This window comes from Actinoallomurus sp. CA-142502 (assembly GCF_050936355.1).
GTDB lineage: Bacteria > Actinomycetota > Actinomycetes > Streptosporangiales > Streptosporangiaceae > Actinoallomurus > Actinoallomurus iriomotensis.
This window is the reverse complement of the sequence record NZ_JBNJMY010000001.1, coordinates 5,861,138-5,917,239: the sequence shown is the minus strand read 5'-3', so window position 1 is coordinate 5,917,239 and position 56,102 is coordinate 5,861,138. Positions and strand designations below refer to the sequence as shown.

The 56,102-nt window shown below is 72.1% G+C and carries 53 protein-coding genes and 3 pseudogenes (2 of these 56 running past the window's edge); 32 read left to right on the top strand and 24 right to left on the bottom strand.

The window, feature by feature from the left end; genetic code table 11:
- Both ACQEV1_RS28225 and ACQEV1_RS28220 read left to right on the top strand, forming a co-directional pair.
- Positions 1-1,087 carry the 3' portion of a helix-turn-helix transcriptional regulator gene (locus tag ACQEV1_RS28225; RefSeq protein ID WP_433397302.1) on the top strand. The gene continues 1,754 nt to the left of window position 1, outside the view, so 1,087 of the gene's 2,841 nt are visible here — the last part of the coding sequence; the start codon falls outside the window, past its left edge; the stop codon is at positions 1,085-1,087.
- A gap of 127 nt (positions 1,088-1,214) precedes the next feature.
- Positions 1,215-2,402, top strand: a complete 1,188-nt coding sequence (locus tag ACQEV1_RS28220) for a polysaccharide pyruvyl transferase family protein (protein ID WP_433397300.1) — start codon at positions 1,215-1,217, stop codon at positions 2,400-2,402.
- A 49-nt stretch (positions 2,403-2,451) separates the two neighbouring features.
- Here the strand turns inward: ACQEV1_RS28220 and add are convergent, their stop codons facing one another.
- The 3 genes from add to ACQEV1_RS28205 form a co-directional block, all read right to left on the bottom strand.
- Positions 2,452-3,471, bottom strand: a complete 1,020-nt coding sequence (gene add / locus ACQEV1_RS28215; protein WP_285634164.1) for an adenosine deaminase — start codon at positions 3,469-3,471, stop codon at positions 2,452-2,454.
- Between the two features lie 59 nt (positions 3,472-3,530).
- Entirely contained in the window at positions 3,531-3,971 is a 441-nt protein-coding gene (locus ACQEV1_RS28210; protein WP_433397298.1) for a hypothetical protein, read from the bottom strand.
- Positions 3,972-4,037: 66 nt separating this feature from the next.
- Positions 4,038-4,961: a LysR family transcriptional regulator gene (locus ACQEV1_RS28205; protein WP_433397296.1), complete on the bottom strand. Its 924-nt coding sequence runs from the start codon at positions 4,959-4,961 to the stop codon at positions 4,038-4,040.
- 144 nt (positions 4,962-5,105) lie between these two features.
- Here ACQEV1_RS28205 and ypfJ point away from each other — a divergent pair, with 144 nt between their 5' ends.
- The 3 genes and pseudogenes from ypfJ to ACQEV1_RS28190 form a co-directional block, all read left to right on the top strand.
- Positions 5,106-5,969, top strand: a complete 864-nt coding sequence (gene ypfJ, locus ACQEV1_RS28200) for a KPN_02809 family neutral zinc metallopeptidase (protein ID WP_433397294.1) — start codon at positions 5,106-5,108, stop codon at positions 5,967-5,969.
- A gap of 188 nt (positions 5,970-6,157) precedes the next feature.
- Positions 6,158-7,900 (top strand): carbohydrate binding domain-containing protein, encoded by a 1,743-nt coding sequence (locus tag ACQEV1_RS28195; RefSeq protein WP_433397292.1) that lies wholly within the window; start codon positions 6,158-6,160, stop codon positions 7,898-7,900.
- A 170-nt stretch (positions 7,901-8,070) separates the two neighbouring features.
- Positions 8,071-8,409 (top strand): annotated as a pseudogene (locus ACQEV1_RS28190) (hypothetical protein); the annotation flags it as partial.
- Positions 8,410-8,491: 82 nt separating this feature from the next.
- Here the strand turns inward: ACQEV1_RS28190 and ACQEV1_RS28185 are convergent.
- A complete protein-coding gene (locus ACQEV1_RS28185) occupies positions 8,492-9,424 on the bottom strand; it encodes a helix-turn-helix domain-containing protein (protein ID WP_433397290.1) in 933 nt (310 codons plus the stop codon).
- Positions 9,425-9,524: 100 nt separating this feature from the next.
- Here ACQEV1_RS28185 and ACQEV1_RS28180 point away from each other — a divergent pair, with 100 nt between their 5' ends.
- The 5 genes and pseudogenes from ACQEV1_RS28180 (at position 9,525) to ACQEV1_RS28160 (ending at position 12,856) form a co-directional block, all read left to right on the top strand.
- Entirely contained in the window at positions 9,525-10,412 is an 888-nt protein-coding gene (locus ACQEV1_RS28180; RefSeq protein ID WP_433397288.1) for an aldo/keto reductase, read from the top strand.
- An 8-nt stretch (positions 10,413-10,420) separates the two neighbouring features.
- On the top strand, positions 10,421-10,765 hold the full coding sequence (locus ACQEV1_RS28175; RefSeq protein ID WP_433397286.1) for an alcohol dehydrogenase catalytic domain-containing protein: 345 nt from the start codon (positions 10,421-10,423) through the stop codon (positions 10,763-10,765).
- Positions 10,766-10,820: 55 nt separating this feature from the next.
- Positions 10,821-11,138, top strand: coding sequence for a zinc-binding dehydrogenase (locus tag ACQEV1_RS28170; RefSeq protein WP_433397284.1), 318 nt, complete (start codon positions 10,821-10,823; stop codon positions 11,136-11,138).
- 18 nt (positions 11,139-11,156) lie between these two features.
- Complete coding sequence (locus tag ACQEV1_RS28165; RefSeq protein WP_433397282.1) at positions 11,157-11,579, top strand: putative quinol monooxygenase; 423 nt, start codon at positions 11,157-11,159, stop codon at positions 11,577-11,579.
- 156 nt (positions 11,580-11,735) lie between these two features.
- Positions 11,736-12,856 (top strand): annotated as a pseudogene (locus ACQEV1_RS28160) (IS630 family transposase).
- 30 nt (positions 12,857-12,886) lie between these two features.
- On the opposite strand, the gene ACQEV1_RS28155 reads toward ACQEV1_RS28160, so the two are convergent.
- Together ACQEV1_RS28155 and ACQEV1_RS28150 are read right to left on the bottom strand one after the other, a co-directional pair.
- Positions 12,887-14,128: an epoxide hydrolase family protein gene (locus ACQEV1_RS28155; RefSeq protein WP_433397280.1), complete on the bottom strand. Its 1,242-nt coding sequence runs from the start codon at positions 14,126-14,128 to the stop codon at positions 12,887-12,889.
- Complete coding sequence (locus ACQEV1_RS28150) at positions 14,125-14,598, bottom strand: MarR family transcriptional regulator (protein ID WP_285634149.1); 474 nt, start codon at positions 14,596-14,598, stop codon at positions 14,125-14,127. Before ACQEV1_RS28150 ends, ACQEV1_RS28155 begins: the two co-directional genes overlap by 4 nt.
- 89 nt (positions 14,599-14,687) lie before the next feature.
- Here ACQEV1_RS28150 and ACQEV1_RS28145 point away from each other — a divergent pair, with 89 nt between their 5' ends.
- The gene (locus ACQEV1_RS28145; RefSeq protein WP_433397277.1) at positions 14,688-15,695 is read left to right on the top strand and encodes an NlpC/P60 family protein; all 1,008 of its coding nucleotides are present in this window, start codon (positions 14,688-14,690) and stop codon (positions 15,693-15,695) included.
- Positions 15,696-15,710: 15 nt separating this feature from the next.
- Here the strand turns inward: ACQEV1_RS28145 and ACQEV1_RS28140 are convergent, their stop codons facing one another.
- The 5 genes from ACQEV1_RS28140 to ACQEV1_RS28120 form a co-directional block, all read right to left on the bottom strand.
- Positions 15,711-16,640, bottom strand: a complete 930-nt coding sequence (locus ACQEV1_RS28140) for a hypothetical protein (protein ID WP_433397275.1) — start codon at positions 16,638-16,640, stop codon at positions 15,711-15,713.
- Between the two features lie 26 nt (positions 16,641-16,666).
- A complete protein-coding gene (locus tag ACQEV1_RS28135) occupies positions 16,667-17,005 on the bottom strand; it encodes a hypothetical protein (protein ID WP_433397274.1) in 339 nt (112 codons plus the stop codon).
- A gap of 160 nt (positions 17,006-17,165) precedes the next feature.
- Entirely contained in the window at positions 17,166-18,386 is a 1,221-nt protein-coding gene (locus ACQEV1_RS28130; RefSeq protein ID WP_433397272.1) for an SGNH/GDSL hydrolase family protein, read from the bottom strand.
- A gap of 104 nt (positions 18,387-18,490) precedes the next feature.
- Positions 18,491-19,177 (bottom strand): hypothetical protein, encoded by a 687-nt coding sequence (locus ACQEV1_RS28125; protein WP_433397270.1) that lies wholly within the window; start codon positions 19,175-19,177, stop codon positions 18,491-18,493.
- A 284-nt stretch (positions 19,178-19,461) separates the two neighbouring features.
- On the bottom strand, positions 19,462-20,262 hold the full coding sequence (locus tag ACQEV1_RS28120; RefSeq protein ID WP_285634133.1) for a class I SAM-dependent methyltransferase: 801 nt from the start codon (positions 20,260-20,262) through the stop codon (positions 19,462-19,464).
- Positions 20,263-20,365: 103 nt separating this feature from the next.
- Here ACQEV1_RS28120 and ACQEV1_RS28115 point away from each other — a divergent pair, with 103 nt between their 5' ends.
- On the top strand, positions 20,366-21,256 hold the full coding sequence (locus ACQEV1_RS28115; protein ID WP_433397268.1) for an intradiol ring-cleavage dioxygenase: 891 nt from the start codon (positions 20,366-20,368) through the stop codon (positions 21,254-21,256).
- 232 nt (positions 21,257-21,488) lie between these two features.
- Entirely contained in the window at positions 21,489-21,722 is a 234-nt protein-coding gene (locus tag ACQEV1_RS28110; RefSeq protein WP_285634127.1) for a hypothetical protein, read from the top strand.
- 90 nt (positions 21,723-21,812) lie between these two features.
- Here ACQEV1_RS28110 and ACQEV1_RS28105 read toward each other — a convergent pair whose 3' ends face one another.
- Entirely contained in the window at positions 21,813-22,877 is a 1,065-nt protein-coding gene (locus ACQEV1_RS28105) for an ADP-ribosylglycohydrolase family protein (RefSeq protein WP_433397265.1), read from the bottom strand.
- 136 nt (positions 22,878-23,013) lie between these two features.
- Between ACQEV1_RS28105 and ACQEV1_RS28100 the strand changes: the two genes are divergently transcribed.
- From ACQEV1_RS28100 to ACQEV1_RS28085, 4 genes are all read left to right on the top strand, one after another.
- Positions 23,014-23,169, top strand: coding sequence for a hypothetical protein (locus ACQEV1_RS28100; protein ID WP_433397263.1), 156 nt, complete (start codon positions 23,014-23,016; stop codon positions 23,167-23,169).
- A gap of 99 nt (positions 23,170-23,268) precedes the next feature.
- Positions 23,269-23,466, top strand: a complete 198-nt coding sequence (locus ACQEV1_RS28095; RefSeq protein WP_433397261.1) for a hypothetical protein — start codon at positions 23,269-23,271, stop codon at positions 23,464-23,466.
- A gap of 436 nt (positions 23,467-23,902) precedes the next feature.
- A complete protein-coding gene (locus ACQEV1_RS28090) occupies positions 23,903-25,288 on the top strand; it encodes a beta-1,3-glucanase family protein (RefSeq protein ID WP_433397259.1) in 1,386 nt (461 codons plus the stop codon).
- Between the two features lie 104 nt (positions 25,289-25,392).
- Positions 25,393-26,772: a discoidin domain-containing protein gene (locus tag ACQEV1_RS28085; protein WP_433397257.1), complete on the top strand. Its 1,380-nt coding sequence runs from the start codon at positions 25,393-25,395 to the stop codon at positions 26,770-26,772.
- A gap of 51 nt (positions 26,773-26,823) precedes the next feature.
- On the opposite strand, the gene htpG is transcribed toward ACQEV1_RS28085, so the two are convergent.
- From htpG to ACQEV1_RS28065, 4 genes are all read right to left on the bottom strand, one after another.
- Positions 26,824-28,755: a molecular chaperone HtpG gene (gene htpG, locus ACQEV1_RS28080; RefSeq protein ID WP_433397255.1), complete on the bottom strand. Its 1,932-nt coding sequence runs from the start codon at positions 28,753-28,755 to the stop codon at positions 26,824-26,826.
- 109 nt (positions 28,756-28,864) lie between these two features.
- A complete protein-coding gene (locus tag ACQEV1_RS28075; RefSeq protein WP_433397253.1) occupies positions 28,865-30,889 on the bottom strand; it encodes a xanthine dehydrogenase family protein molybdopterin-binding subunit in 2,025 nt (674 codons plus the stop codon).
- Positions 30,886-31,860, bottom strand: coding sequence for an FAD binding domain-containing protein (locus ACQEV1_RS28070; protein WP_433397251.1), 975 nt, complete (start codon positions 31,858-31,860; stop codon positions 30,886-30,888). The genes ACQEV1_RS28075 and ACQEV1_RS28070 overlap by 4 nt, the downstream gene beginning before the upstream one ends.
- Positions 31,857-32,357, bottom strand: a complete 501-nt coding sequence (locus ACQEV1_RS28065) for a (2Fe-2S)-binding protein (protein WP_433397249.1) — start codon at positions 32,355-32,357, stop codon at positions 31,857-31,859. Before ACQEV1_RS28065 ends, ACQEV1_RS28070 begins: the two co-directional genes overlap by 4 nt.
- A 218-nt stretch (positions 32,358-32,575) precedes the next feature.
- Between ACQEV1_RS28065 and ACQEV1_RS28060 the strand changes: the two genes are divergently transcribed.
- Positions 32,576-33,751, top strand: a complete 1,176-nt coding sequence (locus tag ACQEV1_RS28060; RefSeq protein WP_433397247.1) for an oxalate decarboxylase family bicupin — start codon at positions 32,576-32,578, stop codon at positions 33,749-33,751.
- 46 nt (positions 33,752-33,797) lie between these two features.
- Here ACQEV1_RS28060 and modA read toward each other — a convergent pair whose 3' ends face one another.
- Positions 33,798-34,580 (bottom strand): molybdate ABC transporter substrate-binding protein, encoded by a 783-nt coding sequence (modA, locus tag ACQEV1_RS28055; protein WP_433397245.1) that lies wholly within the window; start codon positions 34,578-34,580, stop codon positions 33,798-33,800.
- 909 nt (positions 34,581-35,489) lie between these two features.
- Positions 35,490-35,699, bottom strand: a complete 210-nt coding sequence (locus tag ACQEV1_RS28050) for a TOBE domain-containing protein (RefSeq protein WP_285623600.1) — start codon at positions 35,697-35,699, stop codon at positions 35,490-35,492.
- 864 nt (positions 35,700-36,563) lie between these two features.
- On the opposite strand from ACQEV1_RS28050, the gene ACQEV1_RS28045 reads away from it, so the two are divergent.
- Entirely contained in the window at positions 36,564-36,764 is a 201-nt protein-coding gene (locus ACQEV1_RS28045; protein WP_433397243.1) for a nitronate monooxygenase, read from the top strand.
- Between the two features lie 295 nt (positions 36,765-37,059).
- On the opposite strand, the gene ACQEV1_RS28040 is transcribed toward ACQEV1_RS28045, so the two are convergent.
- Positions 37,060-37,410 carry a hypothetical protein gene (locus tag ACQEV1_RS28040; protein WP_433397241.1) on the bottom strand — a complete coding sequence of 117 codons (351 nt, stop codon included), beginning with the start codon at positions 37,408-37,410 and terminating at the stop codon, positions 37,060-37,062.
- Between the two features lie 55 nt (positions 37,411-37,465).
- Complete coding sequence (locus ACQEV1_RS28035) at positions 37,466-38,497, bottom strand: nitronate monooxygenase (RefSeq protein ID WP_433397239.1); 1,032 nt, start codon at positions 38,495-38,497, stop codon at positions 37,466-37,468.
- 224 nt (positions 38,498-38,721) lie between these two features.
- Here ACQEV1_RS28035 and ACQEV1_RS28030 point away from each other — a divergent pair, with 224 nt between their 5' ends.
- Positions 38,722-39,591, top strand: coding sequence for an LLM class flavin-dependent oxidoreductase (locus ACQEV1_RS28030; RefSeq protein ID WP_433397237.1), 870 nt, complete (start codon positions 38,722-38,724; stop codon positions 39,589-39,591).
- Positions 39,592-39,616: 25 nt separating this feature from the next.
- Here the strand turns inward: ACQEV1_RS28030 and ACQEV1_RS28025 are convergent, their stop codons facing one another.
- From ACQEV1_RS28025 to ACQEV1_RS28015, 3 genes are all read right to left on the bottom strand, one after another.
- Entirely contained in the window at positions 39,617-41,590 is a 1,974-nt protein-coding gene (locus tag ACQEV1_RS28025; RefSeq protein ID WP_433397235.1) for an ABC transporter ATP-binding protein, read from the bottom strand.
- Positions 41,591-41,676: 86 nt separating this feature from the next.
- Positions 41,677-43,140 carry an MFS transporter gene (locus ACQEV1_RS28020; protein ID WP_285576205.1) on the bottom strand — a complete coding sequence of 488 codons (1,464 nt, stop codon included), beginning with the start codon at positions 43,138-43,140 and terminating at the stop codon, positions 41,677-41,679.
- Between the two features lie 92 nt (positions 43,141-43,232).
- The gene (locus ACQEV1_RS28015; protein ID WP_433397233.1) at positions 43,233-45,197 is read right to left on the bottom strand and encodes a hypothetical protein; all 1,965 of its coding nucleotides are present in this window, start codon (positions 45,195-45,197) and stop codon (positions 43,233-43,235) included.
- A 137-nt stretch (positions 45,198-45,334) separates the two neighbouring features.
- Here ACQEV1_RS28015 and ACQEV1_RS28010 point away from each other — a divergent pair, with 137 nt between their 5' ends.
- From ACQEV1_RS28010 to ACQEV1_RS27955, 12 genes and pseudogenes are all read left to right on the top strand, one after another.
- The gene (locus ACQEV1_RS28010; protein ID WP_433397231.1) at positions 45,335-45,529 is read left to right on the top strand and encodes a hypothetical protein; all 195 of its coding nucleotides are present in this window, start codon (positions 45,335-45,337) and stop codon (positions 45,527-45,529) included.
- Between the two features lie 258 nt (positions 45,530-45,787).
- The gene (locus tag ACQEV1_RS28005; protein WP_433397229.1) at positions 45,788-46,114 is read left to right on the top strand and encodes a SpoIIE family protein phosphatase; all 327 of its coding nucleotides are present in this window, start codon (positions 45,788-45,790) and stop codon (positions 46,112-46,114) included.
- A complete protein-coding gene (locus ACQEV1_RS28000) occupies positions 46,021-46,497 on the top strand; it encodes a PP2C family protein-serine/threonine phosphatase (protein WP_433397227.1) in 477 nt (158 codons plus the stop codon). Before ACQEV1_RS28005 ends, ACQEV1_RS28000 begins: the two co-directional genes overlap by 94 nt.
- A 10-nt stretch (positions 46,498-46,507) precedes the next feature.
- On the top strand, positions 46,508-47,500 hold the full coding sequence (locus tag ACQEV1_RS27995) for an NAD-dependent epimerase/dehydratase family protein (protein ID WP_433397225.1): 993 nt from the start codon (positions 46,508-46,510) through the stop codon (positions 47,498-47,500).
- Positions 47,497-48,702 (top strand): glycosyltransferase family 4 protein, encoded by a 1,206-nt coding sequence (locus ACQEV1_RS27990; protein WP_433397223.1) that lies wholly within the window; start codon positions 47,497-47,499, stop codon positions 48,700-48,702. Before ACQEV1_RS27995 ends, ACQEV1_RS27990 begins: the two co-directional genes overlap by 4 nt.
- 13 nt (positions 48,703-48,715) lie before the next feature.
- Positions 48,716-49,441, top strand: a complete 726-nt coding sequence (locus tag ACQEV1_RS27985; RefSeq protein WP_433397221.1) for a hypothetical protein — start codon at positions 48,716-48,718, stop codon at positions 49,439-49,441.
- Entirely contained in the window at positions 49,438-49,815 is a 378-nt protein-coding gene (locus tag ACQEV1_RS27980) for a hypothetical protein (protein WP_433397219.1), read from the top strand. Before ACQEV1_RS27985 ends, ACQEV1_RS27980 begins: the two co-directional genes overlap by 4 nt.
- Positions 49,815-50,918, top strand: coding sequence for a glycosyltransferase family 4 protein (locus ACQEV1_RS27975; protein ID WP_433397217.1), 1,104 nt, complete (start codon positions 49,815-49,817; stop codon positions 50,916-50,918). The genes ACQEV1_RS27980 and ACQEV1_RS27975 overlap by 1 nt, the downstream gene beginning before the upstream one ends.
- Positions 50,915-51,793, top strand: a complete 879-nt coding sequence (locus ACQEV1_RS27970; RefSeq protein ID WP_433397215.1) for a hypothetical protein — start codon at positions 50,915-50,917, stop codon at positions 51,791-51,793. Before ACQEV1_RS27975 ends, ACQEV1_RS27970 begins: the two co-directional genes overlap by 4 nt.
- Before the next feature lie 14 nt (positions 51,794-51,807).
- Positions 51,808-52,404 carry a MaoC family dehydratase gene (locus tag ACQEV1_RS27965; RefSeq protein WP_285623631.1) on the top strand — a complete coding sequence of 199 codons (597 nt, stop codon included), beginning with the start codon at positions 51,808-51,810 and terminating at the stop codon, positions 52,402-52,404.
- 954 nt (positions 52,405-53,358) lie between these two features.
- Positions 53,359-53,466, top strand: a pseudogene (locus ACQEV1_RS27960) (acetyl-CoA hydrolase/transferase C-terminal domain-containing protein); the annotation flags it as partial.
- Positions 53,467-53,608: 142 nt separating this feature from the next.
- Positions 53,609-54,520, top strand: a complete 912-nt coding sequence (locus ACQEV1_RS27955; RefSeq protein ID WP_433397212.1) for an alcohol dehydrogenase catalytic domain-containing protein — start codon at positions 53,609-53,611, stop codon at positions 54,518-54,520.
- Positions 54,521-55,068: 548 nt separating this feature from the next.
- Here ACQEV1_RS27955 and ACQEV1_RS27950 read toward each other — a convergent pair.
- Positions 55,069-56,102 carry the 3' portion of an ATP-binding protein gene (locus ACQEV1_RS27950; protein ID WP_433397210.1) on the bottom strand. 751 nt of this gene lie beyond the right edge of the window, so 1,034 of the gene's 1,785 nt are visible here — the last part of the coding sequence; the start codon falls outside the window, past its right edge — the gene reads right to left on this strand; the stop codon is at positions 55,069-55,071.

The window sequence follows — 56,102 nt, the reverse complement described above, 5'->3', positions numbered from 1 at the left end:
CCTCCTCACCGACACCCGCCAGATCGAGGAGGCCGAGAACGCCCTGCGGACCGCCGACGAGGAGATCACGGCACTCGGCCACACGACCTACGACCCGTGCCCCGCGATCTTCCGAGGCCGGCTGCGTCTCGCGCAGAGCCGCCTCGATGACGCCGCCACCGAGGCCCAAGCGGGACTCGGCCGGGCCGAGGAGGTGGGCGCGCACGCGTTCGACCTGCTGGGGTTCGCGGTGCTCGCCCTCGTCGCCGTGCTCCGCGGCGACATCGACGCCGCCGTGCGGAGCGTCGAACGGTACGAGTCCTCGCACCGGCGGGGCCGAGGCGCGACGTACGGGATGCGCTGGGGCGACTGGGCCGTGACCCGGGTCGTCGACGCCCAGGCCGGCGCGACACGGGCGATGGAGGAGTTCCACTCGCGGTTCCTGGGCACCCTCGAACACCGCCGGCTGCTCATGACCGAGCCGAACGCCGCCGCCTGGCTGACCCGTACCGCCCTCGCGGCCGGCGAACGGCCGGTCGGCGAGGCCCTCACCGCGATGGCCGAGACCCTCGCCCGTGGCAACCCCGGCTTCCGGACCTACGCCGCGTCCGCCGCCCACGCGCGGGGGATCCTCGACGAGGACCCCGAGGCCCTGGCGCGGGCCGCCGCCACGTACCTCGAACCCTGGAGCCGCGCCTCGGCGGCGGAGGACCTGGGCGTCCTGCGCGCCCGTACGCCCGGCGCGCACGAGGCGGCGATCCACCACCTGGACGAGGCGCTGACCGGCTACCGGCGGGTCGGCGCGGCACGGGACGCGGCCCGCGTCCGCGCCCGGCTGCGGGAGTTCGGGGTGCGGCGCCGCAACCACCAGGGAGAGCGCCCGGCCTCCGGCTGGGCCGCGCTCACCGACACCGAACGCGCCATCGCCGCGCTCGTCGCCGAGGGGCTGACCAACCCCCAGGTCGCCACGCGCATGTTCATCTCACCGCACACCGTGAAGTTCCACCTCGGCCAGGCCTTCCGCAAGCTCGGCATCGGCTCCCGCGTCGAGCTGGCCCGCCTCGTCGCCGAGCACGCCCCGGAGAGCGAACCGCCCGCCCCGGAGTGAGGGATCTCCCCTCATGACAGGTCCTCGGTGCCCTGTTGACGCGGGTCCGCCGCCTGGTGCGATGGTGGAGTGAACGCACATCGCCACAGGCCGGTGTCGAGGTGGTGATCGGGGGATGCCGGATTCCGTGGGTCGCCCCCTCCGGATCGGGGTGCTCGGCTCCTACGGGGGCCTGAACCTCGGCGACGAGGCCATCCTCACCTGTGTGCTGACCGGCCTCCGGCAGATCCGCCCGACGGCGGAACTGATCATTTTCAGCCGTCACCCGGAGGACAGCCGGCAGCGTTTCGGTCTGACCGCGGTGCCCTACACCGGGGTGTCGCAGAGCCGGCTGATCGAGGCGGAGACCGGCCTTGACCTGCTGGTCCTCGGAGGAGGCGGCGTACTGCACGACGGCCAGGCGAGTGCGGTCACGCGACCGGTACGGCTGGCGCAGGAACTCGGCGTCCCGACCTTCGGCTACGCGATCGGCGCGGGGCCGTTGACCGACCGGGCGGAGATCCGCCTCGTCCGCGAGGCCGTGGAGAACCTCACCGACCTGACGGTACGGGACCACGAATCGGTCCTGGTGCTGGAGAACGCCGGGGTCGGGCGGCCGCTCTCGGTGACCGCCGACGCCGCGGTCCTGCTGGAGCCGGAGGAGTTCACCGATGAGATGCTGCTGCGTGAGGGCATCGACAGCCACGACCGCCTGGTCGGCATGTCGGTGCGCGAGCCCGGCCGGGCGGCCGACCACCTCGACGAGGCCAGCTACCACGAGCTGCTCGCGACCGCCGCGGACTTCATGACCTGCCGGCTCCAGGCCCAGACGGTGTTCGTGCCGATGGAACGGGGCGACATCGCCCACGCCCACGCGGTGCTGTCGGCGATGAACGCCCCCGAGACCGCGCGGATCCTCAACCGCGCGTACCGGCCCGCGCAGATCGCCGGGCTGATGCGTCACCTGGACTTCGCGGTGGGCATGCGCCTGCACTTCGTGATGTTCGCCGCCCGCGCCGGGGTGCCGGTCCTGCCGCTGCCCTACGCCGGCAAGGTCTTCGACTTCGCGCAGGTGGTCGGCGCGCCCGCGCTGACCGGCGTCGCGAGGAGGGAGACCGGGCCTCTCCTGGCGGAACTCGACCGGCTGTGGGACGACCGCGACGCCTGCACCCGGCGCCTGCGGCAGAGGTTCACGGTGCTGCGCGAGCGCGCGCTGCAGAACCTCGAACGCTGCCGCGCCGTGATCGACGGCCTGGAGACTCCGGCCTCCGTGCCGGTCGACATGGACGCGAACCTGGGAGCGGACGCCGGGCCGGCTCATCCGCGACGTTCGTGACCACGGCGTGTCCGGACGCGCCGGGAAGGTCCGCGGGCACGTCCGGGCGTCACGCCGGTGCGCGCCCGTACGCGGCGTCGAGGGCGCGTCCCACGCGCCGCCGTACCGGGTCGGCGGCGAACGCGGCCGCCAGCGCGTCGCGGTTCACCGCGTGGAAGTCGGCGAGCGTCCAGCCGAACAGGTCGCGCAGCCGTTCGTACTCCTGGGTCAGCCGCACGTTCGTCACCCCGCGGGTGTCGGTGCTGATGCCGAGGCGCACCCCGGCGCGGCGCAGGCGGTCGACGGGGTGCGCCTCGGGGGCGGGTACGACCGCCGTCTGCACGTTGCTCGCCGGACAGACCTCCAGGTGGACGCCCTCGTTCCGCAACCGGTCGAGGAGCGCCGGGTCCTCGGCCGCGCGCACGCCGTGCCCGATGCGGCGGGTGCCCGTCCGGTCGAGGGCCTCCCGTACGCTCTCCGGGCCGCCGGCCTCGCCGGCGTGGACGGTCACGCCGAGCCCGGCCTCCCGTACGAGGTCGAACGCGGGCAGGTGCGGGTCGAGAGGGTGGGCGATCTCGTCGCCGGCGATGTCCAGCGCCACCACCGGGCCCGTACGGGAGTGCCGTTCGACCAGGCGGGCGGTGGCCAGGCTCTGGCCGGCGTCGTGGTCGCGCAGGGTGCACAGGATCAGGCCGGCGTCGATCCCGGTGGCCTCGCTCTGGCGCGCCGTCTCCTCGGCGACGCACTCGACGACCCGGTCCGCCGACAGTCCGTCCCCCAGGTGCACGAGGGGCGCGAACCGGAGCTCGGCGTAGACCACGCCGTCGGCCGCCATCTGCGCGAACACGTCCTGAACCGCGATCCGCAGCGCCCGCTCGGTCTGCAGCATGGCCCGGTAGTTCAGCGTGTACTTCAGGAAGTCGGCGAGCGAGGCGCACCGGGGCGGCCCGGCGAACAGCGCCTCGTAGCGTTCGCGGGTGACGCCGGGGTCGATGCGGCGTACGGCGTCATGGCTCAGGCAGCAGTCGAGGTGGCTGTGCAGCTCGACCTTGGGCAGCGCGGTCAGGTCTCCGGAGTCCTCGGCGATCACGCGTGCCACGGTAGTCATACGTACTACTTGCGCGCCATCCGTTTTTTCGCACCGGAGGATCAGGCTCCGTCCCCGGTCTGGTCGGGGACCACCGGCGCCTGGCCCATCCGGACGCTGAACACGAACGCGCCCGTGAGCGCGAGCAGCAGTGCGATGATCCCGGCCACGGTGGCGGCGCGGGCGACGGCTCGCGACTCGGGCGGGGGAGCGAGCCGCAGTTCGAGCCGGGCGAGCACGATCGCCAGCACCCCGACCGGCAGCACCGCGAACCACAGCGAGCCGATCACGTAGGTGACGGTGCGCCCGACGATGTCCAGGCCGAGCCACGCCGTGCGGTACAGCCGTAACGGCGCGGACCGGATGAGGAAGAGCCAGGCCGCCCACGTGGCCGCCGCCAGCACGAGCCCGACCACGCTCAGGGTGATCGACGCGATCGCCAGCCCGTCGTACTTCGCCGCCCGGGTGTCCCGTGCGTCATCGGTCGTCTCGGTGTCCGCCAATGTGTCCTCCCGTTTCGCGCAGCATCGCGCGGAACCGGGCTCGGGGCCAGACCCAACGTGGGGCGCTCAGCGCTCCGGCGCGACCGGGGGGCGAAGACGGCTCAGTCCGGGATCGCGGGCCAGGGCCACCGCGAGGTCGCGGAACGCCCGGATCTCCGGCCGGAGATCGTCCCTCCGGCTGACCAGCGCGCTCGCCTCCCAGGGCGCGTCGACGACCGGGACGGCGCAGGTGCCGGGCGAACGGTAGTAGCGCCCGAGGGACTGCAGCGTGCCCGCGACGCCCCATCCCGCGGCGATGCTGGTCATCAGGTCCTGCGCGGAGGTCGCCTGGCCGACGCCCCAGTGAGCGTCCATGCCGTTGCGCGCCGCCGCGAAGCTTCCGTAGTCCGACAGCAGCCGGGGCGTGGTCTCGGGGAAGCGGACGAAGCGCAGGTCGAGGACGTCGTCGAGCCGTACGCCGTCCGCGTGGGCGAGGTCGCCCGCCGCCAGGGTGAGGAGGATGCGCGGCTCGACGGTGAGGGTGTCGGTGACCACGCGTTCGTCGTCGGGGGCCGGCCGCACGAAGGCGACGTCCACCCGGTGTTCGAGGACCGCCGACAGGAAGTCGGTGAAGCCGAGGCTCTCGACCGTGAGGCGGGTGCGCGGCTGCGCGCGGCAGAAGGCGCGCAGGATGGCGGGGGTCAGCTCCGCGGCGCCGGGGGTCATCACGCCCACGCGGATCACGGCGTCGCGGGCGCCGTGCAGGTCCTTGACGGCGGCGGACGCGGCGTTCGCGGCGGTCACCATGGCCTGGGCATGGGGCAGGAACCGTGCGCCGGCCTCGGTCAGCGACACCGGCGAGCGGTGCAGGAGCGGCACTCCCAGCTCGCGTTCGAGCCGGCGGACATGCCCGGTCACCGCGGGCGGGGACAGGAACAGCCTGCTCGCCGCCCGTGCGAACTGTCCCTCCTCCACCACCGCGAGAAAGGACTCGACATGCCGGAGCTGCATACCGCCACGCTATGTTATCGACGCAGGTCAGCGCCGACCGCCGGCCGCGAATCACAGCGAGGTCCGGCGGGGCGTTAGATCCGGCTCTCATCGGGGATCGAGGCGTCGTGGCGGACGCTGCCGGACGGGATCAGGAGGGCCGTCGTGGACTTCGATGACGATGCACAGCTCGACGCGTCACAGGTCGAGGACTCGCGCGGAATGCCGATCGGGGGGATGGCCTTCGGCGGTGGGGCGGTCGGCCTGATCGCGCTCGTCGCCGCGCTGGTCTTCGGGCTGAACCCCGGGCACATCATCGGCGGGGGAGGAGGCGCGCCGCCCGCCGGGAGCGGGAACCTGTCGTCGAAGTGCCGTACGGGCGCCGACGCCGACCAGTCCGAGGACTGCCGCATCGTCGGCGTGGTCAACAGCGTCCAGGCGTACTGGAAGCAGGAGTTCGCCGACAGTGGCCATGACTACACGATCGCCCGCACCCGGCTGTTCAGCGGCTCGACCAGCACGGCCTGCGGGGCGGCGACCGCGGAGGTCGGCCCGTTCTACTGTCCGGGCGACAAGCGCGTCTACCTCGACCTGGGCTTCTTCCAGGAGCTGCACGACAAGTTCGGCGCCAAGGGCGGCCCGTTCGCCCAGGCGTACGTGGTCGCGCACGAGTACGGCCATCACGTGCAGGACGTCCTCGGCACCATGCGCCAGGTCGGCGACAGCCGTCAGGGGGCCACGAGCGGCTCGGTCCGCCTGGAGCTGCAGGCCGACTGCTACGCGGGTGTCTGGGCGAAACACGGGGTGCAGACCGGTTTCTTCAGCAAGCCGTTCACCGGTGCCGACATCACGGACGCCCTGGACGCGGCGGGCGCGGTCGGCGACGACCGCATCCAGGAGCGAGCCCGGGGCCGCGTCGACCCGGAGACCTTCACGCACGGCACCGCGGCGCAGCGGCGGCACTGGTTCTCCACCGGCTACGACACGGGCTCGCCGTCCCGCTGCGACACCTTCTCCGGCTCCATCTGAGCCCGCCCGCGCGGGTTGGCCGAGGTAACTGTTAAGAACCTTGACAGATAGGTCGCGCGGTCTGACGATGGTGCGCACGCGGATCCGCATCCCTGCTCGCCCGTGACGTCCTCACCCGGCCGAGGCCGGGAGTCCGCCGTGCCCGCCTGCCCCAGGGCGGGCACGGCCGTCGCCCTCCAGGAGCCCCCATGCGACCACGTACGCCCCTGCGTGCCCTCCTCGCCACCACCGCGCTGATCCTGTCCGCGTTCGGCGTCGGCGCGGTCACCACGACCACCGCCGGCGCCGCGACCCTGCCCACCCACGTGTTCGCCCCCTACTTCGAGGCCTGGACCGGGGACGACCCCGCGACCCTGTCCCAGCAGTCCGGCGCCAGATACCTGACGATGGCGTTCATCCAGACCAGCGCCCAGGGGTCGTGCACGCCCTACTGGAACGGCGACACCGGCTCGCCGATCGCCTCCTCGTCCTTCGGCGCCTCGATCTCCTCGATCCAGTCCGCCGGCGGCGACGTCATCCCGTCCTTCGGCGGCTACACCGCCGACAACACCGGCACCGAGATCGCCGACAGCTGTACCGACGTCGGACAGATCGCCGCGGCGTACGAGAAGGTCATCACGACGTACGGGATCACGCGGATCGACCTCGACACCGAGGACAACTCGCTGACGAACAGCGCCGGCATCGACCGCCGCAACAAGGCGGTCAAGCAGGTGGAGGACTGGGCCGCCGCGAACGGCCGTACGGTGCAGTTCTCCTACACGCTGCCCACGACGACCGGCGGTCTGGCGGCGAGCGGGCTGAACGTGCTGCGGAACGCGGTGTCCAACAACGCGCGGATCGACGTCGTCAACATCATGACGTTCGACTACTACGACAACGCCTCGCACGAGATGGCGAACGACACCAAGACCGCCGCCACCGGCCTGCACGGTCAGCTCGCCACCCTCTACCCGGGCAAGAGCTCGGCGGAGCTGTGGAACATGATCGGCGTCACGGAGATGCCCGGCATCGACGACTTCGGCCCGGCCGAGACGTTCACCACCGCCGACGCCGCCCCGGTCGAGCAGTGGGCCGCGAGCACCGGGATCAACACACTGTCGTTCTGGGCCCTCCAGCGCGACAACGGCGGCTGCCCGGGCACCGGCGGCGCGGGTGACTGCTCGGGCATCGCGCAGGACACCTGGTTCTTCAGTCACACCTTCGAGCCGTTCACCGGCGGCGGCGGCACGCCCGCGAACGACTTCTCGATCGCGGCCGCGCCCTCCGCGGCGGCCGTCAGTCCCGGCGGCTCCACGTCCGCGACGATCAGCACGGCGGTCACGTCCGGGTCCGCCCAGTCGGTGGCGCTGACGGCGAGCGGCGCGCCCTCCGGGGTGACCGCCTCCCTCAGCCCCACCTCGGTGACCGCGGGCGGATCCGCCACGCTGAAGGTGACCACGACGTCGGCCGCCGCTCCCGGCAGCTATCCGATCACGGTCACCGGGAAGGCGGCCTCCGGCAGCCACAGCACCACCTTCACGCTCACCGTGAACGGCTCGGGCGGTGGCGGCGGAGCGCTGGTCAACGGTGGTTTCGAAGCGGGCCTGAGCCCGTGGACCTGCCAGCCGGGCGGGACCGTCGTGACCTCGCCGGCGCACTCGGGCGGTCACGCGTTGCAGATGGCGGCCACCTCGAGCCAGACCGGCGAGTGCGACCAGTCGCTCACGCTCCAGCCGAACCACGCCTACACGCTGACCGGCTGGGTCCAGGGGAACTACGCGTACGTCGGGGTCTCCGGTGACGCGACGGCGAGCACCTGGGCCTCGTCCAGCGGCTGGACCAAGCTGACCGTGCCGTTCACGACCGGCTCGACGGGCAAGGTCACGGTGTACGCCCACGGCTGGTACGCCCAGGGCTCGATCTACGCCGACGACTTCGCCGTGTCCTGACGCGCCGCCGCACGTGTGGTGGCCCCTCGCCGGGACACCACACGCCGGCTAGTGCGCTGACCACAAACGTTCACCGGGTCGGGTGACACGCCGTCTGGCGTCCCGGACGGCGGTGCTGCCTGGCCTCACTCTCGATCGAGACGTGATCGCTATCGAGCGTGAGGTTGTGGATGGCAGAGCCGGTGAAAGCGCCGCGGTTGACCGATCAGGAAGGGCAGAAGCTCCAGCAGATCGTGCGGCGTGGCAAGCACGAGTCGGCACGGGTCCGCCGAGCGTTGACCATCATGGCGTCGGCGTCCGGGACGTCGGTGCCTGCAATCGCTCGCCTGGTGGTGGCACGCGGGATCTCGTTCCAGAGCACCAGGACCTGGAAGGAGTCCAGGGACCCGGACAAGGACGTCAAGCTGGACCGGATCGAGGAATTGACCAGCAAGTTCCCTGACCGGTGTTTTGCCTTCGACCAGTTCGGCCCGCTCTCGATACGCCCCTGCCACGGGTCGGCGTGGGCGCCGGCCTGCCGGCTCGACGGCGGCCTGCTCGACCTATCCCAGGCCGTGCTCGACTCCGCCCACGTAAGCTAAAGGGGCGAACTCACAGGTCCGAGCCCCGTGGATCGGGCCAAGCCGGGTTCCAAGATGCACGTCCTGGCGGCTGGACGGGATGAGGCCAGTTGCCGTCGCGGGCTTCGGTGGCGGCCCAGCTCTCCAGCAGTTGCAAGCGCTCCCGAGTCGGCTCGTCGGCCGGGTAGTAGACGAACAAGCTCAGCGTCGTGGAGTCGGGCAGCGCAAGCGCCTCGAACCCGAGGTCGAGATCCCCGACGACCCGGTGACGGAGGACCTTGCAGCCAGTGCGGTGGTACTTCACGTCGTAGACTGCCCACCGGCGAGAGAAGTCGTCGCTGCGTGTGGCGAGCTCGCCCACGAGATTGGAAAGGCGTCGATCCGCCGGGTTCGCGCCGACGTAGCCGCGCAGGACGGCGACGACGTCGTTGGCGGTCTGCTCCCAGTCGACGTAGAAGTCGCGTGCGAGCGGGTCCAGGAACGTGAACCGGGCATTGTTCCCGTCTGCGATCCGGCTCTGCAGGAGGTCGGAGTAGAGGGCTTGCGCGAGCGAGTTAGTCGCAATGATCTCGAAACGGTGGTTGCGCGCCCACGCCGGAAGTCCCTGCATCGAGTCGATGATGGTTCGCAGTCCGGGGCGCAGAGCGGGTCGCGTTGCGCGGGCGTCAGATCTGCGCGTCGAGCTGCGGGCCGCCCGCGCCAGGTCGTGCAGGTGAGCGGCCTCGGCGTCGTCAAGTTGCAGCGCGGCCGCGAGGGCATGGAGAACCTCGTCGGAGACGCCGGTGAGGTTGCCGCGCTCGATGCGGACGTACCAGTCCACCGAGATGGACGCGAGAACCGCGACCTCTTCGCGCCGGAGCCCGGGCACGCGTCGTCCGCCGCCTGTACCGAGCCCGGCTCGCTCGGGCGTGATCCGGGCCCTGCGCGTGCGCAGGAACTCGGAGATCTCGGTCCGTAGGTCCATACCAGCACCCTACGAGGCGCCACCGCTTTCTGGGGGGTAGCGCCAGTACCCCGATCAACAGCCACTCCCGCACCAATCCACACAAGAGTCCAATGGACACATGGAAACGATCACTCTCAATAACGGCGTCACCCTCCCGGCTCTGGGCCTGGGCGTCTATCAGAGCTCACCGGAGGAGACCGCCGATGCGGTGGCGACCGCGCTCGAGCTGGGCTACCGCCACGTCGATACGGCCGCCGCGTACTTCAATGAGAAGGAGGTCGGAGACGGCTTGCGCCGAGCTGGACTCCCCCGGGATGAGGTATTTGTCGAAACCAAGGTGTTCCCGAGCGACTACGGGTTCGACGAGACCCTGCACGCGTTCGAGAAGTCGACCCGCAAGCTCGGTATCGACCACCTGGATCTGTTCATTCTGCACCAGCCCCGACCCAGCCAGTTCGACCGCACTCTTGCGGCCTATCGAGCCCTGGAGAAGCTGTTGGCCGACGGATCAGTGCGCGCGATCGGCGTGAGCAACTTCAGCCCCCACCACCTCAGGCGACTCCTCGCGGAGGTCGATGTGGTCCCGGCCGTCAACCAGATCGAGCTGCACCCCTACTTCCAGCAGCCCGACGTTCAAAGCGCCGACGCCGAGCACGGCATCCTCACCCAGGCATGGTCGCCGATCGGCGGCATCACTTTCTACCCAGGTCCGTGGCGGGAGGACCGCAAGAACGTGATGCAGGATCCGACCATTGCAGCCATCGCCGAGACCCACGCCAAGTCGCCCGCACAGGTCATGCTCCGCTGGGGCATCCAGCAGGGACGTTCGGTGATTCCCAAGTCGACCAACCCCGACCGGATTGCCGAGAACCTCAACGTCTTCGACTTCACCTTGGACGACGACGAGATGACCCGGATCGACGCGCTCGACACGGGCAAGCGAACCGGTGTCGACCCGGATGAGCCGCGCGGCGACTTTTACGACCGCCCGATTCCTGAAGCCTGAGGCTCGTCATGAGGTCCGTACAATTCTCCAGCTACGGCGGCCCCGAGGTCCTGGAAATCGTCGAGACGCCCGAACTGCACGCCGGGGGCGGAGAGATCCGTGTGGCTGTGCGGGCCTCGTCGCTGCCTCGGGGCGAGATGATGATCCGATCCGGACAACGTCGCCAGCAGGTGCCGACGACGTTCCCGCATCGCACCGGGCATGATACGGCGGACGTGGTCGAGGAGGTAGGTACGGGAGTTGACGGAGTCCAGGTCGGCGACGAGGAGTTCGGGTTGGCGGAGTCGGCCGGATCCGGCGCCAACTCCGACTTCGTCCTTCTGACGACCTGGGCGCGCCAGCCGCCGGCGTGAAACTGGGCGGAGGTGACCGCGGCCACCGGCTCGTCGGAGACCTCGGCCCGCGTCCTTGACCGGCTCGGCGTCGGCCTGGGGTCACACCGTTCTCATCAACGGTGCATCCGGCTCAGTCGGCACCGTCGCGGTGCAGCTCGCACGCGCGCGCGGCGCGAAGGTCATCGGCACCGCCGGGCCCGCCAACCAGGACTACGTCCGCTCGCTCGGAGCCACGCCCACGCCCTGCAACGACGGCCTGGCGGACCGCATCCGGGAGATCGCACCCACCGGCGTCGATTCCATCGATCCCGATGCCGCTGCCCGGCTGTGGCGCGTCTCCGCCGGACTCACGGGCGTGGATGCGTTCGCACCGAACCACTTCCAGGATTGACAAGCGAGGAGGGTCCCCATGACACGACTCGGTTCCAGCGGCCCCGGACACGCCGCTGACAAGGCCACGATGACGAACGAACCACACCGTGGCGTGGTGATGACAGGTGATGACGGGGAAGACGGCACCAAGGCGTTTTACATCCTCATCGAGGCGCGACCGGGCAAATCCGACGAGGTGCGCGCCATGCTCGCGGACATCCTGGGATGCGTCGACGGCGAACCGGCCACCGGACCGTGGTACGCGGTGCAGCATTCACCGACGACCTTCGCCATTTTCGAAGTGTTTCCCAACCTGGCGGGGCTGCAGGCCCATGTCGAAGGCGGTGGCGGGGACATCTTCCGCGATGTCGAGCGCATGAACGACATCCTCGCCGTGCCCGCTCACGTGCAGAAGGTCGACGTGCTGATGAGCAAGCAGGTCTTCACCGCCGATCACTAGCCTGACGCGAGAAATTCCGCCGGCATCGTGCATCGGTATCCCGTCCGGCGAGTGCGAGCCACACCAGATCGGAGGCTTCGACCGCCAGAGGATTCCTCGGGCCGTGGCAAGACGGTTGGATGTGCGCTGACGTTCATTCCGACCGTTGGAGGTGCGGTGGCCGAGCCTGTCCGCGTGCGCAGGTTGACCGACCGGGAGGGGCAGAGGCTGCAGCAGATCGTGCGCCGGGGCAGCACCAGTCCGGTGCGGTTCCGGCGCGCGATGATGCTGCTGGCCTCCGCCGGCGGGAACCAGGTTCCGGTGATCGCCCAACTGGTGCAGGCCGACGAGGACACCGTTCGGGGTGTCATCCACCGGTTCAACGAGATCGGCCTGGCCTGCCTGGACCCTCAGTGGGCGGGAGGCCGTCCCCGCCTGCTCAGTCCTGACGACGAGGACTTCGTCGTCCAGACGGCCACCACCCGCCCGACGAAACTCGGACAGCCTTTCACCCGCTGGTCGATCCGCAAACTCGCCGCCTACCTACGCCGCGTGCACGACCGCGTGATCCGGATCGGCCGCGAGGCGTTACGGTGTCTACTCGCCCGGCGCGGCATCACCTTCCAGCGCACCAAGACCTGGAAGGAGTCGCCCGACCCCGACCGCGACGCCAAGCTCGACCGCATCGAGCACGTACTGGAGCGCTTCCCGGACCGCGTCTTCTCCTTCGACGAGTTCGGGCCGCTCGGCATCCGGCCCACCAGCGGGTCGTGCTGGGCCCGGGCCGGTCACCCCGAGCGACACCCAGCGAGCTACCACCGCACCCACGGCGTCCGCTACTTCCACGGCTGCTACTCCATCGGCAACGACAAGCTCTGGAGCGTCAACCGTCGCAAGAAGGGCGCCGCGAACACCCTGGCCGCGCTGAGGTCGATCCGAGCGGCCCGGTCGGACGGCGCCCCGGTCTACGTCATTCTGGACAACCTCTCCGCTCACAAGGGCGACAACATCCGGCGCTGGGCGAAGAGGAACCGGGTCGAGCTGTGTTTCACCCCGACCTACGCGTCCTGGGCGAACCCGATCGAGGCCCATTTCGGCCGCTGCGGCAGTTCACCGTCGCCAACTCCAACCACCGCAACCATACGGTCCAGATCCGGGCCCTGCACGCCTACCTGCGCTGGCGCAACCAGCGCGCCCGCCACCCCGACGTCCTGGCCGCCCAACGCCGCGAACGTGCCCGCATCCGCAGCGAGAAAGGCACCCGCTGGGGCGGACGCCCTCTCAAGATCGCAGCTTGACCGACTCGGTGAACCAATGCGGTCACGGCACTAGCGGCGGCCGCGGAAGGTGCGCCGCAGGTCGTCCACCCACTGATCGGGGAGCTCCCACGGGATGAAGTGCCCGCCGTGGTCGTGGGCGGTCAGGTTGACGTGGTTGTACCAAGCCGCGCGATCGCTGTCGAGGAAGTGCCGGACCCGTTCGTCCGTGGTGACGCCCGGCGGGTTCTCGTACCCGACGAACGTGATGCCGGTGGGCGCCTCGACGACCGGCCACCGGTCGTGGGACGGCGTCCACGGGTAGCGGTTGTTGTTGGCGTAGGTGCGGACAGAGGTGCCGATCGCGTTGTTCACCCAGAAGATCATGGCGTGGGTGAGCAGGTCGTCCTTGGTGAAGACGCGTTCGACGTCGCCGCCGTTGTCGCTCCACTTCACCCAGCGTTCGAGGATCCACGCGAGCATCCCGGCGGGCGAGTCCGACAGCCCGTGCGCGAGCGTGCTCGGGCCGAGCATGTGCACGGCGAGGTGGGCGGCGAACCGCCTCTCCCACGCGACGAGCTGGGCGTGGACGTCGGCGGGCAGCCCGTCGGGAATGGGCCGTCCGCCGCTGAGGTCCCAGCCGCGGTCGCCGTTGAACAGGGTGAGCTTGAGCCCGGAGCCGATGTGGATGCCGTACAGCTCGTCGGCGTACTTGTGCCCGAGCTGGCCGGTGACCAGGGCGCCGACGTCACAGCCGGCGGCGGCGTACCGGTCGTGGCCGAGCACCCGCGTCATGAGGACGTGCCACAGGTCGGCGACCTTCCAGAAGTTCATGTCGGGGTGGTCCGGCAGCGGGGTGGAGAAGCCGAACCCGGGAAAGGAGGGGACGATCACGTCGAACGCCTCGGCGGGGTCTCCGCCGTACGCGCCGGGGTCGGCGAGCGGATCCACGACCTTCGACCAGTGCCAGAACGTCCAGGGCCAGCCGTGCGTGAGGATCAGGGGCGTCGGGTGGGGACCGGTCCCGGGCCGCCGCATGAAGTGCACCGGCACGCCCTCCACCTCGACGCGGTAGTGCTCGTAGGCGTTGATCGCGGCCTCGGCCGCGTGCCAGTCGTAGCCGGTGCGCCAGTGGTCGACCAGCTCGCGCAGGTAGGCGCCGTTGACGCCGTAGTACCAGTCGTCGTTGCCCGCGTCGGCCGGCAGACGCGTCGACTCCAGGCGCCGCCGGAGGTCGCCGAGCACGTCCTCGGACACGTGGATCGGCGTCGGCTCCAGCGGGAACGTCTCGCGATGATCGGCCGTCTCTGTCATGGTTTCTCCCCCTGGTCGGATGCCGTGCCCTCCGGTCGCTCGTGGAGAGCGACCAGCCGCGCCAGGGCGGGCAGCGCCGCCGCGATGGCCGCCCGGTCGGCCGGCGAGAGCCGGCCGGCGAGTTCGGCCAGGTGGGTCGTGCGCTCGGCCCGCCGCCCGGTCACGACGGCCGTGCCCGCCGGGGTGGCGTGCACGAGGACCGCCCGGCCGTCCGACGGGTCCGGCCGGCGCTCGACCAGGCCGTCGCGCTCCAGCCGGGTCACGATCTGCGTGATCGCCGACTGCGTCACCTGTTCGCTCGCGGTCAGCTCGCCGAGCCGCTTCGGTCCCCAGCCGGCGAGCGTGTGCAGCACCGACAGGGTCGTGAAGCTCAGCCGCCGCACCGACGGCAGGCGGATCGCCATCCGCGTGTAGTCCTCCATCACGGCGGTCAGCTCGGCGACGTCCAGCTCTGGCTCGGATGTGGGCATGGCCCAGTTATATCAGTAACTTAAATAAGTTTCTAATGCTTATCTTCCGGGTCTGGACATCGGCCCCGTACGCCCGGTCGAATGTCGATGTGAGAACTCCCTCCCGGTCGCTCGTCGCGCTGCTCGCACTGTCCGGGGTCCTGACCGCGACGCCGTCTTCCGCGGCCGAGCTGGCCACGGCGTACGTCGACGTCGCGGTGGCCACCGCGTGGGTGAGCCCCGGCCTCGACCGGCCCGTCGACGCGCCCGCGGTGGCGAACCCGGCCGACATCCGGAAGTGGACCGCGGACATGACGCTGGCGCAGCGCTCCGCCCTCGTCGGCCGGCTGGAGACCCAGGCGCTCTACGGCACGCCCGTGCGGATCCTCGAACGGCGGGGCGACTGGGTGCACGTCGCCGTCACCGGCCAGCCGACGCCGCGCGACCCGCTCGGCTACCCGGGCTGGGTGCCCGCGCGCCAGCTGACCGGGAGCGCGGGCTTCGCCGCCCTCCGGCGGTCGCGGCCGGTCGCCACGGTGACCTCCGCGAGCGCGTGGCTGTCCACCGACCCGGCCGGCCGGCACCGCGAGACGGAGCTGTCGTCCGACACCCGCCTGCCGGTGCTGGCGCGCTCCGGCTCCGCGGTGCTCGTCGCCACGCCCGACCGCGGCGGCCGCTGGTTGCCCGCCCGCGACGTGCGGGTGGGGGACACCTCGGCGGGCGCGTCCCGGCCCACCGGCGCCGACCTGGTCCGCACCGCGAAGATGTTCGCCGGGCTGCACTACCTGTGGGCGGGCACCTCGTCGTTCGGCTTCGACTGCTCCGGGTTCACCCACACCGTCTATGACCTGAACGGCATCACGATCCCGCGCGACTCCGACGCCCAGAAGGCCGGCGGGCGGCCGGTGTACCGGTCCGACCTGCGGCCCGGCGATCTGATCTTCTACGCCCACGACCATGGCGCGGGATCGATCCACCACGTCGGCATGTACATCGGTGACGGCTACGAGATCGACGCGCCCGCCAACAGCGCGACCGAGGAGAGCCCGCTGGAGATCGTGAAGGTGGACGAGCACCGGTACGCGGACGAGTACGCCGGGGCCGTGCGGTACCTCTGACCGGTCATGGAGCGATCAGTACCAGTTGTGCGAAACCTCATGTGCCCATGCGGCGTTGGGGCTTCCGTATCGGTCGCGGATGTAGTTGAGCCCCCACTGAATCTGTGCCTTGTAGTCACCGAGATCGAACACGTGGCCGTGGCCGAGTGCCTGCGGGATGCCGGCCGCTCCGCTCGACGGGTTGACGGCATTGGCGTTCCAGCCGCTTTCCTGGTTCCAGAGCTTGACCAGCGATTCCCAGTCGCTTTCACTCCAGCCGTACTGGGCCATGAGGGACTTGGCGTACGCCTGCGCCTCCCCCGCGGAGGCGCTGTGCGTGCTGGTGTCGCCACTCGCCGACGGACCGAGTCCACCAGAGCCGCCCACTCCGTACGGGCCGGGATCACCGGAGGGCTGATCGGAGTCGCTGCGCCTCGGGGGTGCCAGTCCGGCCAGCGTCTGCGACAGGTCGGTATCCGCACGGCCCGCCTTCTCCACCGCGGCGTTGATCTTCGGCTGAAGGTCGTTGATGTGTCCCTGGGCGGCGTTGACGAGGTTCGTGACGTCGGCCTGGGTCAGCGCCTTTTTTCCGTGTGTGTCCATCACGACCGTGCCGACCGGCGGTGCGGTGTAGGACAGGCGTCCGGTCTCGGCGTTGACATCGAGACCATAGCTTTGTGCCTCGGAGGTCAGGCCGACGAGTGTGTTCTTGGCCTCGTCGAATGCCTTACCCGCCGAGATCAGTGCCCCCTCGACGCTGCGCAGCCTTTCGGCTGAGTTGAGCAGGCCGGCGTGCGTGCCGTCGACCTTCCCGCGTGCGAGCACGGCCGGCGGGCCGTCCCAGTGTTGCTTCTCGATGTGTTGACCGACCTGTTCCTTCAGATATCCGGCGTGGACCAGAACAGCGTCCGCCCAGTCCTTCCACACCCCGGCGCTCTTGTTGAGCATCGACGGATCGGCCTTCATGACATCGCCATAAGTGACGGACATGTTCAGAGCTCCTGGAGGGGCATCGACCCGCGTAGCCGGTTGACGTAGCCCTCGGCGCCATGTTCGCCGTGCTTGCTGTTGTGGTGCGTCTCGGTCAGCCGGTCGTAGTAGCCGTGGATATCGGTGGCGTGGTCGTGAACATCCTGGTGGCAGGCCGCGTGCAGCGCCAAGAGCGTCTTGTGCCAGTCGAACGCCTCGTGACCGGCGGCCGCCGATATGCAGCCGTCGGCCAGATCGTCAGTGTGTCTCCGCAGGCTGTGGGCTGTATTCGCGGCACCCTCGGCGGCTGTCAACAACTTGCCGTAATTGACGTACCGATTGGGCTCTGTGTTCTCGGTCATCGCTCCGCCTTGTATGGACGGCTTACATCGTACGGTTGACATCGCACCAATGAAGGCACACCAACGGTACCGCTTTGCCATGTATCCGGACCACCGTGCCGCACCGAGATGGCCGGGTAAGAACTTCGAAAATCGTTTAAGTGAGTACTGGTACGTCCGCTCACAGCGCGCCCAGGTCCACGCCGTTGCCCATCGCCGCGTAGCCGGCGTCGTTCGGGTGCAGGTGGTCGCCGGAGTCGTACGGCGGGAACAGCCGCCGGGGGTCGGCCGGGTCGCGTACGAGCGCGTCGAAGTCGATCACCGCGTCGAACGTTCCGCTCCTGCGGATCCAGGTGTTGACCGCCCGCCGCACGAGTTCCTCGCTCGGGGAGTAGTACACGCAGCCCGCGAACGGTGTGAGCGTGCCGCCGACGACGCGCAGGCCGCGGGCGTGGGCGCGCGCGGCGATGGCGGCGAGACCCGCGGTGATCCTGGCGGGGTCGCGCTGGCGCGGCGCCAGGTGGATGTCGTTGATGCCCTCCAGCACGATCACCGTGCGCACGCCGGGGCGGCTGAGGACGTCCCGGTCGAGCCGCTGGAGCGCGGGCTCCCCACGTGAGCCTCCGCCGATCAGGATCCGGTTGCCGCCGATCCCGGCGTTCAGCACGGCGAGCGGGCGCGGACCCCGGGCCAGCCGGGTGGCGAGGACGTCGGTCCAGCGGTGGTCGGCGCCATCGGTCGAGCGGTAGCCGTCGGTGATGGAGTCGCCGAGGGCGATGACCGCCCCCCGCGCGCCACCGCCGGTGACATCCACGCCCGAGACGATGTGCCCCGAGTGCGTGACGGTCGGGAAGAGGCCCGAGTCCACGGCGTCCGCCGCGTCGGTGCCGCTGACCACCAGGGAGCGGCGCAGCCCGATCGGGTGCAGGCTCAGCGGGGTGGCGTACCCGGGCGTGTAGGTCGTGACGAACAGGTCGTGTGCGGCGGGCACCCGCAGGTGGACCGGGTCGCTGACGGCCTCACGGCCGGGGGCGACGCTGACGGAGGCGTGGCCGTGGAACCTGACCTGGCGCAGGGTGCCCGGCGCCACCCGCGTGCCGCCGCCCGCCGGAAGCGCCACCGTGGTGTGCCCGACGCGCAGGGGAGCGGTGCCGAAGGCGTTGGAGAGCCGAACGCGCAGCGCGCGGCCGCCGACGCTCGTGTGCACCACGTCGCGGATCGTGCAGTCGACGCAGCCGTTGGCGGTCGCGGTGGCGACCGGACTCTCCCACGTGCCCACCCAGACCGGGCCGCCGCGCTCACGGGTCAGGATGGGCGCCCGTACGGACGCGGGCCCGACGACGAGCAGGGCGACGCAGCACGCCGCGGCCACCGGCCCACGGACCGTGATCCTCCCGACCAAAGGCGACCGTCCATCTCCCGAGCTTCCGGGGAGTCTCTCGTTCCGGGCGGTCCGCCGTCAATCGACTCGCGGGTATCGGAGTGACCCGGTTGTAAGGCCCCCGGTCAGCGGCGGGCCCGTGAGGGTCGCGCGGCGGCGGCCGCGGAGGGCAGCTTCGCGCGGGCCGCGGCGGACGTGTACAGGCCGACGACGTGGTAGCCGAAGTCGACCGCGTCCGGCGCCGGGGAGGCGAGGTTCAGCGTGAAGCCGGTGGCGCTCGCGTCGCCGGCCCAGTAGACGCCCCCCGGGTCGCCCTGCGGCGTCACGACCACGACGGGCCTGGCCGTGGTGTCCATGAACGCGACACGGAACGGACACGACGCGGACGTCGCGCCCGCGGCGACGGAGCAGACGCCGCTCACGCCGCCGTCGTCGTAGAGGTTGCCGCCGGACACCAGGCCGTCGCCCTGGGACACGACGCCGTACGCGGTGCCCTGGCCGACCACGCCGACCGTGCCCTGCCCCAGCACCCCGGTGTCCGACGAGCCCTGCCCGACCACCCCGGCGCCCTGGGAGGTGGTGACGCCCTGGACGCCGTAGTGGGTGCCGGTGTGCGTGTAGGTCTTGGCGTACAGCGCGTTGGAACCGTCGCCGGAGGCGTTCTGGCGCAGCAGCATGGCCGAGCCACTGCCGGTGCCGTCCGAGGTGGACAGGATCGAGGTGCCCTGGGTGCTGCTCGCGCTCAGGGCGTACCCGCCGCCGGAGTTCGTGGCCGTCACCGCGCTGCCGGAGATCACGGCGAATTCGAGCACCGGCGAAGCCGTCTCCACAATGGCGGTCCGGGTTATTCGCGCGCCCGTCACGAAACGGGAACCTGATATCCACCGAATCGCGGTAATCCTCCCATGGTCACCGAACGTCGCAGGTCAGACGCATGGCCGGAAGAGGACGGCCGGTATGGCGGGCCTCCGGTGCCCCGCCAGAGTGTGAACGCCCCCGGAGGGTGGATGAAGTCCCCGCCGGTTAACCCGTCGCGAACAGTCGGTAAACCACGTTGTCAGGGACCGTGGGAACTCTGAGGCCTTTTCGGTGCTGGTCAGCGGGTCCCGTGCGCGAGGAGTGCGTGCGCGGGGACGGACACCCGGCCGTCGCCGATGGCGTAACCGGTCAGCCGCCGGTCATAGGCCTCCTTGACCCGGGCGATGGTCGGCGGGTCCTGCCGGAGCAGGACGACGGCGTTCGAGCCGACCCGGGCCATCGCCCCGTCCCGCCACCACTCGTCCGGCTCGAACGTGAAGTCCCAGTCGAGGACCTCCGCCCGTGCCTCGCGGAACGCGCCGCCGACCAGGGCGGCGAACGCGTCCGGCCGGCCGTATGTCATGAACGGGCTCAGCGGCACGTCGTCCGGCCAGGCGACGCCGACCTCCTCCATGGCGTCGCGCACGAGGGCCAGGACTCCGCTGCCCGGCATCGTCCAGCACGTCAGCGCGACGCGGCCGCCCGGCCGCAGCACCCGGCGCAGCTCGGCGAGCGCCGCCACGGGATCGCCGACGTGGTTGATGACGAAGTTGCCCACCACGGCGTCGAACGTCTCGTCCTCATGCGGCAGCGCGGGCAGGACCGCCACGCGTACGTCGGCCTCGGGCACGCCGCGCGCGGCGGTCTCGGCCATCAGCGGATCGGCGTCCACCGCCGACACCCGCGCGCCGCGGTGAACGGCCTGGGCCGCCACGATCCCCGGCCCGGTGCCCAGGTCGAGCACCCGGGACCCCGCACCGACCCGCGCGGCGTCGAGGAGCGGGCCGACGCTGTGCGCGGTCAGCCGGGCGAAACCGCGTGCGTACACATCGGCGCGCCCGGCCCACAGGTCGCGTTCGTAGGTGTCGAAGTCCGTCATGCGGGGAGCGTACGCCGATGCCCCGACATCCGGCGCGCGTCCCGGGTGCCCGGCGTGCGCGGCCGTGCCAGGATCGGCTCATCGCGACGACGGGAGGCCTGACATGACTTCGGACGCGGACCGCGGGGAGCTGTTCAGCGAGGAGCGTTCGGCCGAGGTCGTGGTGAACAGCATGGAGGGCACCCGCGATCCCCGGTTGCGGCAGGTGCTGGACTCGCTCGTCCGGCACCTGCACGACTTCGTCAAGGACGTCGAGCCGACCGAGGAGGAGTGGGGCGCCGCGATCGCCTTCCTCACCGCGACCGGGCACAAGTGCGACGCCGCGCGCCAGGAGTTCGTGCTGCTCTCCGACGTCCTGGGCGTCTCGATGCTGGTCGAGACCATCAACCACCGGGCGAAGGGCGTCGCGACCGAGTCGACCGTCCTCGGCCCCTTCCACGTCGTGGAGTCCCCGCCGCGATCCCTCGGCGCGGACATCTGCCTCGACCACCGGGGCGAGCCCTGCCTGGTCACCGGACGGGTCACCGGGCCCGACGGCGAGCCGGTCGGCGGAGCCACGGTCGACGTCTGGCAGGCCGACGCGGAGGGCTACTACGACGTGCAACGGCCCGGAGAGGTGCCGCCGGCGAACCTGCGCGGCCTGTTCACGACACAGGCCGACGGCCGGTTCTGGTTCCGTACGGTGATGCCCCGCCACTACCCGATCCCCGACGACGGCCCCGTCGGCGCGCTGCTCGAGGCCACCGGCCGTCACCCGTACCGCCCCGCCCACATCCACTTCCTCGTACGGGCCGCGGGGTACGCGCCGCTGACCACGCACGTGTTCGCCGCCGACAGCCCGTACCTGGACTCCGACGCGGTCTTCGGGGTCAAGCCGGACCTCGTACGCGACTTCGCCGTGGTGGAAGATCCCGTACGCGCCGCCGAGCTGGGCCTGCCGGACCGGTTTCGCGAGGTGGAGTTCGACATCGTCCTCCTGCGCGCGGAGGAGTGATCGTGGGTCAAGTGGCTATAGATCAATAAATGTCACTTTGAAGTATCGGTATACGTCCGTAAAAGACACGCGAGGCGATCGTCAAGATTGATGTTCGTCGACGCCGGAACCGTTGTTACCAGCGGATTAACGCTGTCATAGTCGGATAAGTCGCAGCAATACGTACGTTAATGCGACCTTGGCGTGACCGAACGGTTGTCACGCGTAAGCCCGACCAAAGGAGGTAACTTCCATGAGAATCGCACCCCGGATGGGAGTAACGATCTCTGGCCTGGCCCTCGCGGGAGCGACGGTGATGACCCTCGGTACGGCGGCGTCGGCGAGCGCCCAGTCCGCCACCATCACACCGCGGCATGCCGTCACCGGCTACTCGGTCGTCGACCGGCACCGGCGCTGGAGGCACCGCGGCTACACCTATACGTACACCTACTACTGGTGGGGCTGCGGCTGCTGTTGCTGCTGCTGACCGTCTGAACAGGTGATCGCCGTTCGACGGTGACCAGCGGGGTCTCGTGGCCCGGCCCGAGACCCCGGCCATCCCGCCGGTGAACGCGAGTCAGCGGAGTTCCCGGTGGACCCAGTCCGGCAGTATCTCGACGGCGTAGATCCATTCGCCGGGGGCGACCTCGGGACCGACGCGCCCCATGGCGCCGCGCCCGTTGCGCGCGGCCACGACACCGCCCGTGATCGCACAGGTGGTGTCCACGTCGCCGAGGCCCTCCGCGGCCGTCCAGAGCGCGTCGGTGAGGCTGCCGAGATGATGGGCCGCGCACCACAGGGCGAACGGCACCGTGTCGTCGGCGCGGATCCGCCGGCCGTTGCCGAGGATGTCCGCCGCCTTCCAGGCCGGCGTGTGGCCCGGCAGGTCCGCGGCCCGCAGGACACCGTCCCGGGTCGACCCGGCGGGCGTGTACGCCGCGACCTCCCGGAGCAGGTCCGCCTCCCCGAGCACCCGCGTGTCCTCGGCCGAGGTTTCCGGCGGCGCGGCCTCGGCCGGGGCTTCCAGCGGCGCGCCCAGGATGTTCTGCCGCCACCAGGCCTCGTGATCGGTCCAGCCCGCCACGGCGAGGGCCGCCGCCACGGCCACCGCGACGGCACCCGCGATGCCCTCGGGATGAGCGTGGGTCACGTGCGCGGACCGCGTCGCCTGCTCGACGGTGGCCTCGATGTCCGGGCCGAACCAGGCGCCCAGCGGAGCGACCCTCATCGCCGCGCCGTTGCCGAGACTGCCCTGACCGTCGAACAGCGCCCGCGCCGCCGTCCGCCACGTGCCCGGCTCCGCTCCCAGCACGGGCAGCAGTTCGTGCATCCCGGCGCCGTACCCGCGGCCCGAATCGGCGGCGTAGGTGTCCGCGAACGCACGGGCCAGCCGCTCCTCGACGATCTCCCCGTCCCGCAGGAGCACACGTACGACGCTGAGAGCCATCGCGGTGTCGTCGGTCCAGTGCCACACCTGGCCTGGCCCCAGGCGCTGATCGGGCCCCCGGAGATCGGGAAGACGCCGCGCGGTGATCTCCCGCCGGGCCTCCGCACCGGACCGGAAGAACCACCGCTGACCGAACGCGTCCCCGAGCGACAACCCCATCACGCTGTCGAGGACCGCACGCCGATTGACGATCATGATCGCAGCCTAGAGCCTGTCTCGATGCGCCGCTGTCCTGCGGCGGCGGACGGGGGACTTCGAGACAGACCCTGGCGCCTGGTCGTCGGCGAGAGTGGCGCGAAGGCGGGCGAGGGGCGTGGTCCGACGGGGTCGCGTGGCTCACGACCAGGGCGGGCGGGCCCGGCTCTGGAGTGCGGCGGTGGCCGCCGAGCCCCGCCGGTGCGAGGCCGCGCCGGGCGGCGCGTGCGCCCACCGTACGGCCTCGGTCCGCCGGCGGCACGCCCAGCGGGAACTGGTGTCCCGCGTCTGAAGAAGCCGGCCGAAAAGGAGGGCTGGATCGTCCAGCACATCCTGGTTCGCTCGCGTACGTGGGACCCCGGCGGAAACCGCGTGTTCCACGCTGGCCGGCATGGCCGGCACGCCGGCGTTTCCCGACAGCTACGACATGGTCCCTGAGGCGGCCGACCAGGACACGGCGACCTGGGAGGTCGTGATCACGGGTTTCGCCGGTTTCCTTCACGGGCGGCTTCCGGCCGCCTTCGGGGCGGAGCGTCATACGTCACCCGCCGGCCTCCTGCCCATGGTGAAGACGCGGCCCGACTCCTGATCCCGGGACGAGACGAGGCTCCTGGTAATCCGGGCTGGGGCCCGCATCGCGCGATCGCGAGCGCGGTCGACTGGAGCGTGAGGGCACGGGCCTGTCGGCCCGCGCCGGTGATCATGGGCCGGAGTCTCCGCCGCCAGAAATATTTCCGTGGCGTTTCGGCGGAGTAATGGGGTGTGGAACAACAAATACCCTGGCCAGGGCATATGTCCGGCGACAGGGCGAGTGAGTTCCCGCTGGCCGTTACCCAAACGTTATGACTTGACTCTCTTGACGGGAGCCGGAAAGACGGCCACCGTCTGCCGTGAGAGCGCTCTCAGCAGCACCCCCGAACCCGCCCGGACGATCCGGCGAGCTCATCCGCCGAATCGCGGCTCCGGCGGCCGCCACCGCCGGAGCCGCGCGTCTCACCTCCCTACCCCAGAAAGGGAGACGCCACGTGCGACTTACCCTCCGCCCCCCGGCGCGCCGTCGCGCGCCCGCCCACCTCATGGCGATCGCGTCCGCCGCGATCATGCTTCTCGTCGGCTCCCTCGTGGCCGGCGCCCCGCTCACGGCCGGCGCCCAGGCGCTGTCCGGCGGCACTCCGAAGGCCGCCGCGTGCGGCGGGAGCAACGTCGCGCTGAACCGGCCGGCGACCGCCTCCTCCACGGAGAACTCCGGTACCCCCGCGTCGGCCGCCGTGGACGGCAACACCGGAACCCGCTGGTCCAGCGCCTTCAGCGACCCGCAGTGGCTCCAGGTGGACCTCGGCTCCTCCCAGCAGATCTGCCAGGTCACGCTCAACTGGGAGACGGCCTACGCCAAGGCCTTCCAGATCCAGGTCTCCGACAACGCGTCCACCTGGACCACCGTCTACAGCACCACGACCGGCACCGGCGGCACCCAGACGCTGAGCGTCAGCGGCACCGGCCGATACATCCGGATGTACGGCACCACGCGCAGCACCCAGTACGGCTACTCGCTGTGGGAGTTCGCGGTCTACTCCGGGAGCACCACGACGCCGCCGCCGGACTCGTTCTGGGGCGACACCAGTGGCATCCCGGCCGCGCACAACGTCCTCGAGCTGAAGATCCTCAACCGGACGAACGGCCACTACCCCGACAGCCAGGTCTACTGGAGCTTCAACGGGCAGACGCACTCGATCGCCGAGCAGCCCTACTTCGACATGCCCGCCAACTCCGCGGGCCGGATGTACTTCTACCTCGGCTCACCGGACAGCCAGTACCGGGACTTCATCGAGTTCACCGTCGGGCCGGACGTCTTCAACGGCAACACGACACGCGTCGACGGGTTCGGCCTGAAGCTGGCGCTGCGGCTGCACGCCCACGACGGGTACGACACGCAGGTCGGCGAGGACCAGGCGACGTTCGCCGAGGACCGGTCGGCGACGTTCCAGCGGTTCCAGAACGAGGTCCCGACCGAGTTCAAGCACCTCGCGACGGTACAGGCGCCGTACTACATCCCGGCGCCCGGCAGCGACAGCGCGTTCCGGACGGGCGGGCAGTACGCGAACTACTTCACGAGTTACGCCCAGGCGAACGGCGTGAACGAACCCACGTCCAACGTCTTCGGATGCGCGGGCTCGCTCGCCGGCAACCCGAACATGTGCGCCGCGCTCAACCGGCACGTCGCCGGGCAGTCGCAGCAGTCGGACCCGAGCCAGTACTACAAGGCCGCGCCGGCCAACTACTACGCCAAGTTCTGGCACGACCACGCGATCAACCACCTGGCCTACGGCTTCCCCTACGACGACGTCGCCGGCCAGTCCTCGTTCATCTCCCACGGCGACCCGCAGTACCTCCTCGTCGCCGTCGGATGGTGAACCACTCGAACCACGCCTGAGAGCTCCATCGCCCCATCGACCGTCACCCTCTCCACAGGGGGCCGTACGGGTGGGTCTGTACGGCCCCCGCAAAGGAGCACATCGTGTTGTTCGACCGGCAAGACAGGCACCTCCGCGCCTCGTGGGCGCACCGGCTCAAGGTGGGAGCCGGCGCCCTCATCCTCGCCGTCGGCGTGTTCACGCCCGCCACCGTCGCCGCGAGCGCGCCCGCCGGGGCGGCTCCCGTGCGGCCCGCCGCGGTGCCGGCCCCGCCCGCCGGGTTCACCACCACGTGGAGCGACGACTTCACCGGCGCGGCCGGCACCGGCCTGAACACCGGCACGTGGAAGTACGACACCGGTCCCGGCAGCGGTTTCGGCACCGGTGAGATCGAGACGATGACCAACAGCACCGCGAACGTCTACCAGGACGGCGCGGGACATCTCGTCCTCAAGGCGCTCCACTCGGGCTCGGACCCGCGCGCCGGCTGGACCTCCGGGCGGGTCGAGACGCAGGCCGCGACGTTCGGCGCGCCCGCCGGCGGCGTCGTCATGATGCAGGCGTCGATCCAGCAGCCCAACGTGACCACCGCCAACGGGGCCGGCTACTGGCCGGCGTTCTGGATGCTCGGCTCGACGCTGCGCAGCGGCACGCCGTGGCCGACCTCCGGCGAGGTCGACATCCTGGAGGACATCAACGGCCGCAGCTCGGTGTTCGGCACCCTGCACTGCGGCACGAACCCCGGCGGGCCCTGCAACGAGTCCACCGGCATCGGCAGCGGCGAGCACGCCTGCCCGGGCTGCCAGACCGGCTACCACACCTACGCCGTGCAGATCGACCGGTCGGTCTCGCCGGAGCAGATCCGCTGGTACCTCGACGGCACCAACTACTTCACGTTGGCCGCCAACCGCGTGGACGCCACCACCTGGGCGAACGCCGTCGATCACCCGTTCTTCATCATCTTCGACCTGGCGATGGGCGGCGGGTTCCCCGACGCGTTCGGCGGCGGGCCCAACTCCTCGACCGTGTCCGGCGCCTCGCTCAACATCGACTACGTCGCGGTCTACAACAAGGCGCCGGGCGGCGGCGGTGGCACGGGGACGAACCTGTCGCAGGGGCACTCGACGACCGCCTCGTCCACCGAGGCGCCCGGCACCGCCGCGGCCAACGCCACGGACGGCGACACGGGTTCCCGCTGGTCCAGCGCGTTCAGCGACCCGCAGTGGCTTCAGGTGGACCTCGGCGCGGTGCATCAGCTCAGCCACGTCGTGCTGAACTGGGAGGCCGCCTACGGCAAGGCGTTCCAGCTTCAGACGTCCAGTGACGGCACGAGCTGGACGACGGTCTACTCGACGACCAGCGGCACCGGGGGAGTGCAGGACCTGAGCGTCTCCGGCTCGGGCCGGTACGTGCGGATGTACGGCACGCAGCGCGGCACGCCGTACGGCTACTCGCTGTGGGAGTTCCAGGTCTTCGGGACCTGACAGGGGGAGCGGGTGGGCCGGGACACCGTCGGGCGCCCCGGCCCACGCCGGTCACTCCTCGCCCGAGCCCCCGTCGGCGTCCGCGTTCTCGGCGTCCGCCTCGGTGCCGTCCGCGAGCGTCATGAGCAGGCCGTTGAGCCGCTCGACGAACTCCGCCGGGTCCTCGATGCGGGCGCCGAGCGTCAGCACCGACTGGCTGTAGAGGACGTGCGCCCAGTCGCTGAGGCGCTGTTCGTCGCCCTCCCGGTCGAGCCGGCGTACGAGGGGGTGCTCGGGGTTGATCTCCAGGATCGGCCGGCTCGGCATCCCCGAACCCTGCATGCGGCGCATGAGGTTCAGCTCGAGGTCCGGCTCGTCGGCGACGATGCAGGCCGGCGAGGTGGTGAGGCGGTTGGTGGTGCGCACGTCGGCCACCTTGTCGCCGAGGGCCTTCTTCACCCGCTCGATCAGGCCGCTGAGCTCGGTGCCGGCCTTCTCACCCGCCTCCTTCTCGGCCTCGTCCTCCATCTCGCCGAGGTCGGAGACGCCCTGGGCGACCGACTGGAGCCGCTTGCCCTCGAAGTCGGGCAGGCTCGTCACCAGCCAGTTGTCGATGGCCTGACCCAGCAGCAGCACCTCGATGCCCTTCTTGCGGAAGATCTCCAGGTGCGGGCTGCTCTTGGCCGCGGCGGGCGTCGGGGCGATCAGGTAGTAGATCTTGTCCTGGCCCTCCTTCATCCGCCCGACGTAGTCGCTGAGGGAGGTGTCGGGCTCGTCGGTCGCGGACTTCGTCGTCGTGAACCGCAGCAGTTTGGCGATCTCGTCGCGGTTGGAGAAGTCCTCGGCCACGCCCTCCTTCAGGACGTCGCCGAACTCGCGCCAGAACCTGGCGTACTTCTCCGGCTCCTTCTCGGCCAGGTCCTTCAGCAGCCGCAGGACCTTCTTGACCGCGCTGGAGCGGATGTTGTCGACCACCCGGCTGCTCTGGAGGATCTCGCGGGAGACGTTGAGCGGCAGGTCGGCCGAGTCGATGACCCCGCGGACGAACCGCAGGTAGTTCGGCATCAGCTGGCCCGTGTCGTCCATGATGAACACCCGCTGGACGTGCAGCTTCACGCCGTGCCGGGCCTCGGGCATCCACAGGTCGAACGGCGCGGTCGCCGGGATGAACAGCAGCAGGGTGTACTCGTAGGTGCCCTCCATCTTGCTGTGCAGATGGGCGAGCGGGTCGGCGAAGTCGTGCGCGACGTGCTTGTAGAACTCGTTGTAGTCGGCGTCGTCGATCTCGCTCTTCGGGCGCGCCCACAGCGCGGAGCCGCGGTTGACCACGGTGTCCTCGCCGGCGTCGTCGCCGCCGTCCTGCGGCATCACGATCGGCAGGCTGATGTGGTCGGAGTACTTCTGGATGATCGTGAGCAACCGGTGGTGGTTCAGCAGGTCGTCCTCGCCCTCACGCAGGTGCAGGACGAGTTCGGTGCCGCGCCGTGGCCGCTCGACGGTCTCCAGGGCGTACTCCCCGCGGCCGTCGGACTCCCAGCGCACACCCTCCTCGGCGGACAGCCCGGCGCGGCGGGTGGTCAGCGTCACCCGGTCGGCCACGATGAAGGAGGAGTAGAAGCCGACGCCGAACTGGCCGATGAGCGTCGCGTCCTTGCGCTGGTCACCGGTCAGCGCCTGGAAGAACTCCCGGGTGCCGGACTTGGCGATGGTGCCGATGTTGTCCATCACCTCCTGCCGGCTCATGCCGATGCCGTTGTCGGTGATGGTGATCGTGCGCGCGTCCTTGTCGAAGGCGACATGGATCCGCAGCTCTTCCTCGTCCTCGTCGAGGCCGGGCTCGGTCAGCTGCGCGAACCGCAACCGGTCGATCGCGTCGGATGCGTTGGAGATCAGCTCCCGCAGGAAGATCTCCTTGTTGCTGTACAGCGAGTGGATCATCAGGTCGAGAAGCTGGACGACCTCGGCCTGAAAACTGAACCTCTCCTGCTGCGTCGGCGCGCTCATTGGGGTACTCCTGCTCCCTGCGTCAACTCGTCTCCGGCCCGCGCGACCGGCCGCGCGGCACCGTCCAAAGGCAAGGACTCAGCGTATCGAGATCGGACTCGTTCCCGCGTCAGCCGACCAGTTTCGGCGGGGTGATCGGAAGGTCGCGCACGCGCCGTCCGGTGGCGTGGTGGACGGCGTTGGCGACGGCGGCGGCGGTGCCGACGATGCCGATCTCCCCGATGCCCTTGGCACCCATCGGGTTGAGGTGCGGATCCTCCTCCTCGATCCACACCGCGTCGATGTCCTGGACGTCGGCGCAGGCGGCCACGTGGTACTGCGCGAGGTCGTGGTTCAGGAAGCCGCCGTCCCGCTCGTCCACGATCGTCTGCTCCATCAGGGCCATGCCCATGCCCATCGTCATGCCGCCGACGAACTGCGACCGCGCGAGCTTCGGCTCGAGGATCCGCCCGGCGGCGAACACGCCGAGCAGCCGGGGCACGCGGACCTCGCCGGTGTCCAGGTCGACCCGTACCTCGGCGAACTGCGCGCCGAACGCGTGCCGGGAGAAGCCGGTGTCGCCCTCGACGTCCTCGGTGGTGTCGGCGGTGCCGCGCTCACCGTTCTTCAGCAGCGCCTCGCACGCCCGTACGACCGCCGACCCCCACGAGGCCGTCCCCATCGAACCGCCCGCGAGCGAGGCGCGCGGCAGGGCGCTGTCGCCGACCTCGACGCGCACGCGCTCGGGAGCGGTGCCCAGGGTCTCGGCCGCGATCCGCGTCAGCACCGTACGGGCGCCCGTGCCGATGTCGGCGGCGGCGATCCGGATGACGAAGTCGCCGTCCTCGACGGTCGCGTCGGCCGTGGACGCCATCCGCCGGGAGGGATAGGTGGAGGCGGCCACGCCCGTACCGATGAGCCACCGCCCGTCGAGCCGGATGCCGGGCCGGGGGTCGCGCCCCTCCCAACCGAACCGGCGGGCGCCCTCCCGCAGGCAGGCGACCAGGTTGCGGGAGCTGAACGGCAGGTCGTTCTCCGGGTCGACGTCGGGCTCGTTGCGTATCCGCAGCTGGATCGGGTCGATGCCGGCGGCGACCGCCAGTTCGTCCATGGCCGACTCCAGCGCGAACATCCCGGGACACTCGCCCGGCGCGCGCATCCACGACGGCGTGGGCACGTCGAGGCGCACGAGCCGGTGGGTCGTCCGGCGGTTCGGCGCCGCGTACATGACCCGCGTCGGGGCCGCGGTCTGCTCGGCGAACTCCATGAGCGTCGAGGACTGTTCGACGGCCTCGTGGCTGATCGCGGTCAGCCGCCCCTCGGCGTCCGCGCCGAGCCGGACGCGCTGGATGGTGGGCGTACGGTAACCCGTGAGGTCGTACATCTGCTGCCGGGTCAGCGCCAGCTTCACCGGGCGCCCGGCGGCCCGCGCCGCGAGCGCCGCGAGGATGGCGTTCGGGCGCGTGGTGCCCTTGGACCCGAAGCCGCCCCCGACGTGCGGCGCGACCACCCGCACCCGCTCCGGCGGCAGGCCGAGCACCTCCGCGATCGTGTCGCGGTCGTCGGCGGCGCCCTGGGTCGAGTCGTACAGCGTCAGGTCGCCGTTCTCCTCCCAGACGGCCATCGTGGCGTGCGGTTCCATCGGGTTGTTGTGCAATGTGGGCGTCGTGTAGGTCGCGTCGACGGTGACCGCCGCCTCGGCGAACCCGGCCTCGACGTCGCCCCGCCGGGTCTCGGCCGGCATCCCCGGGTTGACCTTCTCCGGGGTGTAGAGGCCGGGATGGTCCGCCCGCAGCAGCACGTCGTGCGGCTCGGCGTCGTAGCCGATCCGCACCCCGTGTTCGGCCGCCTCCCGTGCCGTCTCCGGCGTGCGCGCGACGACCGCCGCGACGAGCTGCCCGCGGTAGGCCACCTGGTCGCTCTGGAACAGCGCGAGCTCGGCGTCCTCCCGCGAGCCGAGCGCGGGCGGCTCCGCGCAGGACAGCACGGCCAGCACCCCCGGTGTCGCGAGGGCGTCGGTGGCGTCGACCGAGAGGATCCGCCCGCGGGTCACCGACGCCTGGACGGGGTGGACGTACGCGACGTCCTCGGCCGGGTACTCGAACGCGTACCGCGCCCGGCCGGTGACCTTGTCGCGTCCCTCGACGCGGTTCACGGGATCAGCTCCTGGAGGGTCCGGACGATCAGGTTGCGGGCGAGCGGCACCTTGTAGGCGTTCCGTGGCAGCGGCCGGGCCTCGGCCAGCTCGGCCTCGGCGGCCCGGACGAACTCCTCTTCGGTCGCCGGAGCGCCCCGCAGCGCCGCCTCGGCGCGTTCGGCCCGCCACGGCACGTGGGCGACGCCGCCGAGCGCGATCCGGCAGTCGCGTACGGTGTCACTCGCCTCGTCGACGTCCAGCACCGCGGCGACCGAGACGAGAGCGAAGGCGAACGACGCGCGCTCACGCACCTTCCGGTAGTGGGAGCGGCCCGGAGGCGGCGGAGGCAGCGTGATCGCCGTGATCAGCTCGCCGGGCGTCAGGACGGTGTCGCGTTCCGGCTCGGCGCCGGGGAGCCGGTGCAGGCCCGGGATCGGCACGACCCGGTCGCCGGCGGGGCCGGTGACGTGCACCTGCGCGCCGAGCGCGGCGAGCGCCACCGCCATGTCGGACGGATGGGTCGCCACGCAGTGCTCGGAGTGCCCGAGGATCGCCAGGTTCTCGTGGTCGCCGGGGATCGCCGGGCACCCCGAGGCGGGCCGGCGCTTGTTGCACGGCCGCGAGACGTCCTGGAAGTACGGGCAGCGGGTGCGCTGCAGCAGGTTGCCGGCGGTCGTCGCCATGTTGCGCACCTGGCCTGAGGCGCCGCTGAGTACGGCCCGGGCCAGCATCGGATAGCGCTCACGGACCGCCGGATGCGCGGCCAGGTCGCTGTTGCGCACGGCGGCGCCGATGCGCAGCCCGTCGCCGTCGGCGTCGATCGTGTCGTACGGCAGGCGCGTGACGTCGACGAGAAAGTCCGGCCGGGCGACGCCGAGCCGCATCAGGTCGACGAGGTTGGTGCCACCGCCGAGGTACATCGTGCCGGGCCGGAACCGTTCCAGGGCCTCCCGCGCGTCGGCGGCGCGTGCGTACTCGAAGAGCTTCACCGGGCCGCCTCCTGGATCGCGGCGACGATGTTGACGTACGCGCCGCAGCGGCACAGGTTGCCGCTCATGCGCTCCCGGATCTCCTCCGGCGTCAGCGGCGGATCGTCGGTGAGGTCGTCGGTGACCGCGCTCGGCCCGCGCTCGGCGAGCATGCCGGCGGCCGAGCAGAGCTGGCCGGGCGTGCAGTAACCGCACTGGAAGGCGTCCCGCTCGACGAAGGCGGTCTGGAGGGGATGGGGCTCGTCGCCGTCCGCGGCACCGCCGAGTCCCTCGACGGTGGTGACCTCCGACCCGTCGCAGGCGACCGCGAGCGCGAGACACGCGTTGGCCCGCCTCCCGTCGAGCAGCACGGTGCAGGCGCCGCACTGCCCGTGGTCGCACCCCTTCTTCGTACCGGTCAGCCCCAGACGCTCACGGAGCAGGTCGAGCAACGAGGTGCGGGGATCGACGTCGAGTTCCCGTACCGATCCGTTGACTCGCAGTGTCATCTCCGCCATGGGCGGCGGCCTACCCGCGCCCCGGCGCACTAACCACCAGGGCGATGGGGGTGATCGGAAAGATTCGGGCTCCGCGGTGGGCCGCCGCGACGCGCCGCCCGCGTCTTTGCCCAATGCTGGTTCGGCGCGTGACCGGCTTTCCTGGCATCGGGGTATTTCGGGCTTATGCGGCTATCCGCCCCCAAGCGACCGTCTCGCGGACCAGGGAAAGGACTCGGATGAGACTGAAGCGACGCCCGGCCGACCGCGCTCCGCAGGCCGTACCGCAACCGCAGCGCGACGGGCAGGGCGGCCTCGACACCGGTCCGCGCAACATCGAGCTGGACCGGCAGAACCCGGACCTGCTCACGCCGCCGCCGACCGACCACGGCACCCTGCCGAACCTGAAGTTCTCCTTCTCCATGGCGCACACCCGCATCGAGAACGGGGGATGGACCCGTGAGGTCACCCAGCGCGAGCTGCCGGTCGCCACCACGCTCGCCGGCGTCGACATGAAGCTCAACCCCGGCGCGTACCGCGAACTGCACTGGCACAAGGAGTCCGAGTGGGCGTACGTGCTGGAGGGGAGCTGCCGGATCGGCGCGGTCGACCAGGCCGGACGCGGGTTCCTCGACGACGTCGAGCAGGGCGACCTGTGGTTCTTCCCCAAGGGCATCCCGCACTACATCCAGGCGCTGGACGAGGGCGTGGAGTTCCTGCTCGTCTTCGACGACGGGGCGTTCTCGGAGAACTCCACGTTCATGCTGAGCGACTTCTTCGCGCACACGCCCAAGAGCGTGCTCGCCAAGAACCTCGGCTGGACGCCCGAGCAGCTGGCGAAGATGCCGGAGCGGGAGAAGTACATCTTCGACGGGCAGGTGCCGCCGCCGCTGGACGACGCCGCGCGGATCATCAGCCCGAGCGGCGACGTGCCCCGGACGTTCAAGCACCGGATGCACGCGCAGCCGCCGATGCGCTTCGACGGAGGCACCGTACGGATCACCGACGCGACGAACTTCGCGGCGACCACGATCGCGGCGGCCCTCGTGGAGCTCGAACCCGGCGCGCTCCGCGAACTCCACTGGCACCCGACCGACGACGAGTGGCAGTACTACATCTCCGGGTTCGGGCGGATGGGAGTGTTCGCCGGCTCGGGCCTGGCCCGTACGTTCGACTTCCAGGCCGGCGACGTCGGATACGTCCCGTTCGCGTACGGGCACTACGTCGAGAACCTCGGCGACGAGCCGCTGGTGTTCCTGGAGATGTTCCGCAACCCGAGGTTCGAGGACATCTCCGCGAACCAGTGGATGGCCAACCTGCCCGCGCGGGTCACGGCCGACACGCTCAACGTCCCGCCGTCCCTCGTTCAGGCGCTTCCGAAGGACAAGCGCAGCGTCCTGCCCGCCGTCCGTTAGGGGAGGGCGGGGGCCCGCTCCGGAGGGCCCCCGCCGTGCTCACGGGTCAGGGACTCTCGAACCCTGCCTGCTGAAGGACGGACTTGCCCTGGCCGGACAGGATGAGCTGGACGAACTCCTTGGCGAGCGCCGGCTGCGGCGCCTTGGCCAGCGTGGCGATCGGGTAGTCGTTGATCGCCTGGGCCGCCTCGGGAAAGTCGATGCCCGTGACCTTGCCGCCCGCGGACTTCACGTCGGTGCGGTAGACGAGAGCCGCGTCGGCCTCGTTGAGCTGGACCTTGGTCAGCGCGGCCTTGACGTCCTGCTCCTGCGACACCGGCTTGACCTTCAACTCGGCCGCCGCGAGGGCCTTGAGCGCGGCGGCGCCGCACGGCACCTCAGGCGCGCACTCGACGACCTTGAGCTTGGGGTTGGTCAGGTCCTTGAGCGTCTTGACCTTGCCGGGGTTGCTGGGCGGCACCGCGATCTCCAGCCGGTTACGGACGAAGGTCGTCGGCGCGCCGGCGGCGTCCTTGGCGTCGGTCACGGTCTTCATGGTGGCCGGGCTCGCGGCGGCGAACACGTCGGCCGGGGCGCCCTGCGTGATCTGCTGCGCCAGGGTGGAGCTGCCGCCGAAGTTGAACTTCACCTTCACGCCCGGGTGGGCCGCCTCGAAGGTCTTGCCCAGGGAGGTGAACGTCTCGGTCAGCGACGCGGCGGCGAACACGAAGAGCGTCTTGCCTTTGGACGAGTCGTCGCCGGTGCTCCCGCATCCGGCCGCCAGCGTCAGACTCGTCCCGAGCGCGGCGGCGAGCAGCACCCGGACGCCGCGGGGCAGACGTTCGATCACCTTGGTCTCCTCGTGCAGTCGGGGGCTGGGACCCTGTGAGGGCGCTCGGACCACGTGTCACCGTGACCGTCCCGTCGCCCCACCGTACTATCGCATATTCCACCCCTGACGCGCCCAGGGCGGCGCATATGCCACACAGGGGGGCTTCTCGCACCTGCTTCTGCCTACGCTGCCTTGGCCGGGGATAAGCAGAGTGACCTTTCGCCCGCCGGTCTCTTCAGGCGGGGGATCGGCCAGCGTCGGAGATCCGCGCCGTTTTGGGCCGGGGCGGGTTGGAGGTGAGTGGGGTACGGCGCGGCGTCCTAGGTCAGCCCGGTTCTCACCGGCGCATTCCCGGTCAATGGGGATCGGCGTGGCCCTTCGTCCGCCGGGCCGCGGGCGGCGATCGGTCGGCGCGGCGTCTGAGGTCCGCATGGTTTTCGGCCGGGGGCGGTTTGGATGCGAGAGGCGGCCGGTTCTCACCGGCGCATTCCCAGTCAATGGGGGCCGCATGACCTCTCGCCTGTCGGGCCCCGGCGGGGGACCGGCCAGCGCCGTGTCCGAGGTCCGTACGGTTTCCAGCCGGGGCGGGGAGGGGTGGGCGGTGCGGCGGCCGGTTCTCACCGGCCGTTCCCGGTCAATGGGTGTCAGCATGACCTTCCGCCTGTCGGACCCCAGGCGGGGAACGACCAGCGCCGTGTCCGAGGAGCCGGGGTCCCCTTTGATGAGGGGCCACAGCAACGTCCTCCGCCTGTGCGGTCCTCTGCCGGGGAGACGGCGTCTTCCGCCCGCCTGGCTCAACGGCTCTCAGCCGAGGGTCCCGGCGGCTCTCAGCCGAGGGAGTCGGCGTGACGTCCTCCGCCGGCGCGGGTCTCCGTCGAGGATGGCCGGCGTCAGGTGTGCCTCTCGTTCGCGTTCCGTCCGCGGTTCTCAGTCGGGAACGGCCAGGATGACGTCCGATGCCTTGATCATGGCGACGACCTCCCGGCCCTCGGACAGTCCCAGCTCCCGCGCCGCCTCAACCGTGATGGACGCGACCATGCGCACGCCGCTCGCGTCCAGCTCCACATTGGCCGTCGCCTCGCCCTCCGTGACGCGAGTGACTGTGGCCCGAACCTGGTTACGCGCGCTCAGCCGCATCATGACTCCTCCGATCACATGTCTGACCTGCAAAAACGTTCCCCCTGTGCGGCGCACTCATACCGAACGCCCCGCCGGCACGGCGACATCGAGACGGCGCGGGAACGAGCGGGAAGCGGTGCGGAGCCGGTAGTCACCTCCACCCAGACGGCCGTATGGCGACGGCCGGCGCACTGGGGCAGCGGCCCTCGACCTTGATGGGTGATACGCGCCCTGCAGTGCCGGCGAGGCGACGCGAGGCCGGGTGACAGGCGATGTGGAGTCGGCGGTCTTCCGGGCGGCGGCATCTCACGACGGCCGAGGTGACGGTGTCGTGGCGACCGCCGAGGTGGTGGCGGCCGCCGTGACGGAGCGAGCATCGCCCGTGACAGGCCGGCCGCGGCTCCCGGCGGGCCGTGCCACGCCGTGCCGTGGCGGCGAGGGGCGGGAGGCGCTACGGGGTCGGTAGTCGTCTTTGACCAGACGGCCGTGTAGCGACGGCCGGCACAGCGGGAGAGTGGCCATCCTCCCTGACGGGCGGCCCTACGTGTGGTGCCGGCGCGGCGACGTCGAGGCGAGCGGGACGGTGCGGTGTCTCGCGGCGCGGCGCGGGGCGGCGAGGGGCGCGGGAGCGGTCGTCGTCTCCGGCCGGGCAACCGCGTGACGACGGCGGCGGGAGGCCCCGACGGACCGGCTGCTGCTGTGGGCGGCGACGACGGGGACAGCCTCGGGCGGCCTCGCCTCCCGTCGGTCAGCCGGGCCGCGGGGCAGGGGAGAGGCGGCGGTCGTCGTCGCTCGCAGACCTTCCGCGCCGTTCGGGCGACGAGGGGCAGGGCGATACCGGTCGTGCCCGTTACCGACGACCACGATGAGACGAGGAGAGAAATGGGTTCGCCACTGTCCGATCTCGGCCTGACCGCCTCCGTGCTCGCGGCGCCGATGGCCGGAGGCGCCGGCACGCCCGCGCTGGTCACGGCGGCCGCGCGAGCGGGCGGCCTTGGCTTCCTCGCCGCCGGTCACCCACGCCGTGCCGTGCCGTGCCGTGCCGCGCCGTGCCGCGCCGTGCCGTGCCGTGCCGCGCCGTGAGACGCCGCGCCGTGCCGTGCCGAGAGACGCGGCGGCCCGGGGAGGCGGGCGTCATCATCCCTGGCCGGGCGTCTCTGGCCGGAAGGCCGTGCGGGTGCCATTCGCGCCGATGCAGTGCGTGCTGGTGCCGTGCGCGCCGATACCGCGCGCGGGACAAGGCGCCGAACGGCGGCCAGTCCGGTCTCACCGCGTCGAGGCGGACCTAACGCCCGCCAACGGTGACCTCTTCGCCATCGAGCACCCCGCCCAAGAGCGTCACGGCCGGGAGCGCGACCTGGGGAAGCGGACGATGTGCCTAACCGGAGCGGCGGTTCGCGTGGGCGAAGGTCAAAGCCTCCTGGGCCAGCGCGGGCCAGTCGTGGCCGGAGTCGGGGGCCAGGCTCAGCCACTCGCGCATCGGTGTGCCCTTGTTCGCGTCGAAGTGCGTCCCCTCGCCGGCGGCGACCAGCTCCCCGACCCGGGCGGCCGGTAGCTTCAGGACCAGGTGGCCGCGGACGAGCATCGCGAAGATCTTGCCGTGGAAGCGCAGCGCCGTGCGGCCGAAGCCGCGGCCCCCGTTCGGCGGGTCGACGCCGTGGATCGCGGTCATCTGGTCGACCAGGTCGGCATAGCGGACTTCTGCCGCCCGCCCCTCCTCTCCGCTCACGCCCGTCAGCCTAATCCCCACCACCGACACTCCCCCCGCTCCGTCCACAAGTCGATCACAGCTTCGACGCCAGCCGGGTGAGGACCTGGGCGGCCGGTTCGGCGGTCGCGTGCCGGTGGCCCGTGCCCGCCCACAGGTGGAGCACCTCCTGGTCGTTCGCTGCCGCCGCCGCCTTGCGCAGGGGGCTGGTCAGGTGGTGCACGGCGGGGTAGCCCGACGGCGCGCCGTCGCTGTACCGGTCGGTGAAGCGGTTGCGCAGCCCGCGGGCGGGACGGCCGGTGAACGCCCGGGTGACGACGGTACGGTCGCGTGCCGGGTCGGTCAGCGCCGCTCGGTGGGCGGCGGTGGCGCCGCTCTCGTCCGTTCGCAGCAGGACCGTGCCGACCATGGCCGCGACCGCGCCCGCCCGCAGCGTCCCGGCGACGTCGTCCGGTGTGGCGAGCCCGCCGGCCGCGACCAGTGGGACGTCCGTCACCTGCCGTACGCGGGCGACCAGTTCGGTGAGCGGGATCTCCGGCGGCAGGCGCTCCGGCGTGAGCGTGCCCGAGTGCGCGCCCGCCGCCGAGCACTGGACGATGAGCAGCCCGGCTCCCGCCTCCTCGGCCAGCCGGGCCTCCTCGGCGGACGTGACCGTCTGGGCGATGAGGCTGCCGGCGGCGCGCAGGGCCGCGATCACGGCCGGTTCCGGCACCCCGAACGTGAAGCTCACCACCGGAACGGGATCGGCGAGCAGCAGGTCGATCTTGTCCTTCCAGTGGTCGTCGTCCTCGACCGGTTCGCCGGCGGTCAGATCCAGCCCGTACGGCTCGGCCTCGGCCTGGATCGCCCGCGCGTACCGGCGGTACGCCTCGGCGTCCACGGGCACCGGGTTGGGCGCGAACACGTTGACGCCGAACGGCACGCCCTCGGCACGTACGGCGGCGATCTGCCCGGCCAGTGCCTCGGGCGTCTTGTAACCGGCGGCGAGGAAGCCCAGGCCGCCCGCTCGCGCGGCCGCCGTGACCAGCGCGGGCGTGCCGGCGCCTCCGGCCATCGGCGCCGCGAGCACGGAGGCGGTCAGGCCGAGATCGGACAGTGGCGAACCCATTTCTCTCCTCGTCTCATCGCGGTCGGCGGACGGATCGGCGTCGTCCGCTGCCATCAGTCTCCACCGTGCGGCACGCGGACCGGCGCCCGCGTACGGACCGTCCCCGGCTCACCGAAGGATCATCGCTTTCCGTACGCGCGGCGGGTCGGCGAGGATGGCCCCGTGACCGGGCTCGGCGAGAAAGAGGCGCGGTCTCTCTTGTCACTTCCCGGCGAAGGAGAGTCATGACCGTTCTCGGCGCGGTGAGCCTGCCCCAGCTGCCACCCGAACGACTACGCGACCTCGCCCGCGCGGCCGACGACGCGGGACTGGAGGAGCTCTGGCTCTGGGAGGACTGTTTCTGGGGGAGCGGCGTCGCCACCGCCTCCGCCGTGCTCGGCTGGACCGGCCGGCTCCGCGTCGGCGTCGGGCTGCTGCCCGTGCCGCTGCGCAACGTCGCCCTGGCGGCGATGGAGATCGCGGCGCTGCACCGGCTGTTCCCCGGGCGCGCGACGGTCGGCGTCGGCCACGGCGTTCAGGACTGGATGACGCAGGTCGGCGCGCAGGTCGAGTCGCCCGTGACGCTCCTGCGTGAGCACCTCACCGTGCTGCGCGCGCTGCTCGATGGCGAGGAGGTCACCGTCGACGGGCGTTACGTCCGCCTCGACGCGGTCAAGCTGGACTGGCCGCCCTCGACGCCGTCGCCGATCCTCGCGGGCGCGACCGGTCCGCGCTCGCTACGCCTGTGCGGCGAGGCGGCCGACGGCACCATCCTCACCGGGGGCACGACGACGGACGAGGTACGCGCGGCCCGCCGGCTCGTGGACGAGGGACGGGCGGCGGCCGGCCGCGTCGACCCGCATCCGGTGGTCGTCTATCTCCTCGCCGCCACCGGCCCGGACGCGGCCGGGCGGGTGGCCGCCCAGCTGCGTCGCGAGGGCCGCGACCCCGTGGCCGGCGGCGTCGCCGGTGACGCGCGTACGGTCGCCGACGCCGTCCGGCGGTGGGCGGAAGCCGGCGCCACCACCGTGGTTCTGCAGCCGACCGGCGACGAGCCCGATCCGGAGGCCTTCGTACGGTTCGTCGCCCAGGAGGTGCGGCCGCTCGTCCCCTGACCGCGACGCGGCCGGCAGGGACCGCTCACGCCTGCGGAACGGCCTCACCCGACGCGGACTCGTACGCGGACGCCTGCAACAGGTACAGGTCGCGGTACGCGCCCTCGCGCGCCATGAGTTCGTCGTGGGTGCCGCTGGCGGTGATCGTGCCGTGTTCGAGGACGTGGATGACGTCGGCGTCGCGGATGTTGGCCAGCCGGTGGGTGATCAGGACGACCGTACGGCCGCGCATGTGGCGGCGGATCGCCTCGAAGAGCGTGTGCTCGGCCCGCGCGTCCAGGTTCGAGGACGGCTCGTCGCAGATGATCAACGGCGCGTCGCGGTAGAAGCCGCGGGAGACGGCGACACGCTGCCACTGGCCGCCGGACAGCTCGTGGGAGTCCTTGAACCGGCGATCCAGCATCGTGTCCCAGCCGTGGGGCAGCCCGGCGACGACCTCGTCGGTGCCGGCGGAGACGGCGGCGCGGTCGAGGCGCCCGGCCTCGTCCTCGTCGCCCAGCACGACATTGGCGCGCGCGGTCATCGGCCAGTGGGCGTGGTCCTGCGCGATGACCGCGACCCGTGAGCGTACGGCCTCGGGGTCGGCGTCCGCGAGATCCGCGCCGTCCCAGCGGATGCGGCCCGACCCGGGCGTGTACAGGTGGGCGAGCAGCTTGGCCAGCGTGCTCTTGCCCGACCCGTTCTCCCCGACCAGGGCCATGATCTGTCCGGCGGGCAGGGTGAGGGACACGTCCCGCAGGGCGGGCTCATCGGCCCCGGGATAGGTGAACGACACGTTCTCCACGGTGATCGCGGTGAATCCGTCGGGGACCTCGGCGGTGGGCGGCGGTGGCAGGTGGGTGCGCGCGGTCGCGAGGAACGTCGTGTAGTCGGTGAGGTACAGGCCCTGCTCGTAGCAGTCGTTCACCGCGTGGATCAGCTGGGACAGGGCCGCCCGGCTCGTACGGATGGCCAGGACGGCGGTGCCGGCGACGGCGAGGGGCAGCCACGCGGCGGCCAGCAGCAGCCCGAGCGCGAGGTAGACCAGCCCGCTGGCCAGCCCGGATCCGGCGTCCCCGGCGAGGCGGGTGGTGACGTTCTTGCGCGCCAGGCGGAGCTGGGCGTCACGGTAGATCCCGGCCACGCGCCGGTACTGGGCGAGCAGCAGATCCTGGAGGGTGTACGAGCGCAGGTCGGCGGCGTAGCGGCGGTTGCTGAGCAGGTCGCCGAGGATCACCGAGTGGTAGCGGGGCCCGACGGTCTCCACCATCATCAGGTACCGCGAGCGCGCGACGCGGATCGCCGCCCACGCTTCGGGCAGCGCGGTGACGAGCAATAGAGGCAGCAACACCGGATGCAGCGCGGTGATGGCGATCGCGGCGGCCACGAAGGAGGTCAGGCCGGTGACGATGTCGATCGTGGCGGACACCACCTGCTGCGCCGCCGAGGCGCCCGGTCCCTCGGCGCGCATGAGCGCCTCGTAGAACTCCGAGTCGTCGTAGCTGGCCAGGTCGATGCGGCTCGTCACCTCGTACAGCTCGACCTCGGCCCGCTGCTGGACCCGCGGCGTCAGCCGGGACTGCGCCCACCCGGCGGCGGCCGACAGCAGCGACCGCAGGACCGCCGCGCCGCCCACGAGGAGCAGGGACGGCAGCGCCGCCCGTACCCGGTCCGGCGTCGGGCCCGCGGCGAGCAGCGCGTCGAGCACACCGGTCGTGGCGAGCAGCCCGAGCGCCGTGAAGACGCCCGACAGCAGGTTCAGCGTGATCGTGGTGATCGTGTCGGCGGGCCCGGCGCGCCAGGCCAGGTGCAGCGCCCGGCCGACCAGCGCGGGCAGCCGACGGGCGACGGCCGTGAACCGCGCGGTCGCGGCCGCCTCGGCGTGGTCGTACCAGCGGAGGGTCGCCACCGTCGGCAGGACGTCGTCCTCTCCCGTGGTGTCGCGCTCGCCGGGAGCCTCGCCCTGCTCCCGCTCCCCGTCGTCGTCTCGTGCGGTGTCGGCCGATGGCGTTCCGTCCATCCCACCCCCAGGCTCCGCCCTTCATGATGGGCGCACCCGGAGCGGGCCGCTGTGTCACCTGGCACGGTCGGGGAGACGGACGGCCGCTACCGGCCGGCGCTCACCGCGGGCTGCTCGGCGGAGAGCGGAGCGGCGATGTCCTCCAGCGAACGCCCGGCGGCCTCCACGCCGAGGACCAGCTCCACGATGCCGGCGAGGATCATCAGGCCCGCGCCCAGCAGGTAACCGCCGGCGACCGTACCGGTGTGGCCGGTGTCGACGAGCTTGCCGAACAGCAGCGGGCCGATGATGCCGCCGAGCGCGGTGCCCACGGCGTAGAACGCGGCGATGGCCATCGCGCGGGTCTCCATCGGGAAGATCTCCGAGACGGTCAGGTACGCGGAGCTGGCGCCGGCCGAGGCGAAGAAGAACACCACGACCCAGCAGACGGTGAGCGTCACGGCCGACAGGTGGCCGCCGCGGAACAGCATCGCGGTGCCGATCAGCAGCACGCCCGACAGGATGTACGTGCCGGAGATCATCACCTTGCGGCCCAGCCGGTCGAAGAGGCGGCCGAGCACGAACGCGCCGCCGAAGTTGCCGAGGCCGATCGGGATCAGGTACCAGCCGGCGTGGTCGTCGGGCGTCTTGAAGAACTTCGACAGGACCAGCGCGTACGTGAAGAACACCGCGTTGTACAGGAAGGCCTGGCCGACGAAGAGCGACAGCCCGAGGACGGTACGCCGGGGGTAGCGGCTCACCGCGGTGCGGGCGATCTCGCCGAAGCCGACCGTGTGCCGCTGACGGATGGTGATCTTCTCGTCCACCTCGTCGAGCGGCCGGCCGGTCTCGTCGGCGACCTCCCGTTCGATGCCGCGGACGACCTCCTCGGCCTCGCGGTCCCGGCCGTGGATGAACAGCCAACGTGGGCTCTCCGGGACGATCCGCCGGACGAAGAGAATGCCGATGCCGAGAATGGCGCCGAGGGCGAACAGCAGCCGCCAGCCGAGGTTCTCCGGCAGCACCGACGCGTTGAGCACCGGCACCGACAGCAGCGCCGCGAAGGTCGTGCCCAGCCAGAACGACCCGTTCACCACGACGTCGACGGTGCCGCGCAGCCGCGCGGGGATCAGCTCGTCGATGGCGGAGTTGACCGCCGCGTACTCGCCGCCGATTCCCATGCCGGTGACGATCCGGCACAGGTAGAACCAGAGCGGGGAGAAGGAGAACGCGGTCGCCACGGTCGCGAGCAGGTAGACCGCGAGCGTGACGAGGAAGAGCTTCTTGCGCCCGAACCGGTCGGTGAGGTACCCGAAGACGAGCGCTCCGGCGCAGGCGCCCGCCACGTACAGCGCCGCGCCCAGTCCGACCTGCGAGTCGCTCAGCCCCAGCCCGCCGCCCTTGGAGGTCAGCCGTGGGCCGATGACCCCGACCACGTTCACCTCGAGGCCGTCGAGGATCCACACGGTGCCCAGGCCGACCAGGATGAGCCAGTGCCAGCGCGCCCAGGGCAGCCGGTCGAGCCGCGCGGGCACATTCGTCTCGATCGTTCTCAGACCATCGGCGCCCATGCGGCCTCCCTGCTCCCTCGCCGTCGATCGGAACCGACGAGGTGAATACCCTCCCCTCCATTCGCAAACGTGCATATCGGGGCAAGCGCCGCCTAGCGGGGACGGTCCGGCTCCTCGCGGTCGGGTCCTTCGGCCCGGATGTCCTCCGGTTCGTGCGTCTCGCTCGCCGGGCGTCCCGTGCCATCCGCCGGTGGCGCGGGCGGCGGGGGACGGTGGCCGGGCGGAGGCCGGTAGCCGCCGGGGCCGGCCGGCGGACCGTAAGGACCGGCGGGCGCGGGTGGCGGTGGACCGTACGGGCCGGCCGGCGGACCGTACGGGCCCGGCGGCGGACCGTACGCCCCAGGTGGGGGACCGTACGGACCGGGCGGCGGGGGACCGTACCCGGGAGCGGGCCACGGGGCGCGTGCCTGGGGGAGCGGCCCGCCGGGCGTGTCCGCCTCGGCCTCGCCGGCCGGACCGGTGGTGATGACCAGCCGGTCGAGGTAGAAGATCTGCAGTGCTCCGAGGGCGAGGAACAGCACGATCACCAGGACGAGCGGCGTCGCCACGCCGAGCGCCGGACGGCCCGCGAAACCGCCCAGTTGCCTCAGCACCAGGAGGGGCGCGGTCTGGTCGTCGAGCCGGCTGGCCACGGCGCTCGGCCACAGCACACCTTGCGTGCCGAACAGCACGGTCACGCCGCCCATGAGCGCGGCGAGCGGCAGCGCGGGCACCACCACCTGCGGGAAGAAGCCCGCCCCGCCCGCGCGCCACCGCGCCGCGCGGCTGCGGCAGAACAGCGTGAGCACGAGCAGCGACGGCACGCTCAGCAGGATCGGCGGCACCAGGCCGATGAAGCGGTTGAGCAGGTGGAGATGCCGGGCGTTGTCGAAGTCGGCGACGCTCAGCGGCGTGACGCCGACGAACAGCCACGGCGCGAACACCAGCAGGAGCCACTCGCTGTGGCGGCCGAGCGGGCGCAGGCCGCCGATGCCGAGGGCGGCCAGGAACGCCGTGCCGACCGAGATGATCGCGCCCAGCACCGGCGGCACCCACGTGTTGAGCAGGAGGCGCGCGGTGGACGGCCCCAGCGGAACGGAGCGCCCGGACGAGAAGAGGGCCGACAGCCACGGCCAGGAGCAGACGACCCCGACGATCACGACGACGACCAGGGCCAGGGCGCCGATCACCAGGCGGCCTCCGGAGTCCGGCCGCTTCGGCGCGGCGGCGTCGTCGCCCGGACCGAGATCGATCCGCAGCCCGGTCCGTACGGCGACGAAGGTGGCGGCGACGCCGAGCATGCCGAGCATCAGCCCGGTCAGGGTCGCGACGGCCGCGCCCCTGCCGAAGTCGAAGTAGAAGTACGAAACGCGGTACTGCAGCGCCGCGAGCGTCGTCCGCGGACTCATCGTCTGGCTCACGGTCAACACCTGGAGCGCCACGGCCACGCCCGCCAGAACGACGATCGAGCCGACCGCGACCAGCGCCGGGGTGACCGGGCGGCCCCGCGCGCGGCCGCGCAGGAGCGGCAGGAAGACGAGCAGCGCCAGCCCGCACAGCAGACCGAACATCGCCGCCCCGGTGATGAGCTGAAGAGTGGGCGACCACCCGTGCGCGGTCGGCACCCGGCCGAACACGGTCGCGATGCCGCCGTCACGCTGCCCGAGGACCCACCCGGCGGCGATCGCGACCGGAGAGAACGTCACGAGCGGCAGGGACAGCAGCACCCGGCCGACGCGACGCGGCCACGTACCGGCCCGATCGAGCGCCGCGGCGAGCGCGGTCCCGACCACCAGCAGGATCAGCAGCGGGACCACGGCGAACGACAGCGAGAAGACCAGGGCCTCCCAGAAGGCGCTCTCCTTCAGGAGGTGGGTGTAGTTGCGCAGCCCAGCGGAGTGCGTGGTGCCCACGACACCGCCCCGCTGGAAACTCCGCACGACGGTCTGCGCGCTCGGCACGACGAGCGTGATCAGCCCGGTCAGCGCGGCCGGAATGATGAGGAGCAGACCCAGGCCGCGCCCCGCGGTCGCACCGCCGGGCCGGGCGCCCGGAAGTGCCGGAGAGAGAGCGGTCATCGGCCCTCCTCCGTCGGAGAGATGCCACAGGGGACCGTGTCTTCGATTTCCTCGCTGCGTTCGGTCATGGACGCTCCGCGGGTGCCGATTCTCGCTGCCGACCCGGTGATCGGCCAACCCGACCGTAGCGTCGCGCGATGTCGGTTGTCCCCTGGGCGCGTGTCCGGATATGGCACTGTTTCCCGTCGACGTACCCGGACGCGTTCCCGTGCGGCGGTCCCGACCACGACGGCTGGGAACGCAGCATGCGCGGCCTGCAGGCGTCGGTGCGGCGGGCGTCGGCCACGGGGAGACGCGACGTCCAGGGGCCGATGCAGCACGACATCCCCTGAAGGGGCGTTCCGGTGAGTTCGAGGAATGGTACCGGAGCACGGTCACCGGCCCGGACGGCGACGCCGTCCGGTTCGTCGCGCGCTCGGAGGACGTGACCGAGTTCGTCATGCACCGGCGCCGCGACCGCTCCCGGCGGCGCGGACGGGTTCCAGGCCGCCGAGCTGTTCTCCCGCGCCAGTGATCTGTACGAGCTCAACGAGGAGCTCAGGACGGCCTACGCGCGGGAGCGCGAGATCGCGCCGGCCCTCCAGCAGGCCATGCTGCCCGCGGCCGACGGCGGCCCCCGCACGGACGTGGCCGTGCGCTACCTGCCCGCCGTCGGCACGCTCAACGTGTGCGGTGACTGGTACGACCTGGTCGAACTGAGCGGCACCCGGCCGGCGGTGGCCGTGGGGGACGTCGTCGGGCACGGCCTGGCGGCCGCGGGCGTGATGGGACAGCTGCGCAGCGCCCTCAGCCGCAGGATCCAGGTCGTCGGGGCCCCGCGCAGGTGCTGCAGGCGCTCGGCCGCTACGCCCGCTCCGTCGACGGGGCGCTGGCCGGCACCGCCGTCCAGGTCGTCATCGACCGGGCGCGGCAGATGATCACCTATAGCTGTGCCGGCCACCTCCCGCCCGTGCCGCTCCAGCCCGACGGCACCGTCCACTTCCTGGACCAGGCCACCGACCCGCGCCTGGGCGTCCCCATGGCCGACGTCCCACGGCCCCGGGCGGACCTGCCGTACGCGCCCGGCGCCACCCTCGTCCTGTACACCGACGGTCTCGTGGAACGCCGCGGGGAGGACATCGACGACGGCCCGCGCCGCCTCACCGGCTGCCTTCGTCGGCATCGCCCGGCTCGACCCGGAGCGGCTGGCCGAGGCGCTCCTCCCCGATCTCGGCGTGGCCGACGGCGCCGAGGACGACACCGCCCTGGTCATCATCCGGCTCTGAGCGCCGGAACGTCCCGGTACCGGGTGATCCGCTAAGGTGCGCAGCGTGCGGGCGGTGGTGACGGGGGCGGCCGGGTTCGTCGGAAGCCATGTGGTGGAGGCGATGGCCCATGCCGGGCACGAGGTGGTCGCCGTCGACGCGCCCGCGCGTTCCGCCTCGCCCGCCGCCGCGCGGGTGAACTGGGCCGGCCTCGCGGACCGGCCCGGCGTCCACCGGGTCGAGACCGACCTCGCGGTCGGCGACCTCACCGCACTCGTCCGCGCGGACGTCGTCGTGCATCTGGCCGGCCGCCCGGGTGTCCGCAGTTCGTGGGGCGCGGGCCGCGCCGCCGCCGTCCGCGACAACGTCACCGCCACCCGGCGGCTGCTCGCCGCCTGTGCGGCCGCCGCCGCGCCGCCGCGTTTCGTGGTCGCCTCCAGTTCCTCGGTGTACGGCTCGGCCGGCGGCCGCCCGCACACCGAACGGGACCCGCTGCGGCCCGCCAGCCCGTACGCGGCCAGCAAGGCCGAGATGGAGCGCCTCACCGCGGAGGCCGCCGCCCGCGGCCTGTCCACCGTCGTGCTGCGGTACTTCTCCGTCTACGGCCCCCGGCAGCGTCCGGACATGGCCTTCCACCGGTTCATCGAGGCGGGCCTCGCCGGGCGCCCGCTGCCGGTCTTCGGCGACGGCGGCCAGTCGCGCGCCTTCACGCACGTCGACGACGTCGTCGCGGCCACCGTCGCCGCCGCCACGACCGGGCTGCCGCCCGGCACCGTGCTCAACGTCGGGCACCCGGAGCACGTCCCGGTGCGGGCCGCGATCGACCTGCTGGCCGGCCTGCTCGGCGTACGGCCGCGGATCGACCACCGGGCCGCCGTGCGCGGTGACGCGGCCCGTACGTGGGCGGACAGCGGCGAGGCGGCACGGCTCCTCGGCTGGTCGCCCCGGATCGGCCTCGCCGAGGGTCTGGCCGACCAGGTGGCCTGGCACCGCCGGCGCGCCGCGGGCCCCGAGCCCGCGCACGCCTCCGGCGCCGGCACCGCGGGGCGGCCGTCGTGACCGCGCCGGCGAAGAAGCGGTGGCGGGAGGCCCGCGCGGCGTACTTCGCCTTCGACCGGTATCCCTCCACCAAGGGCTCCGCGGTGCACATCGGGCAGATGGCGGCGGCGCTGTTCGAGGAGTTCGGCGGCGGCCTGCTCGGCGTGCTCGGCGGGGGCGGCCTGCCGCGCTACCAGTGGGAACCGGACCGCGGCGTCGAGATCGCCCGGTTCGACGAGCGGATCCCCAACCTGATCGACCGCGCGGAGGCCTACTCCGCCTGGGTCGCCGCGCACCTGGCCCCGCACGTCTCCACGCTGCGGGTCTGCCACGTCCGCGACCCGTGGAGCGCCCTGCCCGTCGTGACCGCGCCCGGCCGGCGGTACCGCGTGGTGTACGAGGTGAACGGGCTGCCCTCCATCGAACTGGCCCACACCTGGCCGCTGGCGCCGCCGGCCACGCTCGCCCGGATCGCCGCGTTGGAGGACCGCTGCCTGGAGCGGGCGAACACGGTCGTGGTGCCCTCCGGAGTGATCGCGTCCGCGCTCGTACGGCGGGGCGTGCCCGAGGACCGGATCCACCTGGTCCCGAACGGCGCCGACGTGCCGCAGGAGACGCCGCGCCCCCGTGACGCGCCGGAGCGGTACATCGTCTACGTGGGCGCGCTGCAACCGTGGCAGGGGCTCGACGTGCTGCTCCGCGCGTTCGCCCGGCTCGCCGACCTGACCGGGCTCCGGCTCATCATCTGCTCGTCCGTGCCGGAACGCCGCGCGCGGGCGCTGCGCCGTCTCGCCGGGCGGCTCGGCGTCGCCGACCGGATCGTCTGGCGGTTCACCCTGCCGCACGCCGAGGTGGCCGCCTGGCTCGCCGGGGCGGAGGTCTCCGTCGCGCCGCTGACCGGCTGCGCGCGCAACGTCGACCAGGGCTGCGCGCCGCTGAAGATCCTCGAGTCGATGGCCGCCGGCACGCCGGTGGTGGCGTCCGGGCTGCCCGCCGTACGCGAGATCATGGCCGACGGCGCGCACGGCCGCCTGGTCGCCCCGGACCGGCCCGCGGAGCTGGCGCGGGCGATCCGCGTCCTGCTGGAGTACCCGGACGCCGCGCGGGCCATGGGGGAGCGGGCACGCCGGCGCGTACGGGAGGAGTTCGGCTGGGCGGCGACGCGCGCCAAGATGGCCGCGATTTATCGCTCTATCAATGCCGATATCGAGATAAACAATTGATAGTGTCCGCGTCATGTTCTGGCGGAAGACCCGCGAAGCGATCGGCCGCTTCCACCCCGCGCACCAGCACCTGACGCTGGAGCGCACGGTCACGGGGTCGGCCGGCCCCGGCGAGTGGGCAGCCGTTCTGGCGAGCCTTTCCCAGCACGAGACGACGGTGAAACGGCGGAAATGGCAGCTGCCGTCGCGGACGACGGCGGTTCTCGTCCCGCTCATCCACGTGCTGTCGGAGGACACGGCGCCGGACGGCGCGATCGGCGTCACCGCCGACTTCCGCGGCCTCAAGGAGCCCGGCAAGAAGGGCCCCGAGCAGGACCTGCCCGTCAGCGGGCGCGTCCGCCGGCTCACCGAGTGGTTCGTCGTGGACCCCTGGCTCCAGGTACGCGCCGAGCTGCGGGACGGCAGCGTCCTGGAGATCCAGGTCACCGACCGGGTCCGCCACCGGGAGATCCACCGGGTCAACCCCCGCGGCAAGCACAAGTACAAGACCAAGAAGAAGGCCGTGCAGCGGATCGACGCCAAACGCACGCTGGCGCGCGACGCGGCGGTGCGGCGACCGGGTACGCCGCCGCCCGCCTGGGTCCGGGTGCGGCTCAAGGACGGCAAGCGGACCGCGCTGAACGCGACCGCCAAGCTGCCCCGCGTGCCGGAGGAGAACGACCAGCTCCAGGCCATCCTCACGGTCGTCGCCGAGCTGTTCCGCTGGACCCCGCCGCAGACCTCGGGGAGGACCGCGTGAACCCCTGCGGAGCGACCACCGGGTTCTTCATCCTCGGCCGCTGCGACCGCCCTTCGGTCACCGTGTGCCGCTGCGGCCGCCCGGTCTGCGCGGAGCACGTGGACGCCCAGGGCCTGTGCCCGGAGTGCTCCGGCGCCCAGGGCTACGCCGACCCGTACGGGCCGGGCTGGGCGCGCGGCTACCGGCGCGCGTACTACCAGCAGGCCTCCTACGACTACCGCGACCCGGTCCTGTACGACACCTACGACAGCTACGACCGGGACGGTTTCGACCAGGGCGACAACTCCGACTCCGACTCCGACTCCGGCGACGACTTCGACATCGGCGGGGACGTCGGCGATGACTCCGGTGACGGCGGCTGGATCGACAGCTGATGCGCGTGCTGTGGCTCACCGAGCACTACCCGCCGAGCCGCGGCGGCATGGCCGAGTCGTGCGACCGGATCGTGCGCGGCCTGCGCGGCGCGGACGTGGAGGTCGACGTCGCGCACCTGACCCGGCGTGACCGGCCGTGGGGGAGCGAACGGGAGTACGGCGGCCGGCTGCTGACCGCGCCGCTCGGGGACGGCCCCGAGCACGCGCTGCGGCGCCTCTGGACCCGGCTCGCCGGTCACACCTACACGCACGTCGTCGCGTTCGGTGGCACGTACGCGCTGCTGGGCGCACCGGTCATCGCCGCCTGGCTCGGCGTGCCGCTGGTCACCTGCCTGCGCGGCAACGACTTCGACACCGGGGTCTTCTCGCTGCGGCGCCGCGAGGCGCTGCTGGCCGCGCTGCGCGCCTCGGCGCGCGTCTGCGTGGTCGCCCGCTCGCACGCGCCGCTGGTCTCCGCGCTCGTGCCCGAGGCCGCCGTGACCTGGGTGGCCAACGGGATCGACACGGCGAACTGGGAGATCCTGCCCTCCGAGCGCTCGCGCGCGAGGGCGTGGCGGGCCTCCGCCGTCGCGCCCGGCCGCCGGGTCCTCGGGCTCGTCGGGCAGCTCAAGAACAAGAAGGGCGTCGGGTTCCTGCTGGACGCGCTGCTGGCCTCCGGCCACGCGGAAACGTTCCACCTGCTGTTCGTCGGGGAGCTGGAGGACGGCGTCACCGAGCGGCTCGACGCCGTCGCCTGGACGCGGATGCCCTTCCTCGACCGGTTCGAGCTGCCCGCCGTCTACGCCGCCTGCGACCTCGTCGCCCTGCCCTCGTTCTACGACGGCCTGCCGAACGTCGCGCTGGAGGCGGCCGCCCTGGGCGTGCCGCTGCTCGCCTCGGACGCGGGCGGCCTCGCCGACCTGGCCGACGACGAGATCGGGTTCACGTTCACGGCCGGCGACCCGCACGGCTGCCGGGCCGCCGTCGCCCGCGCGGCACGGGCGACCGGCGGGGAACTGGCCAAGCTGGGCGCCGCCGCCGGCGAGCGGGTCCGGCGCGACTTCACCCCGGCCGCGGAGACGGCGGGTTACCTGGCCGTCCTGCGGGAGACCCGCGCCGGGTGATCGTCTGTTACGCCCACGGCGGCGGGCTCGGGCACCTCACGCGCATCCGGGCGTACCTGCACACGCGGGCCGTGCGAGGGCCGGTCACGATCCTGACCGGCTCGCCGTTCGCCGCCGACCCGCGTGTGACCGGCGGCCATCCCGTACGGTCCGCGCCGGCCGGCCTCGGCCGCGACGGGCTCACCCGGTGGATCGCCTCCGCGCTGGTGGAGCTCGCGCCCGCCGAATTCGTGGTGGACGCCTTCCCCGCCGGCCTCACCGGAGAGCTGTCCGCGCGGGCCGTTCCGCCGGGGATCCGCGTCGTGCACCTGGCCCGGCTGCTGCGCTGGGACGTCTACCGGCCGCTGCTGCCGGCCGAGCCGCTCGGCTTCGACGAGACCTGGCTCGTGGAGCCGGTGGCCGCGGAGCACGAGGCGTACCTGCGGTCGGTGTCCGCCGCCCTCGCCCCGCTGGAACTCGCCGAACCGCCCGTCGCCGCGCCCTCGCCGGCCCGGCCCGGCGGCTGGCTGGTCGTGCACTCCGGACCGCCCGGCGAGACCGCCGAGCTGGTCGCGTACGCGCGGGAGACCGCCGCGCTGGAGGGCGTACGGCCGCGGCTCACGCTCGTGTCGCCGAGCCGTCCCGCGACGCTGCCGTACGACGTCGCCCACCTCGACGTCTATCCGGCGTGGCCGCTGTTCGCCGGAGCGGAGCGGATCGTCACCGCCGCCGGGTTCAACGCCGTGCGGCAGGCCGCGCCGTGGGCCGGCCGGCACCGCATGATGCCGTTCCCGCGCCGCTTCGACGACCAGTTCGCCCGTGCCGCCCGCGTCCGGGGCGGCCGGGTCCGGCCCGCGCCGGTCGGGAACGATGAGGATGAGGCGGCGAAGACGTGAAGGAGTTGCCGAACATGAACGAACCGAACACGGGCGAGACGGAACAGGACCACCGGCGGTCCGGCGGCACGGTCTCCTGGACCGGCCGCTACTTCGAGGACTTCACGGTCGGCGACGTGTACCGGCATCCGCTCGGGCGCACCGTGACCGCGACGGACAACGCGTGGCTGACGCTGCTGACGCAGAACACCGCGCCGCTGCACTTCGACACGCACTACGCCTCCCAGACCGAGTTCGGCAAGCCGCTGGTCGACTCGACGTTCACCCTCGCCCTGGTCACGGGGCAGAGCGTGACCGACATCTCCCAGCACGTGATGGCCAACCTCGGCTGGGACCGGGTGCGGATGCCGAACCCGCTGTTCGAGGGCGAGACCGTCTACTCCCAGTCCGAGGTGCTCGCCGCCCGGCCCTCCCGGTCCCGGCCGGACGTCGGCGTCGTCACCGTCCGCACCGTCGGGTTCACCGCGGAGGGAAGGATCGTCATCACCTTCGAACGCACGCTGCTGGTCTACAAGCGCGGCCACGGACCGCGCTTCGCCGACGTCCAGCCCGAGTGGGACCGCCGCTCGCGCGCCGCCGCGGGCCTCCCGGCCGACGACGAGGCCACCTGATCGTCACACGGTCATGGACGCGCCGGAGGCGGGTGCCGCGGGGCTCACCGGCGTCCGGGCGCACGAGATGGACCTCGTGCGTACGTGGAGGGTGAGTTCCCCGGGCGGCTGGAGCGCTTCCTCCGGCGACGGCGGGCGTACCGGAACGGCATGTGCGAGCACGGGCCCGCGCGCTTGAGCGAGGTGCCGCTGCTCCTTCGCCAGACCACGCGCCCCGGCACCCGGCCGGCGCCAGTACCGGCCACGCGGCCTCCTTCATCGGCGAGACGCCGGCCAGCCGCTCACCGAGACGGTCCCGGTCGAGCCGGCGACAGGATCGTCGAATACGCCGCGAAGCGCGTGCCGGACGGCGTATGCCCCAAGGCCGGGGCCGGCGGGACCACGAGTGGGCGGATCAAGGCGATCGCCGGCGGCTTCGCCGAAACGTGCGCCTTGACCGGGCGCGTGCCCGCCCCGGGGGGAGGGGACGGGGTCCGGCGACGTCCGGGGCGGCTCCCGCCAGGTAGGGACCCTCTCGCCGGAGTGTGGGGCCGGCACCGGCACCGGCCGGATCCCGGACGCCCTGCTACGCGCGCGAGTACCGGCAGCGCGGCGAGCACGTCCCGACGCTCTGCGTCGGCAGCCGCCGGTTGTTCGAGACCCCCGCGTGAGCGGCGGACGGTCTCGATCAACACCACGAGCGAGGGCGACCTGCGCGGTCAGGCCGCCGACGGGATCATCGCCGGGCGGCCGGGCCGACTTCGCCCGCAGGGCGCCGTACCCGCCGGGCGGGCGTTCCCGGTCACCCCGTCGAGAGCTGTTCGCCGGGCTGTTCGCCCACGTGACCGCGTACGAGGAGCCGGCCCTGGAGGCGGCGCTCAAGGGAGGTGTCGACCGGGTGACGGACCCACGTGACCGCCCCCATGGCGCCAGCAGGATCACCGTCGACCTCTCACCGGGCAACTCGTCACGACGCTGAAGAACACGGCCGGCGATGGGGGGACCGAGCACGGCGTGGCCGAGCTGCGAGGACGGAGTCCGGCATGTCGTGCCGAGGCCCTCATCGCCGTCGCGCACCCGGACCACCGTGACCGGCCGCGGCACCGCGCCCGGCGGGCCGGGCCGCTTCGCCGACCCCGGGTGGCGATCTTCGGTCCGGTGGATCGATCCTGTAGCCAGGGGGTGTGCTCGGCCGCGGTCACGCGGCGGAGAGGAGGAACCGGAGATGCGGGCCTGTGGAGTGACCGAGGTCGGCGGGAGGGTCGAGGCCCTGGACCTGCCGGATCCGGACCCGCCCGGCGTCGGCCAGGTCGTGGTCGCCGTCGAGGCCGCCGGCGTCGGATCCTGGGACCGGCTCCTGTACACCGGAGGATGGGATGTGGGGCTGGTCCCGCCCGCGGCGCTGGGCGTCGAGGGAACCGGACGGGTGGTCGCCGTCGGTGAGGGCGTCGAGGAGACGGCCGAAGGCGACGCCGTGCTGGCGCACGAGGTGCCGTTGCCCGGCGGCAGCGGCTTCTGGGCCGAGCGTGTCCTGCTCACCGCATCGGCGCTGACCCCGCGCCCGGACGCCCTCGATCCGGAGACCGCCGCCGCGCTGCCCGTCGCCGGGCTCACCGCGAGGCAGGCGATCGACCTGCTCTCGCTCGAACCGGGCCAGCGGCTCCTGATCACCGGTGGGGCCGGCGTCACCGGCGCGCTCGCGCTCCAGCTCGCCGTGGCCGCCGACATCACGGTGTCCGCGACCGCGTCGGAGTCCAGCGCCGCGCGGCTGCGCGAACTCGGCGCGGCCGAGGTGGCCGACTACCACGACCGCCGCTGGACCGCACGGCTGGAGGGCGGCTTCGACGCCGCGCTGGTCGCCGCCCCGGGCACCGCCGACGAGGCGATGGGCCTCGTACGCGACGGCGGGCTGCTCTGCTCCCTGACCTCGGACGCGCCGCCGCCGCGCCGGGACGTGGCGAGCACCAACCTCTATGTCCGGCCGGACCCGGCGCTGCTCGCCGATCTCGCGGACGACGTCGTCGCCGGGCGCCTGCGGCTCACCCCGGAGGCGATGCCGCTCGACGAGGGCCCGTCGGCCTTGAGGCGCGTGGTCACCGGCCGGGCCGGCGGCCGGAAACTCGTCCTCGTGCCCTGACGGCCTCACCGACCCGGAGCGTTCCGAACGTCCCGTTTCCCGAGAGCCCCGCCGGTCCCGACGGTGTCCGGAGTCCCGCACGGTCCCGAGAGCCCTGCCGGTCCCGACGGTGTCGGATCCGGGGTCCCGCGCGGTCCCGAACGGCCGTCCCGAGACCCCTCGGTCCCGGTGGCGCGCGCCGGTCTCGGAAGCTCCGCCGGGCCCGACGGATGTGCGCCGGTCCCGAGAGCTCCGCCGGTCCATGGTCGCGCCGGTCCCGAAAGCTCCGCCGGGGTCCCGTACGCCTCATGGCGGTCTTCGGCGCGGGGCGAGAGCCGCACCCCCGCGGTTCTCACCCCGCGCCGTCTCGCGGACCCGCCGGTCAGCCGGCTCGTCAGGACCCGGTCGTGATGCCGTACCGCCGACGCGCGGGCTCGTCACTCGGAGCCCGGCTGAGGCCCTCCGCGGCCGTAGGGGGTTCCGCCCTGTACCTAACCGCGGAGAGAGCGATGAACACGCTCAGTAGCGGATTGGCCACAATCGGCACGAGGCTGGCGGGTTCGCCGTCGTCATGCCTGGTAGGGGATCTCGGCGAACAGCGTCGTCCCCTCGCCGGGCCGGCTGATGATCTCCATCCGCCCGCCGAGGGCGTGGACGCGGTCGGTGAGGCCGGTCAGCCCGGACCCGTGGTCCGGGTCGGCGCCGCCGGTGCCGTCGTCGCGGACGGACAGCCGGACCAGGGTCTTCTCGACCGTCAGATCAACCCGTACGGCCGACGCGTTCGCGTGCTTGGCCGCGTTGGTCAGCGCCTCGGAGACGACGTAGTAGATGCTCACCTCCACGCGCTCGGGCAGCCGGGCCGGGACGCCGACGTCGAGCTCCACCGGGATGGGCGAGCGGCCCGCGAGCGCGGTCAGCGCGGGCTTCAGGCCGCCTTTCGCCAGGATCGCCGGGTGCAGGCCGCGGGAGATCTCCTGGAGTTCCGCGAGCGCGTCCTCCATCCCGTGCGCCGTCTCCGAGAGCCGGCGTCGTGTCTCCTCCAGCTCCGGCGGCAGGGCGACCTCGATGCCCCTGATGTCCAGGGCGATCGCGACCAGGTGCTGCTGCGTGCCGTCGTGCAGATCGCGTTCGATGCGGCGGCGGGTCTCGTCCGCGGCGGCGACGACCCGGGCGCGCGAGGTGATCAGGTCGGTGTGGCTCTGGGCGTTCACGATGGCGGCGGAGGCCAGCTCGGTGAACTCGCGCATCCGCCGTTCGGTGTCGGGCGGCAGCGGCTCCTCCGTGCTCGCGGAGGCGATCGCGATGCCCCACAGGAAGCTCCCGACCATGATCGGGCAGCCGACGGAGGAGATCACCCCGCGAGAGCGCAGCCGCTTGGCCAGCGCACCGTCGCCGGTGTAGGCGTTCACTCGCGCGGGTGAACGGGTGCGGTAGACCAGTTCGGTGACGGTTCCCGGCTCCAGCACCCAGTGCGAGCCGTGCTCGACGATCCCCCGGTAGTTCCAGCTTCCGGCGGTGACCACCGCGGTATCGTCCGGCTGGTAGCGGACGATCACGGTGTGCTCGACCCCCAGGTTCAGGCCCATCTCGCGGGCGACGGCGT

What these genes read in the sequence shown, in the direction of transcription:
- ACQEV1_RS28195 (WP_433397292.1), top strand. Translation starts at nt 6,158, where the DNA reads ATGCGACCACGTACGCCCCTGCGTGCCCTCCTCGCCACCACCGCGCTG.
- ACQEV1_RS28015 (WP_433397233.1), bottom strand. Translation starts at nt 45,197, where the DNA reads ATGACCGCTCTCTCTCCGGCACTTCCGGGCGCCCGGCCCGGCGGTGCG.
- ACQEV1_RS28095 (WP_433397261.1), top strand. Translation starts at nt 23,269, where the DNA reads ATGGCCGGCACGCCGGCGTTTCCCGACAGCTACGACATGGTCCCTGAG.
- ACQEV1_RS27955 (WP_433397212.1), top strand. Translation starts at nt 53,609, where the DNA reads ATGCGGGCCTGTGGAGTGACCGAGGTCGGCGGGAGGGTCGAGGCCCTG.
- ACQEV1_RS28065 (WP_433397249.1), bottom strand. Translation starts at nt 32,357, where the DNA reads ATGGCGGAGATGACACTGCGAGTCAACGGATCGGTACGGGAACTCGAC.
- ACQEV1_RS28035 (WP_433397239.1), bottom strand. Translation starts at nt 38,497, where the DNA reads ATGGGTTCGCCACTGTCCGATCTCGGCCTGACCGCCTCCGTGCTCGCG.
- ACQEV1_RS28120 (WP_285634133.1), bottom strand. Translation starts at nt 20,262, where the DNA reads ATGACGGACTTCGACACCTACGAACGCGACCTGTGGGCCGGGCGCGCC.
- ACQEV1_RS28155 (WP_433397280.1), bottom strand. Translation starts at nt 14,128, where the DNA reads ATGACAGAGACGGCCGATCATCGCGAGACGTTCCCGCTGGAGCCGACG.
- ACQEV1_RS28045 (WP_433397243.1), top strand. Translation starts at nt 36,564, where the DNA reads ATGGGTTCGCCACTGTCCGATCTCGGCCTGACCGCCTCCGTGCTCGCG.
- htpG (WP_433397255.1), bottom strand. Translation starts at nt 28,755, where the DNA reads ATGAGCGCGCCGACGCAGCAGGAGAGGTTCAGTTTTCAGGCCGAGGTC.
- ACQEV1_RS28135 (WP_433397274.1), bottom strand. Translation starts at nt 17,005, where the DNA reads ATGACCGAGAACACAGAGCCCAATCGGTACGTCAATTACGGCAAGTTG.
- ACQEV1_RS28185 (WP_433397290.1), bottom strand. Translation starts at nt 9,424, where the DNA reads ATGGACCTACGGACCGAGATCTCCGAGTTCCTGCGCACGCGCAGGGCC.
- ACQEV1_RS28150 (WP_285634149.1), bottom strand. Translation starts at nt 14,598, where the DNA reads ATGCCCACATCCGAGCCAGAGCTGGACGTCGCCGAGCTGACCGCCGTG.
- ACQEV1_RS28115 (WP_433397268.1), top strand. Translation starts at nt 20,366, where the DNA reads ATGACTTCGGACGCGGACCGCGGGGAGCTGTTCAGCGAGGAGCGTTCG.
- ACQEV1_RS28165 (WP_433397282.1), top strand. Translation starts at nt 11,157, where the DNA reads ATGACACGACTCGGTTCCAGCGGCCCCGGACACGCCGCTGACAAGGCC.
- ACQEV1_RS28025 (WP_433397235.1), bottom strand. Translation starts at nt 41,590, where the DNA reads ATGGACGGAACGCCATCGGCCGACACCGCACGAGACGACGACGGGGAG.
- ACQEV1_RS28110 (WP_285634127.1), top strand. Translation starts at nt 21,489, where the DNA reads ATGAGAATCGCACCCCGGATGGGAGTAACGATCTCTGGCCTGGCCCTC.
- ACQEV1_RS28105 (WP_433397265.1), bottom strand. Translation starts at nt 22,877, where the DNA reads ATGATCGTCAATCGGCGTGCGGTCCTCGACAGCGTGATGGGGTTGTCG.
- ACQEV1_RS28205 (WP_433397296.1), bottom strand. Translation starts at nt 4,961, where the DNA reads ATGCAGCTCCGGCATGTCGAGTCCTTTCTCGCGGTGGTGGAGGAGGGA.
- ACQEV1_RS28030 (WP_433397237.1), top strand. Translation starts at nt 38,722, where the DNA reads ATGACCGTTCTCGGCGCGGTGAGCCTGCCCCAGCTGCCACCCGAACGA.
- ACQEV1_RS28050 (WP_285623600.1), bottom strand. Translation starts at nt 35,699, where the DNA reads ATGCGGCTGAGCGCGCGTAACCAGGTTCGGGCCACAGTCACTCGCGTC.
- ACQEV1_RS28060 (WP_433397247.1), top strand. Translation starts at nt 32,576, where the DNA reads ATGAGACTGAAGCGACGCCCGGCCGACCGCGCTCCGCAGGCCGTACCG.
- ACQEV1_RS28020 (WP_285576205.1), bottom strand. Translation starts at nt 43,140, where the DNA reads ATGGGCGCCGATGGTCTGAGAACGATCGAGACGAATGTGCCCGCGCGG.
- ACQEV1_RS27975 (WP_433397217.1), top strand. Translation starts at nt 49,815, where the DNA reads ATGCGCGTGCTGTGGCTCACCGAGCACTACCCGCCGAGCCGCGGCGGC.
- ACQEV1_RS28010 (WP_433397231.1), top strand. Translation starts at nt 45,335, where the DNA reads ATGTCGGTTGTCCCCTGGGCGCGTGTCCGGATATGGCACTGTTTCCCG.
- ACQEV1_RS27985 (WP_433397221.1), top strand. Translation starts at nt 48,716, where the DNA reads ATGTTCTGGCGGAAGACCCGCGAAGCGATCGGCCGCTTCCACCCCGCG.
- ACQEV1_RS28175 (WP_433397286.1), top strand. Translation starts at nt 10,421, where the DNA reads ATGAGGTCCGTACAATTCTCCAGCTACGGCGGCCCCGAGGTCCTGGAA.
- ACQEV1_RS28140 (WP_433397275.1), bottom strand. Translation starts at nt 16,640, where the DNA reads ATGAAGGCCGATCCGTCGATGCTCAACAAGAGCGCCGGGGTGTGGAAG.
- ACQEV1_RS27965 (WP_285623631.1), top strand. Translation starts at nt 51,808, where the DNA reads ATGAACGAACCGAACACGGGCGAGACGGAACAGGACCACCGGCGGTCC.
- ACQEV1_RS28005 (WP_433397229.1), top strand. Translation starts at nt 45,788, where the DNA reads ATGCTGCCCGCGGCCGACGGCGGCCCCCGCACGGACGTGGCCGTGCGC.
- ACQEV1_RS28180 (WP_433397288.1), top strand. Translation starts at nt 9,525, where the DNA reads ATGGAAACGATCACTCTCAATAACGGCGTCACCCTCCCGGCTCTGGGC.